The sequence below is a fragment of the Ensifer aridi genome (assembly GCF_002078505.1).
Classification (GTDB): domain Bacteria; phylum Pseudomonadota; class Alphaproteobacteria; order Rhizobiales; family Rhizobiaceae; genus Sinorhizobium; species Sinorhizobium aridi.
In genome coordinates this window covers 994-53,169 of the sequence record NZ_LUAV01000036.1, presented here as the reverse complement: position 1 = coordinate 53,169, position 52,176 = coordinate 994, and the positions used below count along the sequence as shown (strand labels likewise).

At 59.1% G+C, this 52,176-nt stretch carries 47 protein-coding genes and 9 pseudogenes; 26 read left to right on the top strand and 30 right to left on the bottom strand.

From position 1 onward, the window contains the following. Positions 1-93: 93 nt before the first annotated feature. The 5 genes from AYK65_RS27865 to AYK65_RS32185 form a co-directional block, all read right to left on the bottom strand. Positions 94-564: an NUDIX hydrolase gene (locus AYK65_RS27865; RefSeq protein WP_081162443.1), complete on the bottom strand. Its 471-nt coding sequence runs from the start codon at positions 562-564 to the stop codon at positions 94-96. A gap of 232 nt (positions 565-796) precedes the next feature. Then, positions 797-2,620, bottom strand: coding sequence for an ABC transporter ATP-binding protein (locus AYK65_RS27855; RefSeq protein ID WP_081162438.1), 1,824 nt, complete (start codon positions 2,618-2,620; stop codon positions 797-799). A 12-nt stretch (positions 2,621-2,632) separates the two neighbouring features. Beyond that, positions 2,633-3,619: a hypothetical protein gene (locus AYK65_RS27850; RefSeq protein WP_139793369.1), complete on the bottom strand. Its 987-nt coding sequence runs from the start codon at positions 3,617-3,619 to the stop codon at positions 2,633-2,635. A 67-nt stretch (positions 3,620-3,686) separates the two neighbouring features. Next, positions 3,687-3,863, bottom strand: coding sequence for a hypothetical protein (locus AYK65_RS32645; RefSeq protein ID WP_172402077.1), 177 nt, complete (start codon positions 3,861-3,863; stop codon positions 3,687-3,689). 104 nt (positions 3,864-3,967) lie between these two features. Further along, a complete protein-coding gene (locus tag AYK65_RS32185) occupies positions 3,968-4,267 on the bottom strand; it encodes a hypothetical protein (RefSeq protein WP_139793368.1) in 300 nt (99 codons plus the stop codon). On the opposite strand from AYK65_RS32185, the gene AYK65_RS27845 reads away from it, so the two are divergent. The 3 genes from AYK65_RS27845 to AYK65_RS27835 are packed head-to-tail and all read left to right on the top strand — an operon-like array spanning position 4,232 to position 9,804. Beyond that, positions 4,232-5,494 carry a metallophosphoesterase family protein gene (locus tag AYK65_RS27845; RefSeq protein ID WP_081162433.1) on the top strand — a complete coding sequence of 421 codons (1,263 nt, stop codon included), beginning with the start codon at positions 4,232-4,234 and terminating at the stop codon, positions 5,492-5,494. The genes AYK65_RS32185 and AYK65_RS27845 overlap by 36 nt on opposite strands. Then, the gene (locus tag AYK65_RS27840) at positions 5,494-8,994 is read left to right on the top strand and encodes an AAA family ATPase (protein WP_081162430.1); all 3,501 of its coding nucleotides are present in this window, start codon (positions 5,494-5,496) and stop codon (positions 8,992-8,994) included. The genes AYK65_RS27845 and AYK65_RS27840 overlap by 1 nt, the downstream gene beginning before the upstream one ends. Before the next feature lie 60 nt (positions 8,995-9,054). Further along, positions 9,055-9,804 carry an NYN domain-containing protein gene (locus tag AYK65_RS27835; RefSeq protein WP_081162461.1) on the top strand — a complete coding sequence of 250 codons (750 nt, stop codon included), beginning with the start codon at positions 9,055-9,057 and terminating at the stop codon, positions 9,802-9,804. Between the two features lie 511 nt (positions 9,805-10,315). On the opposite strand, the gene AYK65_RS27830 is transcribed toward AYK65_RS27835, so the two are convergent. After that, positions 10,316-11,974 (bottom strand): RecQ family ATP-dependent DNA helicase, encoded by a 1,659-nt coding sequence (locus AYK65_RS27830; protein WP_081162428.1) that lies wholly within the window; start codon positions 11,972-11,974, stop codon positions 10,316-10,318. Positions 11,975-12,477: 503 nt separating this feature from the next. Here AYK65_RS27830 and AYK65_RS27825 point away from each other — a divergent pair. Further along, a complete protein-coding gene (locus tag AYK65_RS27825) occupies positions 12,478-12,822 on the top strand; it encodes a hypothetical protein (RefSeq protein WP_244560129.1) in 345 nt (114 codons plus the stop codon). Positions 12,823-12,922: 100 nt separating this feature from the next. Here AYK65_RS27825 and AYK65_RS27820 read toward each other — a convergent pair whose 3' ends face one another. Beyond that, complete coding sequence (locus tag AYK65_RS27820) at positions 12,923-13,981, bottom strand: LacI family DNA-binding transcriptional regulator (RefSeq protein ID WP_081162422.1); 1,059 nt, start codon at positions 13,979-13,981, stop codon at positions 12,923-12,925. 135 nt (positions 13,982-14,116) lie between these two features. Here AYK65_RS27820 and AYK65_RS27815 point away from each other — a divergent pair, with 135 nt between their 5' ends. The 3 genes from AYK65_RS27815 to AYK65_RS27800 all read left to right on the top strand — a co-directional run bounded on the left by AYK65_RS27815 (position 14,117) and on the right by AYK65_RS27800 (position 18,083). Beyond that, the gene (locus tag AYK65_RS27815; RefSeq protein ID WP_081162419.1) at positions 14,117-15,019 is read left to right on the top strand and encodes a sugar phosphate isomerase/epimerase family protein; all 903 of its coding nucleotides are present in this window, start codon (positions 14,117-14,119) and stop codon (positions 15,017-15,019) included. Positions 15,020-15,106: 87 nt separating this feature from the next. After that, positions 15,107-16,108: a Gfo/Idh/MocA family protein gene (locus tag AYK65_RS27810; protein WP_081162417.1), complete on the top strand. Its 1,002-nt coding sequence runs from the start codon at positions 15,107-15,109 to the stop codon at positions 16,106-16,108. A 742-nt stretch (positions 16,109-16,850) separates the two neighbouring features. Beyond that, positions 16,851-18,083 (top strand): metal-dependent hydrolase family protein, encoded by a 1,233-nt coding sequence (locus tag AYK65_RS27800; RefSeq protein ID WP_081162458.1) that lies wholly within the window; start codon positions 16,851-16,853, stop codon positions 18,081-18,083. A 327-nt stretch (positions 18,084-18,410) separates the two neighbouring features. On the opposite strand, the gene AYK65_RS32640 is transcribed toward AYK65_RS27800, so the two are convergent. Next, the gene (locus tag AYK65_RS32640; protein WP_172402076.1) at positions 18,411-18,557 is read right to left on the bottom strand and encodes a hypothetical protein; all 147 of its coding nucleotides are present in this window, start codon (positions 18,555-18,557) and stop codon (positions 18,411-18,413) included. Positions 18,558-18,578: 21 nt separating this feature from the next. On the opposite strand from AYK65_RS32640, the gene AYK65_RS27795 reads away from it, so the two are divergent. After that, entirely contained in the window at positions 18,579-18,848 is a 270-nt protein-coding gene (locus AYK65_RS27795) for an ABC transporter permease (protein ID WP_139793367.1), read from the top strand. Positions 18,849-19,139: 291 nt separating this feature from the next. Next, a complete protein-coding gene (locus tag AYK65_RS27790) occupies positions 19,140-19,877 on the top strand; it encodes a hypothetical protein (RefSeq protein WP_081162455.1) in 738 nt (245 codons plus the stop codon). Here AYK65_RS27790 and AYK65_RS27785 read toward each other — a convergent pair. Then, positions 19,864-20,449, bottom strand: a pseudogene (locus tag AYK65_RS27785) (ISNCY family transposase); the annotation flags it as partial. The gene AYK65_RS27790 and the pseudogene AYK65_RS27785 overlap by 14 nt on opposite strands. Further along, positions 20,449-20,972, bottom strand: a pseudogene (locus tag AYK65_RS33395) (IS30 family transposase); the annotation flags it as partial. The pseudogenes AYK65_RS27785 and AYK65_RS33395, both read right to left, overlap by 1 nt. On the opposite strand from AYK65_RS33395, the gene AYK65_RS33995 reads away from it, so the two are divergent. Further along, on the top strand, positions 20,967-21,059 hold the full coding sequence (locus AYK65_RS33995; RefSeq protein ID WP_420810269.1) for a FitA-like ribbon-helix-helix domain-containing protein: 93 nt from the start codon (positions 20,967-20,969) through the stop codon (positions 21,057-21,059). The pseudogene AYK65_RS33395 and the gene AYK65_RS33995 overlap by 6 nt on opposite strands. Before the next feature lie 247 nt (positions 21,060-21,306). Here the strand turns inward: AYK65_RS33995 and AYK65_RS27775 are convergent, their stop codons facing one another. From AYK65_RS27775 to AYK65_RS27760, 4 genes are read right to left on the bottom strand one after another with little or no spacing between them, the layout of a single operon-like run. Then, the gene (locus tag AYK65_RS27775) at positions 21,307-22,866 is read right to left on the bottom strand and encodes an E2 ligase fold family C protein (RefSeq protein ID WP_081162412.1); all 1,560 of its coding nucleotides are present in this window, start codon (positions 22,864-22,866) and stop codon (positions 21,307-21,309) included. Between the two features lie 2 nt (positions 22,867-22,868). Next, positions 22,869-23,309 carry a Mov34/MPN/PAD-1 family protein gene (locus AYK65_RS27770; protein ID WP_244560128.1) on the bottom strand — a complete coding sequence of 147 codons (441 nt, stop codon included), beginning with the start codon at positions 23,307-23,309 and terminating at the stop codon, positions 22,869-22,871. Positions 23,310-23,353: 44 nt separating this feature from the next. Then, complete coding sequence (locus AYK65_RS27765) at positions 23,354-23,959, bottom strand: putative metal-binding protein (RefSeq protein WP_081162452.1); 606 nt, start codon at positions 23,957-23,959, stop codon at positions 23,354-23,356. Next, the gene (locus AYK65_RS27760; protein ID WP_081162409.1) at positions 23,952-24,248 is read right to left on the bottom strand and encodes a DUF2604 domain-containing protein; all 297 of its coding nucleotides are present in this window, start codon (positions 24,246-24,248) and stop codon (positions 23,952-23,954) included. Before AYK65_RS27760 ends, AYK65_RS27765 begins: the two co-directional genes overlap by 8 nt. 317 nt (positions 24,249-24,565) lie before the next feature. Here AYK65_RS27760 and AYK65_RS27755 point away from each other — a divergent pair, with 317 nt between their 5' ends. The 3 genes and pseudogenes from AYK65_RS27755 to AYK65_RS27745 all read left to right on the top strand — a co-directional run bounded on the left by AYK65_RS27755 (position 24,566) and on the right by AYK65_RS27745 (position 26,777). After that, positions 24,566-24,823 (top strand): FitA-like ribbon-helix-helix domain-containing protein, encoded by a 258-nt coding sequence (locus AYK65_RS27755; protein WP_010875326.1) that lies wholly within the window; start codon positions 24,566-24,568, stop codon positions 24,821-24,823. Next, on the top strand, positions 24,820-25,242 hold the full coding sequence (locus AYK65_RS27750) for a type II toxin-antitoxin system VapC family toxin (RefSeq protein ID WP_081162408.1): 423 nt from the start codon (positions 24,820-24,822) through the stop codon (positions 25,240-25,242). Before AYK65_RS27755 ends, AYK65_RS27750 begins: the two co-directional genes overlap by 4 nt. A gap of 160 nt (positions 25,243-25,402) precedes the next feature. Next, positions 25,403-26,777, top strand: a pseudogene (locus tag AYK65_RS27745) (ISNCY family transposase). Positions 26,778-27,349: 572 nt separating this feature from the next. Here AYK65_RS27745 and AYK65_RS27740 read toward each other — a convergent pair. Both AYK65_RS27740 and AYK65_RS27735 read right to left on the bottom strand, forming a co-directional pair. Next, positions 27,350-27,760, bottom strand: a complete 411-nt coding sequence (locus AYK65_RS27740; RefSeq protein WP_028002881.1) for a DUF6375 family protein — start codon at positions 27,758-27,760, stop codon at positions 27,350-27,352. Then, positions 27,760-28,683 (bottom strand): radical SAM protein, encoded by a 924-nt coding sequence (locus AYK65_RS27735; RefSeq protein ID WP_081162406.1) that lies wholly within the window; start codon positions 28,681-28,683, stop codon positions 27,760-27,762. The genes AYK65_RS27740 and AYK65_RS27735 overlap by 1 nt, the downstream gene beginning before the upstream one ends. A gap of 286 nt (positions 28,684-28,969) precedes the next feature. Here AYK65_RS27735 and AYK65_RS32175 point away from each other — a divergent pair, with 286 nt between their 5' ends. Together AYK65_RS32175 and AYK65_RS27720 are read left to right on the top strand one after the other, a co-directional pair. Next, entirely contained in the window at positions 28,970-29,467 is a 498-nt protein-coding gene (locus AYK65_RS32175) for a hypothetical protein (protein WP_139793366.1), read from the top strand. Between the two features lie 275 nt (positions 29,468-29,742). Next, positions 29,743-30,228, top strand: coding sequence for a hypothetical protein (locus AYK65_RS27720; RefSeq protein ID WP_139793365.1), 486 nt, complete (start codon positions 29,743-29,745; stop codon positions 30,226-30,228). Between the two features lie 27 nt (positions 30,229-30,255). On the opposite strand, the gene AYK65_RS27715 is transcribed toward AYK65_RS27720, so the two are convergent. From AYK65_RS27715 to AYK65_RS27700, 4 genes are all read right to left on the bottom strand, one after another. Beyond that, a complete protein-coding gene (locus tag AYK65_RS27715) occupies positions 30,256-30,675 on the bottom strand; it encodes a hypothetical protein (protein WP_139793364.1) in 420 nt (139 codons plus the stop codon). A 21-nt stretch (positions 30,676-30,696) separates the two neighbouring features. Beyond that, the gene (locus tag AYK65_RS27710; protein WP_081162396.1) at positions 30,697-31,368 is read right to left on the bottom strand and encodes a hypothetical protein; all 672 of its coding nucleotides are present in this window, start codon (positions 31,366-31,368) and stop codon (positions 30,697-30,699) included. Continuing rightward, positions 31,369-32,541, bottom strand: coding sequence for a phage tail tip lysozyme (locus AYK65_RS27705; RefSeq protein ID WP_081162393.1), 1,173 nt, complete (start codon positions 32,539-32,541; stop codon positions 31,369-31,371). It abuts the gene before it with no gap. A 187-nt stretch (positions 32,542-32,728) separates the two neighbouring features. Continuing rightward, positions 32,729-33,136, bottom strand: coding sequence for a recombinase family protein (locus AYK65_RS27700; RefSeq protein ID WP_081162391.1), 408 nt, complete (start codon positions 33,134-33,136; stop codon positions 32,729-32,731). Between the two features lie 478 nt (positions 33,137-33,614). Here AYK65_RS27700 and AYK65_RS27695 point away from each other — a divergent pair, with 478 nt between their 5' ends. Next, positions 33,615-33,824, top strand: a complete 210-nt coding sequence (locus AYK65_RS27695) for a hypothetical protein (protein WP_081162388.1) — start codon at positions 33,615-33,617, stop codon at positions 33,822-33,824. A gap of 3 nt (positions 33,825-33,827) precedes the next feature. Continuing rightward, entirely contained in the window at positions 33,828-34,406 is a 579-nt protein-coding gene (locus tag AYK65_RS27690; RefSeq protein WP_028002888.1) for a Fic/DOC family protein, read from the top strand. On the opposite strand, the gene AYK65_RS27685 is transcribed toward AYK65_RS27690, so the two are convergent. Continuing rightward, positions 34,390-34,875, bottom strand: coding sequence for a hypothetical protein (locus AYK65_RS27685; RefSeq protein WP_081162385.1), 486 nt, complete (start codon positions 34,873-34,875; stop codon positions 34,390-34,392). The genes AYK65_RS27690 and AYK65_RS27685 overlap by 17 nt on opposite strands. A gap of 10 nt (positions 34,876-34,885) precedes the next feature. Then, positions 34,886-35,857 carry a TIR domain-containing protein gene (locus AYK65_RS27680; RefSeq protein ID WP_081162383.1) on the bottom strand — a complete coding sequence of 324 codons (972 nt, stop codon included), beginning with the start codon at positions 35,855-35,857 and terminating at the stop codon, positions 34,886-34,888. Between the two features lie 443 nt (positions 35,858-36,300). Here AYK65_RS27680 and AYK65_RS33390 point away from each other — a divergent pair, with 443 nt between their 5' ends. Both AYK65_RS33390 and AYK65_RS33385 read left to right on the top strand, forming a co-directional pair. Beyond that, the gene (locus tag AYK65_RS33390) at positions 36,301-36,543 is read left to right on the top strand and encodes a hypothetical protein (RefSeq protein WP_244560127.1); all 243 of its coding nucleotides are present in this window, start codon (positions 36,301-36,303) and stop codon (positions 36,541-36,543) included. Between the two features lie 111 nt (positions 36,544-36,654). After that, positions 36,655-37,251 (top strand): annotated as a pseudogene (locus AYK65_RS33385) (type IV secretory system conjugative DNA transfer family protein); the annotation flags it as partial. 36 nt (positions 37,252-37,287) lie between these two features. Here the strand turns inward: AYK65_RS33385 and AYK65_RS27670 are convergent. Then, positions 37,288-37,561: pseudogene (locus AYK65_RS27670) on the bottom strand (hypothetical protein). 1,053 nt (positions 37,562-38,614) lie between these two features. Between AYK65_RS27670 and groES the strand changes: the two are divergent. The 4 genes and pseudogenes from groES (at position 38,615) to AYK65_RS27650 (ending at position 42,384) form a co-directional block, all read left to right on the top strand. Next, the gene (gene groES, locus AYK65_RS27665; protein ID WP_028002895.1) at positions 38,615-38,929 is read left to right on the top strand and encodes a co-chaperone GroES; all 315 of its coding nucleotides are present in this window, start codon (positions 38,615-38,617) and stop codon (positions 38,927-38,929) included. A gap of 55 nt (positions 38,930-38,984) precedes the next feature. After that, positions 38,985-40,613, top strand: coding sequence for a chaperonin GroEL (gene groL / locus AYK65_RS27660; RefSeq protein ID WP_081162381.1), 1,629 nt, complete (start codon positions 38,985-38,987; stop codon positions 40,611-40,613). Positions 40,614-40,914: 301 nt separating this feature from the next. Continuing rightward, a pseudogene (locus AYK65_RS33765) lies at positions 40,915-41,097 on the top strand (cupin domain-containing protein); the annotation flags it as partial. Between the two features lie 37 nt (positions 41,098-41,134). Then, a pseudogene (locus AYK65_RS27650) lies at positions 41,135-42,384 on the top strand (MFS transporter). Here AYK65_RS27650 and AYK65_RS34045 read toward each other — a convergent pair. From AYK65_RS34045 to AYK65_RS27640, 3 genes and pseudogenes are all read right to left on the bottom strand, one after another. Then, positions 42,360-42,497 (bottom strand): annotated as a pseudogene (locus AYK65_RS34045) (IS110 family transposase); the annotation flags it as partial. The pseudogenes AYK65_RS27650 and AYK65_RS34045 sit on opposite strands and share 25 nt — an antisense overlap. Positions 42,498-42,706: 209 nt before the next feature. Then, a complete protein-coding gene (locus AYK65_RS27645; protein WP_081162379.1) occupies positions 42,707-44,029 on the bottom strand; it encodes a type II toxin-antitoxin system HipA family toxin in 1,323 nt (440 codons plus the stop codon). Next, a complete protein-coding gene (locus AYK65_RS27640; RefSeq protein WP_081162449.1) occupies positions 44,019-44,303 on the bottom strand; it encodes a helix-turn-helix transcriptional regulator in 285 nt (94 codons plus the stop codon). The genes AYK65_RS27645 and AYK65_RS27640 overlap by 11 nt, the downstream gene beginning before the upstream one ends. 850 nt (positions 44,304-45,153) lie before the next feature. Here AYK65_RS27640 and AYK65_RS27630 point away from each other — a divergent pair. Together AYK65_RS27630 and AYK65_RS32820 are read left to right on the top strand one after the other, a co-directional pair. After that, the gene (locus AYK65_RS27630; protein ID WP_081162446.1) at positions 45,154-46,260 is read left to right on the top strand and encodes a flavin monoamine oxidase family protein; all 1,107 of its coding nucleotides are present in this window, start codon (positions 45,154-45,156) and stop codon (positions 46,258-46,260) included. Between the two features lie 11 nt (positions 46,261-46,271). Beyond that, positions 46,272-46,565: a hypothetical protein gene (locus tag AYK65_RS32820; RefSeq protein WP_081162375.1), complete on the top strand. Its 294-nt coding sequence runs from the start codon at positions 46,272-46,274 to the stop codon at positions 46,563-46,565. A 222-nt stretch (positions 46,566-46,787) separates the two neighbouring features. Here the strand turns inward: AYK65_RS32820 and AYK65_RS27620 are convergent, their stop codons facing one another. The 3 genes and pseudogenes from AYK65_RS27620 to AYK65_RS27610 all read right to left on the bottom strand — a co-directional run bounded on the left by AYK65_RS27620 (position 46,788) and on the right by AYK65_RS27610 (position 48,852). Further along, positions 46,788-47,687: a LysR family transcriptional regulator gene (locus tag AYK65_RS27620; RefSeq protein WP_081162372.1), complete on the bottom strand. Its 900-nt coding sequence runs from the start codon at positions 47,685-47,687 to the stop codon at positions 46,788-46,790. A gap of 283 nt (positions 47,688-47,970) precedes the next feature. Continuing rightward, positions 47,971-48,454 (bottom strand): annotated as a pseudogene (locus AYK65_RS27615) (RES family NAD+ phosphorylase). Further along, positions 48,451-48,852: an antitoxin Xre/MbcA/ParS toxin-binding domain-containing protein gene (locus tag AYK65_RS27610; protein ID WP_081162370.1), complete on the bottom strand. Its 402-nt coding sequence runs from the start codon at positions 48,850-48,852 to the stop codon at positions 48,451-48,453. The pseudogene AYK65_RS27615 and the gene AYK65_RS27610 overlap by 4 nt, the downstream one beginning before the upstream one ends. 764 nt (positions 48,853-49,616) lie before the next feature. Here AYK65_RS27610 and AYK65_RS27605 point away from each other — a divergent pair. After that, positions 49,617-50,498, top strand: coding sequence for a DMT family transporter (locus AYK65_RS27605; protein WP_081162367.1), 882 nt, complete (start codon positions 49,617-49,619; stop codon positions 50,496-50,498). Between the two features lie 561 nt (positions 50,499-51,059). On the opposite strand, the gene AYK65_RS33570 is transcribed toward AYK65_RS27605, so the two are convergent. After that, positions 51,060-52,176 (bottom strand): thioesterase domain-containing protein (locus AYK65_RS33570; protein ID WP_275531697.1); only part of this gene is annotated, 1,117 nt, incomplete at its 5' end.

Genomic DNA, 52,176 nt, shown 5'->3' with positions numbered 1-52,176 from the left:
GGACGTCAAGGACCGCAGCGGGCTCGAAGCAGTCTTTGCCTATTGCATCCAAACGGCTGCACAGGGTCTCGACGTCCCCCTGATCTAGAGAGACTAGATACCCGCCGCTGTTATGAGCAGATGCCGGACCGGCTTGCGATCGACGAATTCCACCTTCACGTGCCTGAGTACATGGCGCTGCCCCGCAAACGGAACCATGGTCAATGCTTCCTCGAACGAAACCCAGCGAGACTCGCTGTGCTCGTGGTTGATGACAACGATCGCCTGGGAATCCACAAAGCCGACGAAGACCGGCAGCAAGGTGATCGCGTCGCAGTCAGCTTCATAGAACTGCTCGCAAATGTCGGCAGAGTACCATCTATTGCATGCCAGTCCGGTCTCTTCCTTCACCTCGCGGAGAGCAGCCTCCCATGCCTTCTCGCCATCCTCGATGGCTCCTGCAACTTGGCACCACTCGCCGACCAGCGTGTGATTCCTGCGAAGAAGCAGGACCTCCGGCTGACCGTCGACGACGCGCAGGAGTACAACCGACACAGCAAAACAACGTACGGGGATGTCAGCCATTTGTCGCCTCAGGTCTCAAGTGGGAGATATCAGCCAGGGCCATAACAGAACGGCTCATCCAGAAGTCGTCCTGACGCAGGTGCGCGATGCTTCCCTGTTGCGCCGCACATATCCGGCGGCATTCGAGAGGCATCTTGATCCATGCTGCGATGATGAACTTCAACGTAAAGCCATGCGTCACGATGATCTGCCTTTCGCACGGGCGCGCGCGTCAGCATTCCAACAAACGGGCTCAGTCGCTCCCAGCTACTTGCCTATCCCAGAGCTCACGATAGAGAGTGCTGGACTCGAGGAGACTCTCGTGGCTGCCGATGGCCGAGACACGCCCTGCCTCCAAAACAACAATTTTGTCAAAGCCACGCACTGTGGAAAGACGATGAGCAATCGCGATCACGGTTGCTTCCCTAGAGTAGGAAGCGATGGCGTCCTGAACGACGCTTTCGCTTTTTGAATCGAGAGCGGACGTGGCTTCGTCGAGGATTAGGACTGGACGCCTTCGCAGAAAAGCACGTGCCAGCAAGATCCGTTGTTGTTGTCCCCCGGACAGCTTTGCGCCACGGTCACCAACTATAGTGTCGTAGCCGTTTTCGAGGTTCAAACTCTCGATGAATGCGTGCGCGTCCGCCATTCTCGCCGCACTAACGATTTGTTCGTCGTCGGTGCGTTCGGCGGCAAACGCGATGTTATCTCGAATGGATCGGTGAAACAGCGCATCGCTTTGGGAAACGACGGCGAAGTTCCTTCTCAGGGTTCCGACGGGAAGGGATTTGATGTCGACGCCGTCAAAGGTGATGACGCCCGCCGTCACATCGTAGAGACGAAGCAACAAATCAACGAGTGTAGACTTGCCGGCACCCGACGGACCGACAATGCCAACCCGCTCGCCTGGTTGAATCTCAAGCGTAACGTTCCTGAGAATAGGTCGCGCTGGGTCGTAGCCAAAGCCGACTTGGTCGAATTTGATGAGAGGAACTTTGGCAATTGGCGCATCGGAGCCGCAAGGCGCGGACGTCTGCGCTCCGGCGCTTATGGTCGATCGAGCGTCGCCGATCGTTCCGAGGGTCTGCGTCAGACCCTCCCAGATCGACACGAACCAGCCGGCATCGGCTGCCATGCCACCCGCCAGCGTGACCGCGGCAACGAACTCGCCCGGCGTAACACTCTGGGCATTCAGACCGTAAAGACCCAACAACAGGACCGATGCCATGAGTCCCGTATTCAGGAGGCGGATGGAAAGGCCGGTGAACGTAGTCAGCCGATTGATCTTCAGGCTGTTGCTGTTTTGCCGTTCGATCGCGCCCAGAACGAGGGCATTTTCCTCTTCGTGGGCAAAGGAGGTTTTTATCGCGCGAATGTTCGAGAAGAACTCGGTGATGGAACCATTGACGATGCTCGCTGTCTCCGAGATCTTTCGCGCCTGCGAATTTACCTTCGGTGCAAGCCACACAGCGAAGACACCATTCAGTGTGATCCACGCCAGAACGGGCACGACGAAGATCGGCGCCAGGTAAAGGATCAGGGCGGCCGACCCGATAAACCGTATCAGCCCAATCGGAAATCGCCCGGCCAACAACTCCGCGCCGGATTGTACAGCAGTTGAAACTTGGGCGATGCGTCCTGCAACCTGGCCGGCATGGACGCCGTTGAAGTACATCATCTCGTGGCGCCCCGCTGCCCGGTGAGACTGCCACAAAGAAGAGGCCTTCGTTTGACTTTTCAGCGCCTGCATACGCAGAGCGTAGTTCACGAACCAGACAGCCGGATCGAGAAGGGCGTAGGCAATAACGAGGAGGGCGAAGGTCAGCAGGACTTCGGCCGATAGCCGAAGATCCCCGGAGTAAGTGACGACGTCGACAAGGTGTGCAATCGCCCAAAGCCGGGCAAGATCAAACGTTGTCAGGAGCATTCCGGTGGCAACGGATGCGGCAATCGTCCAACGAAACGGTCTCAGAAAGCGCAGCAGAACCTGAAAGGCACCTGCATCGACCGGCAAGTACAGATCATGCTCTCGAATCGAGATGAGGTTTTCGAACTTCTTAAATACCCTATCAAGCATCAATCGCTTCGCCTAGTTTGCGAGGATTTCTCCCATAACCCGCCCGGATAGGGAAGCGCTCCGCAGATAGCATCGGGTGACCGACACCTCTTTAAATGGCTCTTCGAAAACATCGCGCGCGTGGAAACCGGCGGCGTTGTTGAGAATGACCATTCTCCTCGATTCCTGAGGCACAGCATAGCGAACAGGGTTGTTTGCGATCGCTTGCTGAAATTCCGCCAGGTGACGAGTAGCGCTTCCTCCAGTTTCCGATTCCCGCCCAAGGAAAGTGCCGTTCATGAAAGTCACGACACGCCCATCCTCGTCCTCTTGGAAAACCGAGGTTCTTGCACGGTGTGGAGATATGGATTTTACCCCGGATTCGCTGTTGCTGTAGACTGATGGGGTCAGGTCGAAAAGATAATCATTGTTGCAGCCGAGGTTACTGACATAACCGTGCATGGAGGGAATAGACGAGGAGGGAACCCAATAGAAATTTCCTCTTTTCGCGTAATTGATGAAGACGTTGTAGAGCGCTACGTAGTTCGGCACGGCCAGCGTATTGCCCCGGATCGTTCCGTCTGAATGAAATTCCAGAACGTCAACTGGAGATATGTTTTTGATGCCGAGCTCATTCAGAGCGGCATTGTTCTCTTCTGACGCGTTGAACATGGAGAACGGGGTTCTGTTCTCACGGTCGAGGACACTCGGCATGATGTGTTGCGAAATGGACAAAGCGACCAGGGCACCGGTTATGGCATCCTTGGTCACGTCCTCGTAAATGAGGGGAACGTCTATGGCAGCTATGCCAACGTCGGCATTGGATATCTCCGTTCTAATGCGCCTGATCTCCTCAAAAAAGATCTCTCCCGCCAGGGCGCTCAATCTAGCAACCAGATTGGCGTCGCTCGTCGCCACAAGGGGTATCGGCGAGTCGTTTTCCAGGAGAGTGGTTTCACAAAACTCCCTGGTTACGTTCTCTTCGAGCGTAACAATTGGCGCGGCGTCAAAAGCTGGCATGTCCCTGGTTTCCTCAACTCTGGCAACGAACAAGGGGCGCGCAGCGCCCCTTGGATGGGCACGTCGATCAGGCGTTAGCGGGCTTGACTCCGCCACGGCTCCAGCCGCCGCCGATACCGCCGCCGCCACCCACATCATGACCACCATCCGTGCATTCCGGGCGCGTCAGCCCAACGGACAGGCCTTGCGCAAAGGTCTCCATTACAACAGTCTTGGCGGCATCAGTTTTCGTGGTCTCGTTCATAGTAAATCCTTCTTCGTTTGAACAACCTACGCAGAGATAAGCCGTTGCTAATGTAGTTTAATGTGGTGGAGACAGATGTATCCACCAACAATTGTTTTTTATAGTCACAATGATCGGCGGAAACACCCCAAAACTCCATTGGAAAGCCGATTTTTTCCACGGCGCTGGTTACCTATTGTAACAATTTGCCAAGTCGCCGGCTTTTTGTCGGCCTTCGCACCGGCCGAGCCGATGACGCGATCAACCGACCGGCGAAAGCGTAAAAACCCGCCGGACAAAGGTGTGGAGAACAGAACAAAACGCGAATTCGCTATCGCGCCGACTCGGTTGTTGCCATATGAAGACAGGTCAATGCTTGAGGTATCCAATTGGCCTATCGCTTCCTGCATACCGCCGACGTTCATCTCGACTCGCCTCTGAAGACGCTCGCTCTGCGCAATCCGGAACTCTCCGAACTGCTCGGTCTGGCAACGAGGCGGGCCTTCATCCGCGTGGTCGATCTTTGCCTGGAAGAGCAGGTGGACGCGCTTGTTCTTGCCGGCGATCTCTACGATGGCGATCAGACGTCGATGAAAACGGCTCGCTTTATCGCCGAGCAGCTTCGGCGTCTTCATGAGGCGGGCATTCGAACGTTCATCATCCGAGGCAATCACGACGCCCTGTCGAAGATCACGACGGAGCTTGTGATGCCGGACACGGTGAAGGTGTTCGGGGCGAGCGCCGAAGCGGTGGTGATCGACGGTGCCGGCCACTCTCCCATTGCGATCCATGGCCTCAGCTTCGCGAAGCCGCACGCCCCGCAGAGCCTGCTTCGGCACTACGCGCTTCCTGTCCCGGATGCGGTCAACATCGGCATTATGCATACCAGCCTCGGCGGATCGGAGAAGCATGACCTCTATGCTCCGTGCAGTGTCGCGGACCTACAGCAGAGCGGCTTCCGCTACTGGGCTCTGGGTCACATCCACAAGCGGTCGGTCGTCGAAGACGCCGCATCGGTCATCGTTATGCCGGGCATGCCTCAGGGGAGAGACATCAATGAAGACGGGCCCAAGTCGATCTCGCTGGTCACGATCAGGGACGACCGGTCGATCGTGGTCGAGGAACGACCGACGGCGGTAGCGCAATTTGAGCGCCTTGCAGTGGATGTGTCGGGGGCAACCGACTGGAAGGGCATGATCGGCGAAGTCTCGTCTGGCCTCCACAAGCTGCGTGCGTCCGTCACCGCGGAACACCTAGTGGCACGCGTCCAGATAACCGGAACCAGCGACCTGGCTTGGCGGCTGCGTCGCGATCTCGACCTCGTTCGCACCGAGCTGGAGACCCGCGGGACGCTCATCGGAAACCTCTGGATCGACAAGGTGCAATCCGTCTGCCTGCCTCCTGGCAGCGTCAACAGTCGGTCGGGAGCGGCAGGGGAGTTGGCTGCCATCATGGAAGACGAAGTGACTCGGTCGGAAGGCTACCGGCAGGAGCTCAGAGCCATCGCCGAGGAACTGCGCGCGCAGCTTCCAGCCGAGCTTCGCGAGATGTTCGGCTCCGACGAGGTATCGTTCGAGGAGAATCTCGCTGACATTGCCAGGGACGGGTCCGCCGAAGTCTTGGCGCGTCTTCGCCGGGAGAAGGTTGACTGATGCGTATCAACCGGCTTGACCTGACGCGTTATGGCAAATTCACGGATGGCGTCATCGATTTTGGATCTTGTCCCGTCGGCGCGCCCGATCTTCATATCATCTATGGGCCGAACGAAGCCGGAAAGTCGACGACCTCCGACGCCATCCTGGACCTGATCTTCGGCATCGGCACCACGAGCAAATACGGCTTCCTGCATCCGTATGCGTCAATGCGGATAGGCGCGAACATCCGCGTCGCCGGAGAAGATCGAGAATTCGTCCGAATCAAGCGTCCGCAGAACAGCCTCCTTGACGACGAGGAGCGGATTCTGTCCGACGCTCTGATCAGGGCCGATCTTGGTGGCATCGACCGGAACGCCTTCACGACGATGTTCTCTCTTGACGACGACACGCTTGAGAGAGGCGGGCAAAGCATTCTTGCAAGCAAAGGCGACCTCGGCGAGCTGCTTTTCTCTGCAAGCGCAGGGCTGTCGGACCTCAGCCGCCAGCTAATCGAAATCCGCGGCGAGACCGACGCCTTCTACAGGTACCGTGCACGCAGCGGCGCCCTGGGCGACCTAAAGGCGACGCTGCAGGATCTAAAGCAGCAGCGGGAGGCAATCGATGTGCAGGCGAGCGACTTTCAGCGGCTCGTGGCCGAGAGGGATCGATTCAGCCGGCTTTACGACAGCGCCATCGCGGAAAGGACGCAAACGCAGAAGCGGATCGACGAAATTAGGCGCATTCTGCAGGCTATTCCTCCGATGGGACGGCTGTCGGGGTTACGGCAGAAGCTGGCCGACTTGGAGGTGGTTCCGGAGCCGCCGGAATCCTGGCGACAGGAACTGCCTCAGCTAAAGAGCAAGGAGATCGAACACCGCGTCAAGCTGGAGGACCTTTCCCGTTCGTCGGCCTCGTTGCAAGAGGAGATCGCGGGCCTCGACGCCGATCCGGTCGCGCTCAAGCTGGCCGCCAGTATGGAGGAATTTTCTGAGCTCAAGGCCAGATACCTCACGGCCGAGAAGGACATACCAAAGCTTTCGGCGCGCGCAGCTGAGCTTTCGATCGAAAGCATCCTTCTTCTTTTAGGACGACCGGGTGAGGCCTCGCCGAGCAGGCTTATCCTCGACGCTGCTACCGTCGGAACACTCAGAGGGCTGATCGCCTCGAAGTCCGGCGTAGACGCTCGGAAGGCCGCGGCCGCGGACGAACTCGCGAAGGCGGAGCACGGCCTGGCGGAGGAAGGCGTCGGCTTTCGGGAGGCCGATGCGCTTCAGTCAGCGGAAAAGACGAAGGCATTCGAATTGCTTGCCGCGACTTTGAAGGCGCAGCCCCGGTCGGAAGATGAGCTCGTGCTTCGGTCGCTCGCACGGCGGCGCGACGCCGCGTCCGGCGCGTTGTCGGAAGCGATGTCCCGTCTTTTTCCCTGGCGCGGCGCCGTTTCCGAACTCGGCACGATGGCGTGCCCTTCGGCCGCGACAATCGCAAGCTGGAAGAAGCTGTTCAAGACCAGCGAAGAAGACTTGAGGTCCGCGCGCGCGGGCCTGGAGCGGCTCGAGCCCGAGGCGCGGCGGTTAGAGGCCGAGATAGAAGCGCTGCGTAGTCAGGCCGGGGATATCGATGAGGCTACCGCCACGGCAAGTCGCATGTCCCGTGACAGGGCGTGGGCGGAACATCGTCAGACGATGGACGCCGCGTCGGCGGACCTGTTCGAGGCAGCGATGATGGCCGACGATCGTCTTCTCTCTCAACGCCTGCTGCATTATGCGGAGCTAGGTAAGCTCAACCAGCTTCTGCAGCGCCGCGCAACAGTGCGATCGGACATCCAAACGGTTCTTGAGTCCCATAAGCGGGCCGAGGGCGAACTCGAGAAGCTCAGATCAGAGGTCGCTGAGAAGGTGAGCACGATCTCTCCCGACCTTCGGCTCGCGGCCGATCCGCAGGAACTGGAAGAATGGCTTTGTAATCGAGATGCGGCTCTCAAGGCGCGGGATGATCTTGCCGCCGTCGAGCAGGATCTGGCCGATGTCCGGGATCGACTAGCTCAAGCGAGACGTTTGCTAACGCAGGCGCTGAGTGGTGCCGAAGTGCGCTTCCATCCTGACGCCGATCTAGCAGGACTGGCGTCCGCTGCGGACGAAGCGCTGCAAGCGTACAACGAAGCGCTGTCTCATGCGAGACAGATGGAGCGTCTCAGGAAGGATGTCCTGGAGCGCCGAAACACGCTCCACGTGGCGGAGGGGGCGGCGGAAGAATGGGCGCTGGGCTGGAAGACGACCTGCGAAGCATGCTGGCTTGGCGAGCTGAATGGCCTTCCCAGCGTCGACGCGGTCACGGAGATCCTATCGACGCTCGAAAAGCTTGCATCAGCCATAGAGACCAAGGACACATTGATTGACCGCATTCAAAAGATGGAGAAGGACAAAGCGCAGTTTCAGGCGAGGGTGCTTGAGCTCTGCAGCATGCTCTCGATCCCGCCGGACGGAGCACCGGGCGAGCTCGCCCAAGCGGTGGTCGAGAAGGTCCGAGGGGCGGGACTTAATCAGGAGCGCCTCGAAAAACTGGAGCGCGACCTCGATGCAGCCCGGAAGGAGGAGCACGGCCTGAGGCTGGAGCAGCAGCTTCTGGAAGCACGGGCGCGCAAGATGATCGAGTTCTTCGGAGTAGATACGCTGGACGAGGTTGAGGCATATTGCGACCTCGCAGGCAGGCGTCGGGAACTGTCGCGATCGATCTTTGAGCTGGAGCAGGAGCTTATCGAAAGCAGCGGCGCGGGCGACATCGCAGGCGTCGAGACACTGGTCGGCGTCGCAGACAAGATGGAACTCGAAGAGGAGCTTGCCCGGCTTACGCCAATCCTGGAGGATCAGGACCTCAGGTGCAGCGAAGTGTTCAGAGACCGTTCTAGGGCGCAGGACGCCATCGATGCTATCGGGGGCGATTCAATGGTCGCGCAGATCGAGGAGCAGCGGCGAACGACCCTTCTGGAAATAGAGGACGGCGCTCGCCGTTACATGGAGCTGCGCGCGGGAATTGCGGCGGCGGAGCACGGTCTCCGGCTATACAGGGATCGTCATCGCAGCGGCATGATGGCTCGGGCGTCGGCAGCCTTTAGGACGATAAGCCGCGGAGCCTACCAAGGCGTCGCCGCCCAACCTGGCAAGGATGGAGACGTCCTGATCGCCGTAACGGCGGCTGGCGGTTCGAAGGCTGCAGACGAACTGTCCAAGGGCGCTCGCTTTCAGTTGTATTTAGCCCTCCGGGTGGCCGGATATCACGAATTCGTCGGCAATCGGGTGTCGGTGCCGTTCATCGCCGACGATATCATGGAAACGTTCGACGACTTCCGCGCGGAGGAAGCCTTCAAGCTGTTTGCGGAGATGGCGCAGCGTGGCCAGGTCATCTACCTGACGCACCACCGGCACCTTACAGACATCGCGCGGAAGGTCTGCCCCGGAGTCCGGCTCCACGATCTTGATAAGGTCGGGGCGACCAGGCTCGAGATCGTCGCGGCCGAATAGATGACGCTTGATCAGGATACGAGACCTGCAACTTTCGCGGACGAAAGCGAAAAACACCCCATGGCAAACGACATTCCTTCCACGCTCGCGCTCCTGATCGACGGCGACAACGCCTCGCCGAAGATCATTGCCGGCCTGCTCGCTGAAATCGCCAACTATGGCACTGCCAGCGTCAAGCGTGTCTATGGCGATTGGACCAAACCCGATCTCAATGGCTGGAAGGAATGCCTGCTTGAGCATTCACTCCAGCCGGTCCAGCAGTTCTCCTATACATCCGGCAAGAACGCTACCGATGGTGCGATGATCATCGATGCGATGGACCTGCTTTATACGGGCCGCTTCTCTGGTTTTTGCGTTGTGTCGAGCGACAGCGATTTCGCAAGGCTCGCGGCACGGATCCGCGAACAGGGCGTAACGGTATACGGGTTTGGCGAGCGGAAGACGCCTCGCCCGTTCATCACGGCCTGCGACAAGTTCGTCTACTTCGACGTGCTGAAAGCGCCGGGAGAAGAAGTGCTGGCAACCCCTGCTGCGCAGCAAGAGGCGAAGGCAAAGGCGACGAAAAACGCCAGGGATAAGACGCTGCTCTCCATGCTCCGGAACGCCGTGGTTGCCGTTTCCGATGAGACCGGCTGGGCCAATCTCGGCGCCGTCGGCAGTCACGTGGCAAAACAATCGCCGGATTTCGACTGCCGGAACTATGGTTTTGCTCGGCTAAGTGATCTCGTCGAAGCGACGGCAAAGTTCGAGCTGGACCGATCCGGCAAAGCACAAAAAGGCATTCTCGTCCGGCTTTTGCGCCCAAACTGAACAGAGGAAAGGCGCCGTGTCGAGACAATGGCACATAGCAGTCTTGGGGCCAGAATACGCGGGCCTTCCGCTACAAAGCTCTTGAACTCCGCGCTCCCAGATCAGACGAAATGCGCAGGGGCCGGCCGCTGCACGTCACCGCTCGCCTTCCCTGCGCGAGAATTCGTTGGCTCGTTCGGGGTCGTCTGCAGCAATGGCCTTGCTTGTCATCCAGCCGATCACGTCGTTATGCTTGACACGGCTCGAGCCGCCTCGCTGCCCAAGAACCAGCACCGCGGAATCTTTCTGTACCACTGAAAGGACCACGGTGTTGAGCTCGGGAAACAGAGGAGCCTACTTGCGTGCGGCCCTCTTCGGCATTCCAGGCAACGGGAGCTCTAGGACTGATCCGTTCGATCGAACCGCCGGCTCCTCGGTGCGGACGTCTTTTTGGGGTCGGAGAGACTTCGTTACAGCAAATCCTGGACGCAGCGTCCTCCGGAGAAGCGACGATGATCGCCGACGAACTCGCCTAGCCAAAGACGGACGTCAGATGATCCGGCAGCGATTCCTGGCGGGGGTTGAGGCCCGCGCACCGATCGCAGCAATATCTGAAGCGCTGAGGCTTGCTCTCTTTGGCAAAAACCCAGGTTAAAATGCCCCGTCCAAGTCTTTGGCGCGCGGTCACTTTCGGGCCCTCGAAATACTCGACGAGGACCTTCCGGAAGCAGTCCTTCGACCCAAGCAGGCCGGCGAGGTCGTCTATTTGAGAGAACCGCTGCAGCAACATCGCCCGCGCCGTGACCTCGTCGAGTCCCGAACCACTCGCGGTCTTTTCGGCCATGAACCGAAGAAGTCCGACATCACGGCCGGCACGGCGACCGGTTTCGGTGAACGTAACGGCGACGGACTGCCTGCCGTCGCGACCAGCTCGGCCGAACTCCTGCAGATAGTCCTCCACCGATGCTGGCTGCTGCCAATGGATCACCAAACGGACGTCTGGAACATCTAATCCCATGCCGAACGCGTTGGTGCAGATGATGTGGTTGACGAGCGGACGGCTTTCTCCTTGAAACCTCTTCAGCAGTTCCTGCCGATCCCACTCAGTTCCAAGTTTCGAATGATAGAAGGGAATGTCCAGGCCATCGCTGCTGAGATTACTCTGCAATTCCTGCCCGATCCGCGCGGTCGGTACGAAGATCATCGCCTTGCGACCGGCAAACATTGGAAGCCGTAGCAGTTTGGTGATCTCGCGGTGACGAGCTGAGGCCGAAGCGCTCCACCGGATCAGCGCTATGTTTGGACGGTCGACGCCGCGGACGAACACTGTCGCGTCCTCGATGCCTAGCGACGAAAGGATTCGCTTCTGCATGGCCTGTCCCGCAGTCGCAGTGAAGGCAAGGATCGGAGGCGAACCGAGGCTGGCACGGACCTCGCGCAGGCGCCCGTATTCTCGCCGGAAGTCACGGCCCCATTGATCGACGCAGTGGGCCTCGTCGACGACGAGGTACTCGGGCCGGCTGCGCGACAGTGCGTCGCGTTCTCCCTGCCGCTTTACAAAGAAGCGCTCGGGAGCAACGTAAAGGAACTTCACTGCGTTCTTCCCAATCAAGTGATAGCGGATCTCCTTTTCCTCAGATCCGAGTGCGGTGTTGATAAAGGTGGCAGGTATCTTTTTTCGCAAGAGCCCGGAGACCTGGTCGCTCATGAGGGTCTTGAGGGGGCTGACGATGATCGTAAGCCCACGGCGAAGCAGGGCAGGGAGTTGGAAGCACAGCGACTTCCCTGATCCAGTGGGACTGACGACCAGGATCGATTTCCCTGCCAGCGCCGCAAGGACGATTGGAAGCTGCCCTCCTCGAAAATGGGACGCGCCGAACAGCCGGAGGGCGGGGCCGAAGTTCATGTCCGAATCGAGTGCGCGGGCTTCTTCATCCAGCCAGCGGGCGAGACGCATCGCCCATCGTTCGATCACCCGGCGTGCCAGGCCCCCGGCGAGGTTGGGGTGATGCGCCGCATGGCAGCCGTCACAAAGGGTGACAAGGTTCGAGAGCTCGTCGGAGCCGCCCATCGATCTCGGAAGGAGATGATGGACATCGGCGTTGCTCGAACTCAGCTTCGTGGAACACGAGACGCACTGGTATCCGTCTCGCTCAAGAACCAAGCGTCGCGTCTCTTCCCAGTTCCTCACCAGACCGAACTCGTCACACGTTTGCCTCGCTCGCCAAGATGCCGGAAACTCGCTGATAAAAAGTAACTGCAGGCGCCGCTCTCGTGCTCGTTCGGTGAACTGTCAATCGGCGTGCAAAATTTGCACGCCGGAACACAGTGAACTGAGCGTTGTTGACGGAGGCACCCGGCCGCTCGCCTCCTTTGATAGGGGAAGTCTGACCCGTGCGCGCTTTGCTGCACGGGCGTCGCCAAAGAGGCGCAGGGCAGCGTTCCCATACCCGTTCGAGCCGCTCCTCGTCTTGTATCGTGAGAGCGGCTGCGAGTGTGCCCGCAAGACGCGGCCGATGCACGCCCTCGTGGAAGCGCTGAAGAATTCGATCGGTCGATCGGCCCGTCCTTCGCGACAAGCTATCCAAGAACGACGCGCCCGGCCAGCTATGCCGCGCTCTGTGTCATGCTGGGTCCGTCTTGACTAGGGTCTACCAAGCGGCGATGTTTCCTCACGGACGAGGAGCAGCTATGATGACTTACGACTGGCAGGACACTCTGTTGGGCGAAGGGGACCTGGCAAGACGCGCGGCGGCAATGGTGCCCAGGATGCTAGCGCATCCGGCGGTCACTCTCGACCAGGTCTCGCGACTTCGAGGTCACATCGACGACTGCATCGGCAGGCTCGGAATCCTGCTTGTCGAAATGCAGAATGCCGAAGCCGATCAGGTCTTCGTCGAGGCCGCGCGCACGATACGTGATGCATGGCAGAGCCTTGCTCATAAAGCCGCTGAGCGAGCCCGATTGTTCGAAATTGGCTTCGTTGACGTCCGTCCTACGCTGTCAGACAGCAAGGATCAGGGCGTCGCCACGCACTAGAGCGCGTCGCGATTAAACGTATCCGTGCGACGCGCTTTAGATCCTTGCTTTTGTGCATGTCGTTGTCCCAAAACCGCTGCACACTTTTGGGCGACATGCATTAAAGCCCCACCGCAGCGGTTCCGGCGTTGGTCGCGAAGAACAGGCGGAGCTCTCCCCGGCTCGCCGACTTCGGCAATTGGTGGATGATCTCGTTGCGAAAGAGCAGGTGCTGAAGCGCAGCCGAGGCTTGACGCTCCGGATCCTGATCGATCGCCAGCTCCAACCAGCCCTCCCGCAGATAGGCTCGATGATCCGGCGAAATCTCATGGGTGATCCAGATGATGTCACCCGGCTTCGACGCCGCGTGCAATGCGCGCAGCACACCCTCCGAGCCCGCGCCGGTATTGTAGATGCCGCAAAGCGGCTCGTTGTGCCGCATGGATGCCGAGACGGCCCGGAAGCATCGTTCCGGATCGTCATGGGTATCGGTGTCGCCGATCTCCAATTCGATATGCGCAAAGCGTGAAACGGCTGCGGCAAAGCCTGCCCGCCTATCCTGATGGCCATGATAGTCGCTGCGCGACCCGATCACCAGGACGCGGCCCTTGCGGCGTAACATTCGTCCCATGACGTAGCCGGCGGTGGCGCCGGCCTCGAACTGGTCGATACCGCAATATTGCAGGCCCGAAATGCCGGGAAGATCGGTCGCCACCGTTGCGACCGGCTCGCCTCGACCCGTCGCTTCCTCGACAGCTTCGCGCAGCCGAGGGCGGTCCGGAACCGCCAAAACGAGCCCCCGACGTTTGTAGCCGGGCGACTGAATGGCCTCGACGATCGCCCCGATGCGGCTCTCGGGAATGATGCGGCGATGAAGCACGATGCGGCTGCCGAGCATTTCGCCGAGCCGCAGGAAAGCCTCGTGCAACAGCCGGAAGAAAGGCGTCCTGTTCGGCGGCAGCAACAGGTCGAAATGAATGAGCGCGTGTTCTGTCTCAGGCAGGATGCGGGGCACGCCGAGCGTGCGCGCCGCCTCGATGACGCGGACGCGTTTCTTTTCCGACACGCTGTCGCGCTCATTCAGCACGCGATCGACGGTGGCGACACTGACGCCGGCCGCCTCTGCGATTTCGGCGAAACGCGGCGGGCGTTTGCGGCGCTTGCGCGGGGCGTCCGACATAGTTCCAACTCCTCGAGAAAGCGCCTTGCATGGACCGGTTTAAGATTACCGATCTGACGATAAATCGTCAATTTGGTTGCCTGCGGGCGTAATCCGGCTTTGATAAGTTGGGCGGAAAACAAGGAGGAGACACCAATGAAAATCGCCCTCGACCCCTTCATGCATCGCCATCTCTCGCTTGAGGGGTTGCCCCGCAAGGTCAAGGAACTCGGCTACGACTGGATCGAGTTGTCGCCGCGCGGCGACTTCCTCGAGTGGTTCAAGGCTCCGCGCGTCTTCCCCAACCGCATCAAGAGCTTCAAGAAGGCGCTTTCCGACGAGGGCGTCGGCATCGCCTCGCTGCTGCCGATGTACCGCTGGGCCTCAAACGACGAGACCGAGCGGCAGGCGGCAGTGCGCCACTGGAAGCGGGCGATCGAGATCTGTGTCGAGATGGAAGTCGACACGATGAACTCGGAGTTCGGCCGCGGCCCGCATCCGGACAAAGGTTCCTGCTACTGCTGCCACACCGGCTCGATGATCGAGGCCTGCGAGGACGCGTGGTGGCGCTCGATGGAGGAAATAGTGCCGCTCTTCGAGAAGGAGGGCATCAACCTCCATATCGAGCCGCATCCGGAGGACTGGGTCGAGACGCTGCAGCCCTCGGTCGATCTCATCCGAACCGTCAACAGCCCGCGGGTGAAGTTCCTCTATTGCGCGCCGCACACCTTCTATTTCGGCGACGACACCAAAGCGATGCTCAAGGAATGTGCCGACGTGCTCGCCCATGTCCATGTCGGCGACACCTTCAACCACAAGGGCTCGTCGGGCCTGCGCTACATCGTCAACCCGCCGGGTTCGGCCGCCCGGGTGCACCAGCATCTCGACATCGGCCAGGGCGAGGTGCCATGGGACGATTTCTTCGGCACGCTCGCCGAGATCGGCTTCGACGGCATCATGACGGCCTGCGTCTTCGCCTGGGAGGAACGCGCCGACCAGTCCGGCCGCTTCATGCGCAGCAAGATGCAGGAATATGTCGACAGGTATTTCAATAAATAGCCGGTCGCAGCGCCGGTGACGAACCCATAAGGGCGGTTCCTGTTCAAGGATTTTCAGGAGCGACTGCCGCACTGAAGGAGCAAGACAATGACGGTAAAGGTCGGTGTCATCGGCACGGGCATGATCGGGCAGGATCATATCCGCCGTTTGACGCAGGTTCTGACGGGCAACCAGGTCGTTGCGGTCAGCGACATCAACAAGGAACAGGCGGAGAAGGTCGCCGGTGCCATCGGCGCCAAGGCCTATACGGACGGCGTTGCGCTGATCAACGACAGCGACGTCGATGCGGTCGTGGTGACCTCGTGGGGCCCGACACATGAAGAATATGTTCTGGCGGCCATTGCCGCCGGCAAGCCGGTCTTTTGCGAAAAGCCGCTCGCGACCACGCAGGAAGCCTGCTTCAGGATCATCGATGCCGAGGTCAAGCGCGGCAAGCGCCTGGTGCAGGTCGGCTTCATGCGTCGCTTCGACACCGCCTATCGGCAGATGAAGGCTGTCGTCGAGAGCGGCAAGATCGGCGCGCCGCTGATCTTTAAGAGCGTGCACCGCAATCCTTCCGTCCCGCAGAGCTACACCTCCGACATGGCGATCGTCGACACGGCCGTCCATGACATCGACACGGCGCGCTGGTTGCTCGGAGAGGAGGTGAAGGCAGTTTCCGTCATCGCCGCCCGCAGGAACAGCCGCGGCGGCGAGCTTCGCGATCCGATCATCGTGCTGATGGAAATGGAAAGCGGGGCCGTCGTCGACATCGAAGTCTCGGTCAACATCGACTACGCCTACGATATCGGCGGCGAAATCTCCGGCGAGACGGGCGTGGTAACGCTTTCAGAGCGCAACGGTATCACGGTCAAGAGCGCCGGCGCGTTCCACGGCAAGGTCACCGCCGACTGGAAGGAGCGCTTCATCGAGGCGTTCGACATCGAGTTCAAGGAATGGCTGGCGGCCGCCGGAAAAGGCACGGCGATCGGCCCTAGCGCCTGGGACGGTTACGCCGCGGCCGTCGCCACCGACGCCGGCGTAGAGGCTGCCAGGACCGGTACTCGGGTGAAGGTCGAGATGACGGACAAACCCGCGCTCTACGCCTAGTCGATCAGCCGAATGCTGGTGATCCGCTGTTACCGCGAGACCATGCGGCCTAGCGCAAGCCCTAACATTCAGCCTGCGACCTGTCCCAGCACCTCAGCAAGGCCGCCCGCCATCGCTGGGTAGCATGGACCCACGCGAAACGACGACGCGGATCATGTCCGTCGACACGCCTGCGGCCGCACTCCGTGGGTGTTTGCCGACCTGCCTCAGCGAGTTCATATTCGCCGGGTCGATTTGGCGCGCCAGCCAGTTAGAAATGCGACACCCGGCATCGCCGCTGGCGCTGACGGCACCCCCGGATCCGACCGGCTGCCCGGGTTGCAAGGTGAGATCCTGAGCAGGATCTTGAGGCACGGCTAAACACGACCAAGCCGTGAAGGCAACAAGTGCCACGGCGCCAACATTGGAAACTCACCCCGAATGGCGAGCGTTTTGGTCGTAGAAGGCGCGCACCATTGCTTCAACCGAGCTTCAACTTGCAACCTGCCGCGAAATCCGCAGCGGCGCTTTGCACGACCAATTTGTGGTGGATGTCATCCAGAGCGGGGCGGGCACCTTGTCCCGTATCGTATATTGCGTCGAACACGCCAGTCGTCACCCATCGGCGTTAACGGCGAAAACTTTGTTTGACGTGCCATATTCGGCGGGCAAATACGATTTTCGTGCGATGGGCACCAGGGCGACTCATCAAAAACGAAATGATCGTTTTTATCATTCTTGAAAATACTAAATGGGCGACTTCATGAACGGTTACATTTTTTACGGCGGCAAGGTTCTAGACGTTGACAACGGAACGCTGCTCGGCGGTCTCGAGGTCCATGTGGAAGGCGACCGCATCGTCCGCGTCTCCTCGCAGAAGCGCGATACTGCTGGAGTGGAGCGCATCGATCTGAAGGGCCGGACGCTGATGCCCGGCCTTATCGATGCGCATGTCCATGTCATCGCCACGCTCGTCGATCTCGCCAAGAACGCCGAACTTCCATCTTCTCTGATCGCTCTTCGCAGCCGCAAGATCATGCATGAAATGCTGATGCGCGGCTTTACCACGGTTCGCGATCTCGCCGGCGCCGATCTCGGTCTGAAGCTCGCGATGGACGAGGGGCTGATCGACGGTCCGAGACTGGTCATCTGCGGCAAGGCGCTCAGTCAGACCGTCGGCCATTGCGATTACCGCGCTCGCAACGACAAGCGCCAATTGCATCCTGCATCGCTCGGCGCGCTGGGGCGAATTGCCGATGGCGTCGATGAAGTGCGCCGCGCGACCCGCGACGAAATCAAGGGCGGTGCCGATTTCATCAAGATCATGGCGAATGGCGGCGTGTCCTCGCCGAACGATCCGATCCACGTTCTGCAGTATTCCCGCGACGAAATCCGCGCCATCGTCGAGGAAGCGGAGAACTACGGTCTGTACGTTGCCGCCCACACCTATTCCGATGCGTCCATCCGGCGTGCGGTGGAATGCGGCGTGAAATCCCTCGAACACTGCAACCTCATCACTCTGGAGACCGCGAAGTTTGCCGCGGAAGCCGGTGCGATCGCATGCCCGACCCTTGCCGCCTATGAAGGGCTGGCGTTAGAAGGTGCCGCGTTCGGTCTGAGTGCGGATTCCCAGGCCAAGATCGAAACGGTGCGAACCGGTGGCCTGGAATCCCTGCGCCTGATGAAGGAAGCTGGTTTGCCAATGGGCTTCGGAACGGATCTGCTTGGCCAGTTGCACAAGTACCAGTCTATGGAATTCGAGATCCGGGCCAAGGTGCTCACGGCGCACGACATTCTTTATTCCGCAAGCCGCGTTTCTTCGAGGCTTTGCATGATGGAGAACCAGATCGGCGTCATCTCCGAGGGCGCCTATGCGGATTTTGTCGTCGTGAATGGCAATCCACTTGAAGACGTCACAATCCTGTCGCGTCCGGAGAAAAGCCTTGCCGCAATCGTTCGCGGCGGCAAGTTCTACAAAAACACGCTTGCTGCGTGATCCGCGATGATTAGGGGAAGCACCCTTCCTGAAAGATTGGGGCGCTTGCTCGTCGGCGGTCTTAATCTCTTCGCGCTCGGATTGATGCTCTCGCCACATATCCTGGTTAGTTGGGTGTCGGTGATTTCGAACGAGATCCTGTCACTGCCGGTGGAAGGTTATTCGCTGCACTAATACCAGGAGGCCTCTCGCCAGCCGCAGTTTTCTGGACGGCTTTATCCTTAGTGTTCTGGTCGCGGCCTTTGCAGCGGCCGCAGGGCTGGCGGTGTCCATAGCAGCGGCCATCGTTATGGTTCGACTGGCTTTCAGGGGGCGCGCCGCAGTCCTTTAAATGTTGATGTCGCCGATGACGGTTCCGGCCATCGTGATCGGAGCATCGCTCTGCATCACGGTGATGGAAATCGAAATCGCCAGTGGTTTGCCACTGACGGGCTCCGTCGGGGTGTTCGTGATGGGCCCTATCCTGCTCACCATTCTATGTGCATCAGGCCGCTGGTGGCTTCGCTCGAAGGTGCCAACCTGTCGATCGAGGAAGCTGCCGCCAACCTCGGCGATACGCCGACGGGAATCATCTGGCGGGTGACGCTGCCTCTGATCCGCCCGGGCATCTTCGCCGCTGCCGTGTTCTCCTTCGTGGTGCAAGTCTCGATCTTCCTGGCCACTCCCGGTCGGATCACGCTTCCGGTCGCGATGATGCAGTACCCGGAATGGAAGATCGATCCGACCATCGCCGCCGTTTCGGTGCTGCCGCACAAGAAGGCCTGACAGAAGACCGCACTCGATCACACGTTCAAGAGGTCAGAAACTCCTTGCACTACGGGCGGCAACCACGGAAGAAATGTCACTTTGGATACGTCTTCAGCCATTTGGAAATATGACACTCGGCATCTCCACTTGCGCTGAGGCAAGCCCCCGACCGGACCGGCTGGGCCGGGTTGCAAGGGAAGGGAGGGGGCGGCTGAAGGGCACCCCTTCGGCTTTAGCTTTCCCAGTTTCATTTATTGCGTTCCTGGTAGATGTTGCAGGCAGCTGTATGTGCAATGCCAGGATCTCGCGATGCTTCCGGAAATCAGGCTGATGGGTGATGTCGATGTAGCCGCGCTGTCGCCGCTGCTTCGCGGGATGATCGTGACGATATCCTATGCCGACACTCACAATGGCATTGGATTAACAGCGACGGGCGCCATGAACCGCAAGTTCGTGCACTGGGCCGCCGTTCATTTCGATTGGCCCGGCTACACATCCGAAGACCTGTACAGGATGAATAAGGTCCTCAATGAAGCCGACATCCCGCCGCTCTGGGTGGTGCGGGATATGGTCCGACATCTAAAGCTTCTTCGCCGGAAAAAAGACGTCCTGCTGCCCACAAAACATGGCCAGGACTTTTTGGCGAGACCGCAGGCCTTCTTCGATCTGATCGCGACGGATTATCTTTATGCCTATATCCACCACGGGCAGACGCAGGAGGCCGTCCGTAATCGGATGCGTTGGTGGCACGTCTTTCTCAATCTTATCAGTATGAAAGCAGAAACGGGCTGTTCGTTGGACGAACTGGCGAACGAGCTATACCCGAGCGAATCGTACCCGGAGCCAGCAGAAATGACTGTCGAAACCTGGGCGGAAAGGTCGTCGCTCCGCTACGATATCATTCGCCCGCTGTGCTGGCTGGGATTGCTGCACGAAGATCGCAAGGGGCTGACTATTTGGCAGCACGGAACCTACCACAAGACACCCTTGTGGCCTGCCTGTTTAAAGCTGGAATCAGACATGCATTCCGAGTTTATTCTCCATTGAACTGTGCCGGGTAGGGTTGCCCTTGCTCCACCGCACTTTGCTGGGAAAGCGCCTGCCGCCGCCGAGCAATGACCGCTGGATCGTTCATGAAATCCGTCCGCTTGCCCGGCTTGCGTCCGCGCGGTTGTAGCCATTCTTCTCGCTGTTCGTCTTCACGGCCGGCTTTGCTGCTCCTGACGCTCCTTGATGTAGGCCAGCACATCGGAAAGCCGCTTGTTCTCGGTGATCGCCGCATGCGTCACCCGCTGGTCCTTGTCGAACACCCGGTAGGGCAGGGAACGGCCTTTCCACCGTACATCCAATCGACCATCCGCATAGGCATAGGTCTCGACATAGCGCCCGACCAGTCCGCGCGTCACCTCGGTCTCCTCCAGCATGATCCGCTGGCGCTCGAACGAAAACGTCAGTTGCGCACCGACATAACGCTGCTCACGCTTGCACAGGACGTCGCGCAGCCGATCCGGGGCAAGGTTCATCGGCCGGTGCAGGTCATCGGGCCGGGCAGGGACAATCGCAAACCGCGCATTGTAGTGCTGCATGAAGCCGGGCAAAAATGCATTGCCAGCCTCCATACGATCTTGTCGATAAGCGGGCGAGAGTGGCGGCTGCCATTCTTGATCATCACCGTGTAGGGGCTCTTGCGCTCGACCAGCGAGGTGACATTGGCTTCACCAAGGTCGCGCCGGAAGATCAGCAGATCGCCTTGCCAATGGCCGAACTGCGTGCGATCGGCAATAAAATCAGGGGTTGGCTGATCCTGCAGTCAAACGGGATCGAGCCGTCGCGGGGCTTGCGGGAGCGGCGTGGGCGGCGCTTGCGGCGGCCTTCCGGCAGATGCTGACAGAGCTGCCGCGGATAATCTTCCTTGCCATAAATGAAGCGGTAGATGGTCTCGGTGCAGACACGGACGGCGCTCACACCGTCGGCGAGCAGACGGCCGGCGATCTGCTCCGGCGACCAAAGTGCCTTCAGTTGATCGATAACCAGCTCGTGCAGCTGCGGGTGACGGCTGAGTTTGCGTAGGCGTCGTCGACGCTCCTTGGAGATGTCGTTCGCGATGCAGGTACCGGAAAGACCCTTGCGCTCGTCATGAAAGCCCTAAAAATCGTGAGAGATAGCCATCGCGTGCGAGCAGCAATGCATGGCCGCAGCACCGAAGCCGAGATCCGCAGCATCCTCTAAAGCGATTGCCCATCCCCCGGAGCGGGTCAAACGGTTCTTTATTGGCGCCTGCTGACCTTGAAGCATGGGGCTTGACCGATGCCGAAGCGGAGTATTCAACCAGCTCCGTGACAAGACTCCTGCTGGACCGAATTCGTGTGGAACGATCGGAGACAGAGAAAAAGGCCGAGCGTGTCATAGTGGCGCCGACATTGTCACGCGCACACCCTGCCGCCCCGTCCGCGGCAACGGCGACGTCCGCTTCTGCTTAGGCAGCGGATATGTTGCTCAGCGGTTCAACGCTGTTGCCGTATTTGCGCCTATAGGCTGAGATGAAATCTTCGTCGCTACAGATGCAGCGGCCGCTCGAGTCTTTGGCTTTCGGGTCATGTAAGTGAGATCCAAGGGGACGCAGAAGATTCACGCGAGTGCTTGTCGTTGGGCTCATGGGAAAACCCGCACTATGTTTGACCAGCTCCGCGGCAAGCATGATCCCGGCAAGCGCTGACTGAAAGGCCATCGGAACCACGGTTCGAACGAGACGACTTCCATCGCTAAGCTGGAATACCAGACCGCCGCAGATAGCCTGCTGGTAGAAGGAACGGAGAGGTTGGCCAACAAACGGGGCGAGCGGCTCAAAAGGCACGCCCATCGCCGTAGCCACTCGAACCACAAAGTCGTTGGGGACGCCGGCGTTGGTCTGCAATAGCGCTTTCACCTGCTCGTGTGCTTCCGGTATCCCGAGTTCCTCGGCAATCAGCTGGTGCTCGTCCTTGGATTTTCCGGACGGCATGTACATGCAACAAAGGCATGCCTGGCTGTCATCGAAACCATGCCGCGAGATGCCGAGATCGTGTTCCTGCGTCCAGGCATTCGCGATCCATCGCGGCAGAGCACCTTGGACAGCGAGACGGTCGGCGGCTGTGTCAAGCGCCACACCCACTCGATCGAAAATCCAGTCGCCTCGGCGCGCAACATGTTCTGCCCACTTCAGCGGGTGCGCCTCGACCTCTAAAGCGGTCGATCGAAGGGCGGTGGTTGCAAGAACCGCTTTGGACATGCCGATCTCCGCTTGGCCGGCCAATACGTAGCGCTGCAGGTTTGAGAGTTCGACCGCTTCGTGGTCGACGACATGCAGGCGACCCGAGAGGCCGGATTGTCTCGCCAGGGCCCAAAGCGCGCCATGGCCTATCGCGCCGAGCCCAACGAGGTGCGTTTCGCCAAGGTCGACAGGAAGGTCAACCGGGCGAGCATCCCCAGCTTCGGTCTTGTTGTAGCTGTATAACGAGAGGTCAATGTCCTGGTCCAACTCGGCGCCGGTTAACTGGGCGGCGAAGATGGTTCGAAAGACGTTGGCGGCGCCGAAGCAACTGGCGGCGCCAGCTCCATAGGGCAGCAAACTCGAGCCAGAGCCCACCGGGTCCGTACGCGACAGCTTTGCCGCCCAACCGTCCGATCCGAGGAAAAAGGTTGGGCACCGGAGTGATGGGCGCGTCGCGCCTGCAACTAGGCAGACCGTGGCGGACTTGCCGGAACGCCGAATGCCAATTTTTGGATTGATCGACTTTGCCAATCGCTCCAGCGCCTGGGCTTGAGAGCTCGCCGCACTGTCCAAGGGGAGTATTGCCAGAACCGGATACAGTCTGGCAAGCAACCTCACCGCAAGATCTAGCGTCGCCTGGCCTTCGGCGCAGGAAGCGGCCTGATCGTCGAAGGCGACGGCCACGACCTGCTTTTCAAGAGCCGCTTTGAAGTCGCCCAGATGAAAATCGGCCAGGACCTGAGATGCCGCCGTCGCGGCGCGGTCGATGAAATTAGCAAGGGCCATCGTCAACTCGTTATCGTGATCATTCGCGTCAGTGCCGAGGACGGGACCTCATTCCAGTTCGCCCTCGCGTCAAGTCGATAGGCGGCGACACGAGCAAGGTCGAAAGGCTCGCGGGCGAAATTCGGCACTACCAGCGAGAGACACCCAACCGTGGTAGCGATCGCGTAGGCGTCATCGGTCGTCGAGTGATAGGCGCGGCCCGGATGACTGTGGATCTGCGCCAGAAGCATCAGGCCACGTTTGTAGAGCCAGACGTTTAGGCGGTGCAGTTCGTCGGCAGGAACTATCACGCAGACGCCGTCGCTCGTTCGGATGTGTCTCTGCGCCGGGATAACCGTTTCTGTTACCGCAAAGTGCTGGTCTTGCTGAACGCCGACCCAGAGCGCCATTCCTTCATAGCCCTGCTGTCCAACCGAGCGCAGATGCGCCTGTGCAGTGGACACACAATCTCGGGGGAGGGCGACTGTCCTGACATCCTCTAACGCGGTCATTCTGGAATCGCCTGAGGTGATACCAGCAGCCCTCCCACCGCGAATTGAAGCTGAATATGCAGCTGCTCCACGGGGCCGGTCCCGTACTTGATGATCTTGTCCAGGATGAAGGCCAAACAGCCTTCGCCAGAACCCCGATGAAGTAGCCATGGGTCACCTGAGTGCGCTGGATTATCGTGGTATTCCCGGATTCCCGCCATGCACAGGAATGGTTGGTCCTCGAGACTGTTGGCCTGAATGAAATCCGTCACGGCGTTCTGCTGGATGAGAGCTCCAATCATTTCCGGCGTCGTTCCGGGCGGACGTCTCAGCATATTCAGGGGGAGATCCTTCCGGGCAATCGGCTGGCGCGTAAATGGATCGACAAAGACCACAGACGGTGGTCTTAAGTCGTAGTTGGTGAAGTCGATCTCGATGGCTGCGCCGATAACGCGCGGCTTTACTTTAGGGCTTGCAAATATGAAGAATGCGCTCGGGAAGCTCGCATCGATCAGGAAGCAGCCTTGAGCCCGATAGGCATCTGCATATGGCCGGAACCGGCTGATCTCCCGATCAAACTTTGCTCGCGAGACCTCCGGGTCCACAGTTTGGAGTTCAGGCACCTGCGACACCCGCCTTCAGGCTGAGGAACAGGGTTACAGTGTTCGCGAAGCCGAAATCGCCGATTTTCTTGTCGACGTCGAGCAAGTTGCCGGCCTCGTCCTTGAGCTCCCAGTTGTCGGCAGGTTGGGCCACGTTTTGCGTGCTCTCAAGGGCTTTGGTGCGAACTACGTGAAGCGGCTGGTTGGGATTGGCTTCGACCTGCGTAGGCTGGCCGTTCACCACGACGATGATTTCGATCTTCCCGGGGCCGCCTCCGTGATTATCGCCCTTACCCGAATCCTTCGACATTGTCATACTCCAGTGGCTTGCCAACCGGCCCCAAGGCACTACTGCCGACCCACTGGTGAGCGGGCTGGCGGTCTTTGATCGTCCACTCGGCGCCACGAACCGCGAGTACGTGAAAGACAGGGGATAAGCTACCGAATCGGTGCTAGGCTTTTTTACGCGGTACTTGCGAGGCAAGTAAACCCCCGGAAAACTGCTCATCACAACTATAATCGATTAGAGCGGCTCAAGTATTGGCGAAATCTTCCATGAGATATTGCGGTATGATAGCACTAGATATATAATGATATCTTTGATATCATCATTGAAGGGAAGGTATCATGGCGAATGTGACCGTTAGGAACCTGCCCGACGAGGTGCACCGAGCGCTACGCGTACGAGCAGCAATGCATGGCCGCAGCACCGAAGCTGAGATCCGCGACATCCTCGAAACGACTGTCCGGCCCCCGGAGCGGGTCAAACTCGGCTCTTTATTGGCGTCTATTGCCCATGAAGCTGGAGGGCTGACGGATGCCGAAGCGGAGCATTTCAACCAGCTCCGCGACAAGACTCCTGCTGAACCGATGAGCTTCGAATGATCGTGCTCGACACCAACGTCATATCCGAATTGTGGAAGGCCGAGCCGGACCGCACTGTGTTGGCCTGGATCGATGCGCAGATGATTGAAACACTGTATTTGTCCGCGATTACGGTGGCCGAACTGCGTTTCGGCTTGGCGGCCATGCCGGCAGGCAAGCGACGCACGATCTTTCAGAATCGCTTGGAAGGAGAGGTCTTGCCAGCCCTTGCAGGGCGCGTTCTTCCCTTCGACTTGGACGCGTCGCGAAGTTATGCGGACCTGATGGCGCAAGCGAAAACGTCAGGCAAGGCCATCGGCAAGGCGGATGGCTATATCGCCGCAACAGCGGTTGCGCATGGCTTTATGGTTGCTACGCGCGATACCAGTCCGTTCGAGGCCACTGGACTAGACATCATCAACCCCTGGGAGCCGGCATGATCCCGCCGATCTCATTTCCCTATCCGTTATGTTATATCATTACATTGCGGCATAATATGTATTATGGAACTTCGCCATGTAGCCGCAAAGTTAAAGTGTCCTGATCCTGCAAAGTAAGAATGTCACTCTCCCCGCGTTTTGATGACGTGGGAGATTGCGGATGGGATTGATTGCGATGAGCGAGCGCGATCTGCAGCGGATTGAGGTTCTGTCGAAGGTGGTCGACGGACGCACGACGATCGTTTCGGCGGCCAACATCCTGGCGCTGAGCACGCGTCAAGTGCGTCGGCTGCTGGATGTCTTCGAGCAGCACGGCGCCGTGGCGATCCGGCACAAGGCGCGCGGCCGACCGTCGAACAACCGGATTTGCGACGGTGTGCGCGACTATGCCGTGGCGATCGTGCGCGAGCGCTATGCGGATTTCGGTCCGACGCTTGCGGCCGAGAAGCTCGCCGAAGAGCATGGGCTGATGGTGTCGCGCGAGACCTTGCGCAAATGGATGACTGAGGCCGGCGTGTGGCTGTCACGCCAGCAGCGGCGCAGCTTCCATCAGCCGCGGCTGCGCCGAGAAGCCTTCGGCGAGCTGGTGCAGATCGACGGTTCCGAGCATCGCTGGTTTGAGGATCGGGCGCCGCCCTGTTCGCTTTCTGGTGTTCATCGACGATGCCACCGGTAAGCTGATGCAATTGCGCTTCGTGCGCTCGGAAAGTGCGTTTACGTATTTCGAGGCGCTGGAGCTTTATCTGAAGGAGCATGGAGCGCCGATCGCGTTTTATTCCGACAAGCATTCGGTGTTCCGGGTGGCGAAGAAGGATGCCAAGGGCGGTCAGGGCATGACCCAGTTCGGCCGGGCAATATCTGAGCTAAATATCGAGATTCTTTGCGCAAATTCCAGTCAGGCGAAGGGCCGCGTCGAGCGGATGAACCGGACGCTGCAGGACCGTCTGGTGAAGGAACTACGGCTGGCAGGGATCTCCGACATGGAAGCGGGCAACGCCTTCCTGCCCGGTTTTATCGCGCGTCATAATGCGCGCTTTGCCCGCGCCCCTGTCCGGCCGGACGATTTGCATCGGCCGCTGAACATCATGTCCGACCGGCTCAAGGAGATTCTCTGCAAGCGCGAGCAGCGCTATGTCGGCGCGCAGTTGACGTTCTCCTACGAGCGCAAGCGCATCATGCTCGAGGAGAACGAGGTGACGCGTGGGCTGGTCGGTCGCTATGTTGAGACCTACGCTTTTGCGGATGGCCGATTGGATGTGCGGTGGAAAGGCCATTCCCTGCCCTACCGGGTGTTCGACAAGGACCAGCGGGTGACGCATGCGGCGATCACCGAGAACAAGCGGCTTTCCGATGTGCTGGCCTACATCAAGGAGCGGCAGGAGCAACTGCCGCCGCCGAAGGTCAAGACCAACAGCGAGAAGAATGGCTATACGCCGCGAGGCTGCAAGCCGGGCAAGCGGACGGATTTTATGAACGATCCCGCGGTCATTGCTCGGCGGCGGCAGGCCCTCTCCCACCTCGATGCCGCGGAATGATCTATTGATCTGACTGTCAAAGCTAAAGCCGAAGCGTGCCCCTCACACCCGCCCCCTCCCTTCCCTTGCAACCCGGCCCAGCCGGTCCGGTCGGGGGCTTGCGTCAGCGCCAGCGGAGATGCCGAGTGTCGCATTTCTAAATGGCTGACGACGCGCCCAAAGTGACATTTTAACTTTGCTGAACGGCGGACATTTCAACCTGGCCGCCACACGCCACTGTTATTTTGCGCTTCCAGAGAAGACGCCCGCAAGCACACCATTGTCTACAAAGACGGCGCAGAGGTCCGCAAGGTTGTGGCTCAGATTCCCAACTCAAGCTTACCAAAAGTGTTAGATGAACATTATCCCCGCCGTCTCGAAGAACTGGACCCGGAGCTTGATCTAGAGGGCGACTTCGAGCACTGGGACGTAGCGTCGGAAGATCACCCATTTTAAGCAGTGAAATCCCGGCAGGAGCGTAGCATCGCCACAAGCTCCAGCTGGGAAAGCCTGCAACCCAATGGGTAACCTTAAGGGATGAGTATGCTCGATGGCCCGGCGGAACTGAGCTGCGGCGTCAGCGAGCTTTTCGATCACGATCGCGTCTGACGGCCATAAATGCTATCGTGATCATGCGCGGAATAGACCTCGATTTTCGCGTTGCCGTGCAACAGGATTTTGATCACGGCATTAATGTCATTTTCTTCGGTCGTAATGATGACTTTGTTGCCGTCCTGCTTTGCGTTGAACTCATAGATAAGCTGTTCAGGGTCTGTGTAACCCAGTGACAGCTGGGTTCGACGGTAAAGATCCATCATTGCATCGGAAAACTCCCTCTTCTGCGCCGCATTGTTGTATTTTCCGGAATCGTAATCGCTCTGGGCTACCTTTATCGCTTCATTAAAAAGGGCAAGATTGTCGCGTGCTGCAGATGCGTCGGCGAATTTCCCGATGATTACTAGATTGGCAGAATGCTCACTGCCGTAACCGTTCCAAATTTTCATTATGCGTACTCCTCCATTTGACTTTGTTTGCTACGTGTTTCTTGGATCGCAGCCACAATCGATGTGCCACCCGTGAGGCTGATCCCCTCGCCCGCAAAGGCCGAAATCTTGAGAGTACCCATCGCATCTACGTGCATGAAATCATAGGTCTGATATTCAGGCTTGCTGTTCATCAGCATCGGGGCATCGATCTCCGCACCTCCATGCGCCGAAGTTGCGAGACGACAGCGCTCGTAGTTATCGCTGACCCAGTTCTTGAGGCGCTGCAATGTCTCCGGTGCCATCGCCAGCTTGCCATCAGTTCCGGTTTGGGGAAGCAGCAGGAATTCCTTCGCCCCCTCACCAAAGACAAGAGCAGCCGCTTCCGGCAGGTCCTCAATAGTCTCGTCGTTGACAACAAAGTTGACGCCAAAGCGCGCCGTTGACCTGACCAGCGCAAGCTTTTCCAGGAAAGAAGGAAAGGAACGACCTCTTAAGCGCTCATACGTTTCTCCAACGCCATCCATCGATAGGCGGATAAAGTTTACGTGGCCGCTGAGTTTGTCTGAGAGTTCGTCACTGAACCGGTGTCCGTGCGTCGTCATGGTGACGGCGAGATTCGTTTCCAGGGCAACGTCCCGACAGAGTTCGGCAAATCTCGGATACAGCATAGGCTCGCCGCCGCCAAACCCGACACCAAAACATCCTGCCGCATCAAGGTCCTTGGCCCAACGCAGGATATCCTCGAACCGTTGTCGAGCCGGAATCTTAGACGCGTAGCAATAGGGGCAGGCAAGCTCACAGGCATTGGTGAGCGCAAACGACATGTAACGCGGCGCTAGAGACCATTGAGATGGGTCGACATGTACCTCATCAAGGAGAATATTGAGCCCCGTTTGGCGGTCAAACCCATGAATGCCTGCATATCCATATCGTGTTTTCATGGGTTTACCTTAGCGAACAAACTCAACCGTTGCTAGTATGTGGCAATCTGGAAAAGCACCGAACTTAGACAGAGGACTCTCCACAACGCCAAAAAGTGTCAACGAATCTGCCGATATCATCCGCGAAGAACGCGACGAGAAGAGACACAGCGCCGTTGGCTAGTTTGCCATGATGCTGATGACGATTTTGTCACCGACTGCCAGATGCAGGTAACTTCAGCCACAAACGCCTTGACGCTGTCCCACGACATGCGAATGTACGACCTAGAGTCGCCCGGAGGGTGTAATGCAGTTCAGAGACGTACCTTGGAAGAGAAATCTCAGGAAAGTGCCTGAGGAAATAATTTCAAAGATTCAGCAGCTTACTACGGATGCCTTCATAGTTGGTACGGTAAAGACACTTTCAGCCGCGGATGTAGCCGGCCGGTTCAGCCATCTAGCTCCACCTAGCGAATTGGATGAACCATCGGAGCTACTGCCTCCCAGAGATATGGGAATGTATTCCACGCGCAATGTTGATGGCTGGGAGGTAAAGCGCACCGATCTCCCGAAGATCAAGAAGACATTTTACTGGGAAACACCGAACTTCGGCGACGCAGCCACGTACGGAACGCATCTGCATTTTCATGAGAGGGAAGTTTATCGTCGCGAATTCCACGAGCCTCGATTTTATAAGATTTCGACCAAGCTCCTGAAGATGGCGACCGGCGCTGGCGGCGGCGGGATTTACCAGGTCGCGATCAACCAGCCTCTTCTTCGCACCCAGAACGGCCGTTGTCTTTGAGAACATGGAATACGGAAACTCCCTCTATGTCCTCTATGATAATTGGCAGGAGGTTTCTAAGAGGTCGCGCCTGGACCTTATCCGGGGTACTGACGCTGAATACGACCGGCTACCTCATACATATGGGTGGGAACAGGCTTTCGGCAAGATTATGCGCCGGGAGAAGAAAAAGCGCGGGCTGGTTTAAGCAGCCCTCGTGTGAATGCCGTGAACGTTGGGCGTACCCGTCTATACACACCTCAATCACATTGCACCATTTCGAGGGGAATCGTTTTATGCGTGCATCGCTGTGCCTTATGCTCATCCCTCTAGCCATGACCTCCTGCGCCGGAGTGCAGGTCAAGCGCGTTACATCCCACAATCAGCAAGGCATCCGGTATTGGCGGCCTGCACCCTACCTAGCTCTTGTCGAAACCAGGACGGAAAAGACTGTCACATGCGATGTGAGGCCATTCTATCTGCCCGACAAAACAGAGGAATATGCCATAACGATTTCTGCCGGTATGGGCGCAGTCAAGGCAACACCCACCCTCAATGATGGCTGGAACCTCACCAGCCTCAGCACCGATGTAGACAGCAAAGCCAATGAGAACATCACAGCGATCACAGGCTTGCTAAAGGAAACCTTGGCAGCCACGCGCGGATTTACCAGCGACAATGGGGCTCCAGCGCCCATGAAGTGCCAAGGCGTCTTCAAGGTCGAATATGACCCACCAGGCAACTTCGCAGGCTTTAGGAAAGTAAACTTGGCCATCAACTGACGGTAGGCTGCGTCCTAAGATGGCATTTCAGAGCGGCATCCTATAGCTTGGGACCTCGGCAAAGCGGGTGCCAGCCGCATTCGCTTTGTCGAAAATGGGAAGCAGCTCACCGCTACTCAGATCAACAATCCGGTAGGCACCATTGGAGTTGATGTAGATGTGGTGCCCAATCAGCCGAAGAGCCGTGCCTCCGTCTCCATAGGGACGGGAGCTGGAAGCATGCAACGCAGGAATCGTCCAGAACGTTCCGGAGCTATCGACAGCGTCCACCTGCTGCAGGACATCCGAGATGGTGTCCCAGGCTTCTTGTTGGGATCTCGCGGGAGCACTCTGCTGCAGACTTTGCAATACACGCTCCAACTGTCCTTGCCTTTGTTTTGGTTGTTTCATATCCCCCATCTCAACCTCTGCCGCGTTCGTAAACGGCAAAAACTCGGCTTCTGCCACTTTAAGATGGCCGTAACTCGGCTAAGAAAGGGGGCCAAACCACACCTCGAAATGATTCGGACGGATGCGAGTTGAGTTCTGGTAGGTCGCGCTAAGGTTCTTGAGCGCTGCGGGCACCTTGTTCGTTTTGAGGAATTCTAGCAGTCTGTTGCCCAGGAGATCACATTCTTCTTTCTTAAAGCAACGCACTTCAGTTTGTGTTTTCGGTGCGTCGATAAACTGGATTCCGGGAACAATAACTGGTTGTGAACTGAACGAAGGCCCCGAGTCCTCCAGGAGTGTCTCGATTTCCTTTGCTTTGGCCCGGTCGACTTCTCGGCTAATGTGGAAATACACACGGATGGGCAGAGCGTCGAGAGCCTGCGTAACCTGCTTTGCAACTGCCTCATTTCTTTGTGCAAGAGAATCGGCACCCACATTTGCGGTTTCGCGGAGATTGGCATTGTTGCCGACATTTGCTGAAGCAACAATCGAAGCGTAAAGCTCCGGCGGGATACGCTCCAACTCGGCATACTTGCCCGCCAGGACAACACCAGCCGTGGCAGTACGAGGTTCGCTGGCAAATGCCAGCTCGACGACTAGCTTCACATCCTCATTTTGTTGCTTAAACGCACTAAACTGGTAGCTGACATAAGCAGCAATCGCAGCAAGGGCGAGCTTGAAAAGAACATCGGCGCCAGACACGATACCCATTTACGCCCCCCGGTAGGCTTTCATCGCCCGTTTTGCCCAAATCAGACGATTGGACAGATGAGGAACACCGGGCCGCTCAAAACTTTCCATGAAAATCTTTGTTGCCTCTTCCAAGTTGCCAGCCTTCTTGAGAGAAACCAGAGCGTTCTTCTCGGAAGAGTTCAGCTCATGAGCCAAGAAGCCGTAGTTGGCTTCGTCTGAGTCGAAAGCAAATTTTCGCTCTGATGCCCATGCTTCAAATGCCCTGCGACGCGGCCCTGTCCACTGGCACCAGCCCCAACCACCGTTTGGCGCCGGTACTCCGATTTCCTGAAAATGGCGAAAACCATCGCATTCGTGGCCGACGTTACCCAACACTCCGCAAGCCTGAAAATCCGTGATCGCAAAATCCGCCATAAGCTGCTCGATGATGCCTGCAGCCTTACGATCGAAGAGCTCACCCAGACCTGAAGCGGTTGCAGCACCTCTTTCCCCTGCCCTCGCTGCAGTTTCTCGTGCATGACCCCCTTCGGCCGATCCAGACGGACCTCGGCCTTCTTCCCTCTGAACCGCTCGCTCAGCCAGTATTGCTGTATTCACGTCCTTTTGTTTCGATCCCGCAGATGAACCGAAATGAAAACCGATCACAGTGGCAAAGGCCGTGGAAAGTGCGCCGAGGGCAATGTTGAAGACTTGGTTGTCCTTTGTCTCAGCGGGAGGGCTGAACAGCAGCAGATATACGATCGCCAGGAAGCCAAATGTGATTACAACCGAAAGCGCCGGATTGACCCAAGCAACAGCGCTACCCGAACGCGCGATGTCACTATAGAAGGCCCTGGCAGCCTGGATGCTCTGCATTTCCTCCCGAAAACGCGCCATGGAGTCTTCTCGCTCGCGTGCTGCTTCGGAAAACTTTTCCTTCAAGGTCTCAAGCTCGATACCGCGCTTCGCTTCCTCGGCTCGGTTCTGTTCCTTAGTCTCATTCAACGCAATGTCGGCAAGCTCCTTCTGGAGTTGCGCCTTCAACGCGGGATCAGCATCAACTTTAGCCTGCGCCGCCTTGTCATCGCTGGTCGCGGTCACCGTTTTGACGGCATTGGCTACCTTCTCGGAAAACGCCCCGGCTTTGTCTCCAGCAAGCAATCTGACGAGGTCAGGAACCAATGCAATCGCTATTCCAAGCAAGGGATTCATTCAAACGCCCTCAAAAAACCCCCGAAACTTGGGGCATATGTGCATTAAAACAATAAGTTGTCAAATGGGATGTACGCGTCTTTTGCGGGAAGCGAAACTTGAAGGAGACAACGACGGCACGGCTCGCCTCGCGTGACGGTGAAATAGACCTTTGTTAAAGTGGCGGAAGAGGATGGGTTGCAAAAAATCACCCTAAGTTCAGCCATTTGGGCATCCGCGATATCGTGCTCTCGCTTACTCCAAAAGCCGTTGCAATTTGCGAACATGGCTCACCTAGCGCCCGGCGGCCAGCAATCTCTTCCCTTTCACGCAGTCCAAGTTTGGGCTTCCGTCCGAATTTCACCGCGCGTTGACGCGCCAGCTCACGGCCATGCGCCGTGTTCTCTAGTATTCTCTTGCGAGGCCACCGGGCCGCCCAGCCGACGATGAACAGAATCAGGTCGGACATTTCAGACGTGGTGTCGATGAACGGCTCGTCCAGAAGCCTCATGCCGGCACCGGATGCCTTCACCGCATCGAGAATATTCAGCAGGTCCAACGGATCGCGGGCAACTCGGTCGGTCGTCGTCGCCAGCACAACATCGCCAGGCTCCAACTATCCAGCATCCGGCGTAATTCCACCGACATGGAAGATTTCGTGGGTGGGAGCCTTAGGTGTGTTGGTATTCGCCGAATGTCAGGGCTGATCACCACGGGGCGCGGGCAATGGCGTTCTCGGGAAACCGCTTGCGGCGGAAGGTCCATTGAGCGCGGCACGGATCAGCCCAGTTTGGCGACCAATCCGGCCAGCAGGGGTACGGGTATCGACCAGGGCGGGAAACACGGCGAGACCCATCCTAAGCTCCAGAAGAAATTCCATGACGGGTGAGAACTAGCCTTCGATCGACGATCGAGTGAGCCGCCGGCGACCGGCGGATTTCTCGGCAATTCACCTTCCCCTCAGGCAAGCGGTGTTCTGCGTCAGAAAGCACAGGAGCGAGGCGGAATACCGGCCAAGGCAGTTGGCAGGACCTGTTCCTGCGGCACGCCATAAAGAAGTAGGCAACCGTTCCGCGACGATGGTAAGGTGAGTCATGAAAAAAGATTTGAAAACAGCCCGCTCGGCCGTGACAGGCAAGTTCGTGACGCAGCCCATTGGCGGCAAGAAGGCCGCGAAATTCGCCCAGGTCGAAGGCTTGACGATGAATGCCGCGTCAAAGGCGCTTTCGGAGAAGCTGACCGCGAGCGGCCTCAAGGGTGACGCCTACCGTAGCGAGATCGTCAAGGCCTTTAAGAAGGGCTGACGGGTGGTCCGTTACAATGCCGTCGAAGATCCGCTGTGCTATCCCGGCACCCATGTGCTGCGCAACAGGGCGGATATTCAGGATCAGAACGAGCTGGATGAGTTCGAGCAACTAATGTTCGATTCCCGTGCGCGGGAAGCGCTTCCGGACGGCAATCTGGATTTCGCCCACTATCGCGCGTTACACCGACACTTCTTCCAGGACGTTTATGAATGGGCCGGGCAAACACGGACTATCCGCACCGGCAAGGGTGAGAACTGGTTTTGCTATCCGGAATATATTGAAGGGGAAGCCAATCGCCTATTTGCCGAACTGGCCGCTCGCGACCACCTTGCCAGGACGGAAAGCAAGGATGCCTTCGCCGAAGGCGCAAGCTGGTTTCTCGCGGAGATCAACGCGATTCATCCATTTCGCGAAGGCAACGGCCGCATCCAACTGGTCTTCCTGACGATGCTCACCCGCAATGCGGGGTACGAGCTCGACGAGAGCAAGCTGGAGCCGAAGCGGTTTCTGGACGCCATGATCCGGAGCTTCAGCGGCGACCTGGCGCCGTTGGGCGCCGAAATCAGGCGGATGATTTAGCGGCTTCACCCTCGTCGGATTTTTGCCAGAGCACCCGCTTCGTCGGTCCCTCCCCGATGGCGATCTGCCACTTCGTGAACCCCGCGCCAAGATCTCCGGCCGATGCCAGCTCGTCGTGAAGCGTAACGGCGGATGATCCGGTGAGGGAATGCTCGCTCTTTACCCGTATGGCAAGACGCGTATCGGTTCGGATAGCCGCGCCCAAGGGAGCCGAGGTTTGGCCCGGATCGAAGACACTGGTCTCGTCCACCTCTACACGGACACCCGGAATAATAAGGCCTCGCCAACTGTCGTTTGCCGTACTCGGAAAGTATCGGAAAGCGAACTCTCCTGAAAGAAAGACAGCCGCAGGCGCTTTGTCGACATGGCCGACCAGCATGGTCGCCTCGTATTTCGTTCGTGGCAGGATAAGGCTGAGAGGCGCGGCGCTCCCCAGCGTGCCGATCGTGAATTCATTCGGTGACAGCATATGCTTTCCCTTAATAGCGCGTCCCCTGAAGAGGGGCGATAAGGATCGCCCATAGCAGTTCGGCGGCCCCTTCTTGTGAAAGTTTCTGATCGCGATCCCGCCCAAACGACGCCATGCCCATACTTGTCAAGTAGAGCGTCTGATCGTCGGCCTCGACGTTCAGGGACTCATTCGAGCTATTGCTGCTGGTCGTCTCACCGTGAACGTAATTGATGCCTCGTCCCCACGTCTCCCCACCCAGATAGACGGTGCCCCGTGCCACATCCTTGCCGTCGCGGTAGATTGTGGCGAAGAACCTGTTCGCGTCAACCCGTCGGAAAACGCCCTCGAGACCGGCGTTTCGCTCGCCAAGCTCCTTAAGGGAGTTCTCGAAGAAACGGGCAATGTATTCGAACGTGTCGTGTTTGAACTGGTCCTTGTCCCTTTGAGTGAAGCTCTTCGCGAGCCGCAGATTGCTCGACCGCGGGCCGAGGGATTGAGGAGCTGGCGACGCCGCAGGCGCAGCAGCCGCAGCGGCCCGTGCAGGCGGAGCCGAGACCGTTCGGGTTACCCGCCCAGCTGCTTCGCGCACGGCCTTGGCGACTTGCAGGAAGGCCTCGTCGATATCGGGCCATTGCGTGATCGGTTTGCCGTCCCGAGGAACCGCATTCAGCTTTCCAAACGGCGCGTGGTGCCAGTCGCATGCCCGAAGAATGACGGGAATGACAATGGCTTCACCGCTGTGGTGGCGCTCCATCGCACGCTGCATTTCGATGTCGTAACAGTAATCCGAGGCTATGAAGTCGGCGCTGACGAGCAGCAGGATGATGTCGTCCGTATTGATGTGATCGTCAATCGCACGATGGATATCTTCGCCGGCGCCGATGCGGCGGTCGTGCCAGGTCTCAATCACGCCCTGTCGTTTGAGCATGGACAACTGCTTTTCGAGCTGATCCCTCAGCCCCTCATCTGCGTGCGAATATGAAAAAAAGACGGTCGGCATGTCTCCCCCTTTGCTGCGCGGACTATGGGACGCTTCGCATCTGCGTGACAAGATCTCTGTTTGTGTTTGTCCCGCTCCCCGTTCGGTCGCTTCAACACGCATTTACAGCTGACGCCTCCGGTTCCGGAGGCTGTGACCGGTTTGCGTCAGCCGTGGATACGGCTGTTGTCTTGTTCATGCCCACCGCGCGTGTTCACGCGTGAGCGGTGTTCATGGCAGCCTCGATGCATGGCGGTTCCGCCCTTATGCATTTGGCTTTCCTTGCGGTAGCGTTCACCGTGCGTTGAATCCCGTTGATTTTCTAGGCTTAGTTGCTATTCTCGCCATAGTTGAGCTGGGGCAAGAGTGTGACTAATAAGTTTGATCCGTTCGGTGATCTCGAACGCGATTTCTGAAGCGCGCTAAAATGGGGACAATGGGGTCTCAAGGCGGGACGACACCTGATGGCCCGCTCGGCGAGGCGTCGGGCCGAGAAACTCTACGGCACCGAGGTCGCCGATGCGGTCGAAGCGGCAGTCCGTGCCGGCCGCGATCCACGACCCATTATCGAGCGGACCAAGCGTGATCTTGCCGACCGCCGGGAGCGCGAGCGCCAGCTTATCGATCCGCCGCCGCTTTACGGCTCGGCCAAATGGCCGTCTTCGTCGGATCTCCAGCCATACCTTCGGAACAGGGATGCATTTTGACAGTCCACGGTCCCTCCTGCTTGGAACGTTCAGCGACGACGCCGAGGCCACCCCAGCCGGCTTTGTCCATTGGGATGGTGACGGTCATCTCCTGACCATCGCCCCGACACGATCGGGAAAGGGCAAAACCACGATCATACCAGCCTGCTGCGCTATCAGGGCAGCTGCGTTGTGTTGGACCCCAAGGGAGAGCTGTTCGAGGCCACCTCGCAACGGCGGAGCAGGTTGGGGCCGGTGTACTGGATCGCTCCCCTGGACGAAGGTTCAGGCAAGCCCGTCCATCGCTTTGATCCCGTCAGTCGGGTGCGCCGGGAGGCAGATGCGCGCTCCATCGCGCAGCAAATGTTCCCGCGTGATCCGAAGTCGCCGTCGTTTTTTGCCGAAGACGCGGTCGGCTTCATGACGGCGGTCATCATGTTCGTACGCTACAAGGCGCCGCCGCACCGCCGGACACTGGCAACTGTCTGCCAAATGGCATCCCTGAAGGGTGTCAATCTTCTTAAAATCGCCAGGGAGATGGAAGCCTTTCCGCCATCTGCCGACGCGGCGCGCGCCATTCTTGAGAAGGATGCGCAGCGTGGACTGAAGGTCCTGCAGGAGACCCTGAGCAGCAAGCTGTATGAATGGAAGGACCAAGACATCCAGCGCAGTGTCAGCGGGAATGATGTGAGCTTCGAAAGCCTGAAGGACAGGCCTGCCACGGTTTATATCGAGATCCCGTTCGCGAGCGGTTCGGCGACCTTCCTACCACCGATAATATCCGTAGACCGGTCGAGCACCGCGCTTACACTTGATCTCTTCCTTATACTCGTCATCGTCCCACTTGCGCTCGATCTTGCAGCGGCCGCGACGGTATTCTTCTTTGTAGGCTCTGCGCTCGTAGCGGGGTTCATCATAGGTAGCCGTAGGAATGCCAGCGCCCATGGCCGCTTTCGTCCTTCCAAGGATCGGCCACTGCATTCCCGGCGAGAACCGCGAACGCCATGCCGGCGGCGGCAGCTATGGCCATGAGTTTCATGGCTCGTCTCCTTCTTGCTTTAATCTTAACGTTCATTCCGCCGCTTAGTTTCGGAGATCGATCCCGAATGGGCACTGAAGAGCAAAGGGGTCGGGTGTTGTCAGCCCGGCTCTGTGCCGCAAGGTACCGGGAAGCGCCAAGCGCGCTTCCAGATGGTGAAGCCCCAGAGCGCTGTTACCTAGAAGAAACTATCGGGGCCTCGCTCTGGGGACCCATCACGGGACCGCGTCGGGCTTCCCGATCTGGACCCGCAATCTTCATCGGCGCGGGCGCCGCCGTGGTCGGTGTCTTCGCATCTTCTCCGAGGGATCGATGAACAGCACCAACACAACCGCTGCCGCCACAAGTATGTATCCCGGAATGCCTGTCTTTGCGCTCGCGAAAGCGGCAATCAACATGGCGGCTGCTATATAGATTGCCGTTGACCCGGGACCGGATGTGACGCCCCAAGCGAGATCGGAAATTCGATTTTTCCATCTACTTTCCAACATCGCCATAACTAATAACCCCGATAGAACTGGCTAGGACTGGGTGAGAAACAACAGTCCGTGCGTGTTTTCGATTACCTCCGATTGTGCGTCGGTAAAGCTATTTTGCAACCGGCTTCGGACCTTTGGCACCGGGCGCTGGACTAAAGTCCTACCCGCCCAATAAGGATCTGCGGGTGGACTACCCTCAATTGACGGTTGCTTGCCAATGGCGCCGCCGTCACGGGAAGATGCCTGTGCTTCACCCTCCAAGCTTGGAGTTGGTGCGATGAGCCCTATCCGTGACGATTGGTCCAAAATAATCTCCCGGGGGAGTCTAGAGCGTCGCGTCAAGAGGTGGAGCCGAGACCATTAGATCAGAGATCGGCCCAAATCGTGGCGCCAAATCATGGCTTTAGCACTCCATGTGGTGGAGTGCTAAAAAATTTTGTCGCCCTCTTGAAACTCGAAACGCCAGAAACCAGATCGATTGGCGCGGTGCCAAAACATCGTGCGGGCGTCGGATTCGCATCGGATGCGGCGCCGAGGATCCTCTAAAAATCTGTTTGTCGACGAGGAGAGCAACATGACATTCCGTCCCTTACATGACCGCATCCTGGTGCGCCGCATTGAAGCCGAGGAAAAGACGGCCGGGGGCATCATCATACCCGACACGGCGAAGGAAAAGCCGCAGGAAGGCGAGGTCATCGCCGTTGGCCCGGGCGCGCGCGATGACAGCGGCAAGCTCGTCGAGCTCGACGTCAAAGCCGGCGACCGCATTCTGTTCGGCAAATGGGCCGGCACAGAAATCAAGCTCAATGGTGAGGAGCTTCTGATCATGAAGGAATCCGATGTGATGGGCGTGATCGAGATCGACGCCGCAGCGAGAAACGCAGCCTAGTGCCGATCCGGACCCATGCCAGACAAGAAATTCTGACCCAGGAAGGAATACAATAATGGCTGCCAAGGAAGTGAGATTCCATACCGAAGCCCGCGAGAAGATGCTGCGCGGCGTCGACATTCTCGCCAATGCGGTGAAGGTGACGTTGGGCCCAAAGGGTCGCAACGTGGTACTCGACAAGTCGTTCGGCGCTCCGCGGATCACGAAGGACGGCGTCACTGTCGCCAAGGAGATCGAGCTCGAGGACAAGTTCGAGAACATGGGCGCCCAGATGGTGCGCGAAGTGGCGTCGAAGACCAGTGACATCGCCGGTGACGGCACCACCACGGCAACGGTTCTCGCGCAGGCGATCGTCAGGGAAGGAGCGAAAGCGGTCGCCTCCGGCATGAACCCAATGGACCTCAAGCGTGGCGTCGACAAGGCGGTGGACGCGGTGGTCGAGGAGCTGCGGAGGAACGCCCGCAAAGTCACCAAAAACGATGAGATCGCCCAGGTCGGCACCATCTCGGCCAATGGTGACACGGAGGTTGGCCGCTTCCTGGCAGAGGCGATGGAAAGGGTCGGCAATGAAGGCGTGATCACGGTCGAGGAAGCTAAGACCGCGGTCACGGAGCTCGAGGTCGTGGAAGGCATGCAGTTCGACCGCGGTTACCTCTCGCCTTATTTCGTGACCAATCCTGACAAGATGCGCGTCGAGCTGGAGGAGCCCTATGTGCTCATCCACGAGAAGAAGCTGTCCAATCTGCAGGCGCTGCTTCCAGTTCTCGAACTGGTTGTTCAATCCGGCAAACCGCTGCTGATTATCGCCGAGGACGTCGAGGGTGAAGCGCTCGCCACGCTCGTCGTCAACAAGCTGCGTGGCGGCCTGAAGGTGGCTGCCGTGAAAGCTCCTGGTTTTGGCGACCGCCGTAAGGCGATCCTCGAAGACATCGCCATCCTGACGGGAGGCACGGCAATTTCCGAGGACCTCGGAATCAAGCTTGAGAACGTCACGCTCGAGATGCTCGGCCGCGCCAAGAAGGTGGTTGTCGAAAAGGAAAATACGACCATTGTCGACGGCGCTGGTTCGAAGACGGAAATTCAGGGCCGCGTCGCCCAGATCAAGGCGCAGATCGAGGAGACCACCTCGGACTATGATCGCGAGAAGCTGCAGGAGCGTCTCGCCAAGCTCGCAGGCGGTGTTGCGGTGATCCGCGTCGGTGGCTCGACCGAGGTCGAAGTCAAGGAACGCAAGGACCGCGTCGATGACGCGATGCATGCAACGCGGGCGGCTGTCGAGGAGGGCGTGCTGCCTGGCGGTGGCGTCGCTTTCCTGCGAGCCGTCACGGCTCTGGACAGCGTTGAGACCGAGAACCCCGACCAGAGGCACGGCATCGAGATCGTTCGCCGTGCGATCGAAGCGCCAGTGCGCCAGATCGCCGAGAACGCGGGTGCCGAAGGTTCGATCATCGTCGGTAAGCTGCGCGAGAAGTCCGAATTTGGCTATGGCTGGAACGCCCAGACCAACGAGTTCGGTGACCTTTATGAGCAGGGCGTGATCGACCCGGTCAAGGTCGTCCGCACCGCGTTGCAGGACGCCGCCTCGATCGCCGGACTGCTGATTACCACCGAGGCAATGGTCGCCGAGAAGCCGAAGAAGGAAGCGCCGGTTCCACCGATGCCGCCCGGAGGCATGGACTTCTGACCGATGCGAACGGGGTCCGCGCCGACGGCGCGGACCCGCCTGGTAGAGTTGTGAACTGATGCTCGCCCCTTGCTGGGTAAGGCATTCGACATCGATTTGGAGCAAGTTGGCAGGAGCCCGAGACGTGGCTTCGGCGAGTCTGGACCCGAGGCCGCCAGTCCGCTCCGAAGGAGGATCTGAGTGGTCGGCCGCGGCCGCTTATGTTGTGTTCGCAAGGCGAAGGCGGCAGCTCGCTCAATGGAATGGCCGCTGCTGGCGTCTCTTGCACTCTCCTCAGTCTCGCTACCCTCGTCCAACTCATGGCCTCGAATTTCTCATTGTTGCCGGAGGGATGACGAATCACGGCGAACGGTTAGAGCCTCAGAGTTGGGGGCGCTTGCCTGCGGGTGAGTCGCTTGAAGCGATGACCGGACCGGAAGGCGCGCAGATCTGGATCAAGGACGCCCCACTCCAGCACCCCGACGTGCTGCAGATGCCGGCCTGATCAGACTGCATGTCCAGGAAGCTGAAAAGACGCTCGAATGGGGATTGTCGATCCGACGCTCCGCAACGGGACAGTTGTGCCGGAATCGCATGAAACCGCCGCGAGGAACATCTGGGTATTGACGGCGGCCCAGTCGCTCGGCGGAGCAAATTCCCCGATTATCATCTCGCTGGGCGGGCTCGTCGGTCAGCAACTGGCGTCCGATCCTCAAGCCGCCACCTTGTCAGCCTGCTGAACCTCGGACTTGCGGTGGGCACCCTGCCTGCTGCGGCCATGATGCGCCGCTTCGGCCGTCGGACCGGCTATGTCGTGGGTGCCACGCTCGGCGTCGCCGCCGGGCTCATCGCAACCACGGGAATAGTCCAGGCGAGCTTCCTCGTCTTCTGTATCGGCACCTTCCTTGCGGGCTTCTACACGGCTTACGTACAGAGCTACCGTTTCGCCGTGACGGACGGCCTTAAAGGAGCTGACCGCGACCGAGCCATTTCCCGCGTGATGGTGGGCGGCCTTATCGCGGCGATCATCGGCCCGCAACTGGTCATCTGGACGCGCGAGGCACTCCCCGCACACTCCTTCGCAGGGAGTTTCTTAAGCCAGGCAGCTCTTGCCGCGCTCGCGATCCCGATCCTGCTCAGCCTTCGCCGACCGCGGCTTTGTGCAAACAGTCATTCGGAGATCGTCGGCGGGCGGACGCTTTGGGAAATTCTTCGCTCGCCCCGTTACCTCCTGGCGGTCGCTACCGGCGTCGTCTCCTACGGGCTCATGACCTTCGTCATGACGGCCGCACCGATGGCGATGGTCGGACATGGCCACTCGGTCGACTCGGCCGCGCTCGGAATCCAGTGGCATGTGCTATCCATGTTCGGGCCGAGCTTTGTGACCGGTCGGCTGATGGCGCGCTTCGGCAAGGAGCGGGTTGCCGCAGTAGGACTTGTTCTGATCGGGGCATCGGCGCTTGTTGCGCTCGGCGGGTGGGACATCGCGCATTTCTGGGGCGCGCTGATCCTCTTGGGCGTCGGTTGGAATTTCGGCTTCATCGGCGCAACGGCCATGGTCGCAGACTGCCACTGCCCGGCCGAGCGCGGCAAGGCTCAGGGCGCGAATCACTTCCTGGTCTTTGGCACGGTTGCCTGCGCATCGTTCTTCGCCGGATCGCTCTTGCACAGTTCCGGGTGGACGACGGTCAACTGGCTGGTGCTGCCGGCTGTTGCCTTCATCCTTGTTCCGGTCGTTTGGCGGACGGCCGTTTTCCCGAGATCCAACATACCGTACCACAGGCTCTCATAGAACAAGACGGCGATTTTGCGGGCCGTGGCAGTGACCGCAGTGGCCTTGCCGACGCGTGCCAGCCGTCGATGGGATGCCCCCAACGCGGTCTGCGTGCGTGCGCCTAGCCGCAACCTCGGCAAGTCACGGAAGCACTGCGGCCGGGCTAACATATCGCCTGGTCCCGGAACGAGGCTGTGTGCGCCTGCAGGCAAACCGCCGGCGGTGCCACAAGGCAGAAGCAGCCCAATGACCCGGCCCCCGATGTCGCCCCGCCCTCTACGACTCACTCAACAAACGGGCCGCCATGCGGGTCTTTTGAGCTGCTAAGGCGCTGTCATCTCTAAGCGCCCCCGCTTGCGATCAGCGCCTCTCGTGCCGCGCGAAACGTGTTTTGCAGCGCTGTGTGACCAGTCAGCCCCTCAAGTGCGTACCTATTGAGAAACTGACGCCCGGCGAAGAGCTTGCGATCGACAGGGCTCAGTTCGCCTTCATCGCAGATCACTTGCCAGTGCTCGGCAATGCTCGTGAGCTGGTGTTCGATCAGTGTGGCGGCTTCCGCTTCTTTCAGGTGATAGTCCGGCGCGGCCGCGAGGCAGGTAGCGAGCGTACTGGCGCGGCCCTCGCCCTTGATGAGCATAGCTTGTGTGGCCTCGTTGCCAGTACGGCTCTGCGGGCAGATGTCATAGGCCGGCGTCAGACTCAGCATCTTGCCGTCCCAGAACGCTGCATGGTTGCGCGCATGGTCGTCAGTGTTGCCGCACAGCACATTGAAGCAGATCCGCCCGTAGAGTTCCCTGAGCGTGTCCTTGGGATCGGTGAAACGGTGGCGGATCAGCTCGGCTAGGTCCTCGTACGAGGCATAGCGGGCCATCATCTCATCAAGGCCCAGCATGGTGAGGGCTGAAACCATAGCGTGTCTCGTCCAGCCGTCCTTTGTGTGCGTGCGGTCGAAGCGCTCGATCAGGAGGACGTCCTTGTGGGCGGTGCGGGTCATGGAGACTGTTGCGGCGTTCAGGCCGCAAGCGGCTGCCAGCCTCATGGCGATGAATTCGGCCTTCACGACGCTGTATGTGTCGTTGCTGGCCGCGAACTTGGCGATGAACTTCTTCGTGCCGTCTTCGATCAGCGCCTTGGGGCGCGCGCCGCCTATCGAAGTGGCGTGATTGAGGGCCTGGTCGAGCGCGGGGGTCAAGGGAATGCCTTTTTCGATGAAAGCGGCTGCTTCGAGGAGCTCGTCGAGCGAGGCTTGCACGGCAAGGCGGGGGACGTACTCCGTGGCCGACGCCTGGAAGTCGAGGGCACCAATCCGGTCGGACCCTGACTGGAGCAGGAAGGTCAGTTCGCTGATCTCCGGCACGCCGGCAGCATCGGGCTTGTTGCGTGTCAACCTGTTGATAATGACGCGGCGACCCCAGGCATCGGGCGAGCCGTCGCGAATACAGCTCGCCATGGACAGGCCGTTGATGGGCGCGATGACGCCTTCCTTAAGGGGCAGTTCCGGCTCATAGATGGGGATGGCGTTCTCGCGGCGCCGGTAGCTGGCGCCGTAGGTGAAGAGCAGTCGCTCGCCATCCTGGTCGAGGCGGGCCGCCACCACCGGTTCCGTCCCGTCTGGCAGCCACATCCAGACAAAGGCCTCTGTAGCGTCCGCTCTAGAAGTCATCATCGACCTCCTTCACTGTGCGGCGGACACTCTTGGGCAGCAGGGTCAGTTTTTCATCGAGGCGGGCGTTGTGCATCTGCAGGCTGCGCTCGTCATAGTCGAACAGGCGCAGGCCGACCAGTGAGCAGACTTCGAAGACGGTGCCGATCTCGGGCCCCGGCGCACCCTTTTCGATACTGGACAGCGTTGTCCGGCTGATGCCAGCACGGTCGGCCAGCTCCTGGGCGGTAAGGCCGCGCTGGGCCCGGCCGACGCGGATCAGCTTGCCGAGCATCGCGAGCGCTTCGCGCGTGACTCTTGAATAGCTTCTCTGACGCGGCACGTTTGTCACCTATATTTGTTCATTATATTGGGCGTGAGCGAAGCTCGTGTCCAGAATTCTATTCATTTTACCATAAGGCTTTAAGAAGTCGAGATTTGGTCATTTGATTGGTCATAAAAGGGGCCTTGCGTCCATAATTACGAACAAACGGTCTTCCCAGGCACTTGGAAGGCCTGCCCCACAGGATTCACCAGGGTGGCCGACGTGGCCGTCACATCTCGCACGTCACGAGCGGGGCGAACTCGGAGGGCCACGGTAGTGACTTCAGCCTTGGATTTGCTCTGTGGCATCACGGCGCCCGCTAACATCGCGATCGGGGCGCGGGCGAGGGCCCATCTCGCTCGCAAGCTTCAGGAAGCCGTCGATATAGGATGTTGTCTCCTCGCCTCGGCGTATACCGAGGTTGATGCTCTTTTGGATGCCGGCTTTTCCGCGCCGCAGGGCCCGGATCGGCAGGCCGGCGGCATCCTCATTGAGCAGCCAGTTCGGGAGCACGGTCTGCCGATGTGCTGCGGATGCCGAACTGAAAATGCAGGGAAGCAGATTCCCCAGCCGCGCCCCCGCGGCGAGCCTCTTCGGACGCCCTCCAGGGGCCCCATCAGCTGTTATGAGCGTGGCTCATCGATCCATGAAGCAACGCCATTTCCGGTTTGAGTGAGGACATGATACGGCGCGCTACATGGATCAATGCCCGGCTGCGCAGCAATCATGCCAGCGTGTCTGGCTCCTCGGGCGCATTCTGAGCGGCGCGGCGCTGCGCGCCGGCCTCTCACATGGAATGGCTCCCTTGAAAGGCACGATCATGAATACGGATGTGGCGATTGTTGGTGGCGGATTGGCGGGCTTGAATGCCGCGCGACTCCTGCAGGCCGCGGGAATCGATTTCCTGCTGTTCGAGGCGCGGGCGACACTCGGCGGCCGCATCCAGACGGTGAACGAGAGAGGCCAACCGGAGGCGGACGGCTTCGACCTTGGTCCATCCTGGTTCTGGCCGCGGATGCAGCCTGCCATCGCCAATCTCGTGGCGGAACTCGAACTGCCGACCTTCCCCCAAAACAATGACGGCGACGTCGTTTTCGAGCGCATGTCACGGGAGTCGCCGAAACATTACCCTGGACTGGCCCAGGAGCCGGAAGCCATACGGCTTGTCGGAGGATCTGCGGCCCTGGTCCGGGCGATCGCGGAAAGCCTGGCGGAGGGACGGCTTCGCTGCGGCGCCGAAGTCACAGGCATGCGTCTCACTGAAGACGGCGTTGCACTGTTCGTGCGGCTTGCTGATGGACAAAAGGAGAGAGTGCACGCGCTCCATGCCATCGCGGCGGTGCCACCTCGCATCCTCAATGCAACGGTCCGGTTCGAGCCGGCTCTCGACTCCGCGACGGAGCAGCTTTGGAAGCAGACGCCGACCTGGATGGCGCCGCATGCGAAGTTCTTCGCCGTCTATGACCGTCCCTTCTGGCGGGAGGCAGGTTTCTCTGGCACTGCCCAGAGCATGGTCGGACCTCTCGCGGAAATCCACGATGCAACGACCTCCTCCGGCGAGGCAGCACTGTTCGGTTTCGTCGGCATGGGCGCGGAACAACGCAAGACGATCGGGGAGAAGGCGCTGACCGAAGGTTGCATTCAGCAGTTCGCCCGCCTTTTCGGGAAACAAGCGGCGCATCCGCGGGCAACGCTCTTCAAGGACTGGGCCGCCGACCCCTTGACCGCCACGCCCGCAGACTGGTTCTCGGCCGGCCATCCACGTGCCCCGGAAAGTGGCTGGGTTGCCGGGCCCTGGAAGGAGCGGCTCACCCTTGCCGGCAGCGAGGCCAGCCCAATCGAAGCCGGTTACCTGGCGGGCGCCGTCGAAGCCTCCGCAGCCGCGGTCGCCGACCTCATCCAGAAATTCGCAACGAACAAAGGCTGAAAGGAACCAGCATGGGGCTCGTCGAGCAGAGGTTCCACGACCGCATAACTGCGTCGGAACAACAGAAGGCGGCCTCGCCAAACGGCTGGGTTCTGACGGCAGCACAGTCGCTCGGTGGCGTCAGTTCTCCGATCATCATCTCGCTCGGCGGCCTCGTCAGCCAGCAACTGGCGTTCGATCCCGCCGCCGCAACCTTGCCGGTCAGTATGCTCAATCTGGCGCCGTTGGAACATTGCCGGCTGCGGTCATCATGCGGCGGTTCGGCCTACGCTCGGGCTATCGTCTGGGCGCCACGACTGGCATGACAGCAGGCCTAGTCGCGACGCCCGGCCTCGCTCGTTTGGCGGGCACCCAGCTTGCCGAAATCCAACTGACCGGGGAAACTTCTTGAGGAACGGCTTCGCTCACGCGGGGTACAACTGTGTCCAAATCTCCTCGAGCGTGCTTCCTGGAAAGGATCACATCAGCTCCGTCAGGCCCGGTTTTGCCCGGGGTATCAAATCCGCACTAGCCGACTAACCCTGCCATCAGGCCGCAGGCGAGCCTCCAATTTCGCTTGCAAGCTTCAGGAAACCGTCGATGTAGGAGATCGCCTCCTCGCCGCGACGCACGCCGAGATTGATGCTCTTCTGGATGCCCGCATCACCGAGACGCAGGGCCCGGATCGGCAGACCAGCGGCATCCTCATTGAGCAGCCAGTCCGGAAGCACGGTCACCCCCCTGCCCGCGCAGACGAGCTGCAGCATGAGATCGATGGTTTCGGCGGTGCGATGCTGACGCGGCCGGCAATGCGCGGGAACGAGAAACCGCGTGTAGATGTCCAGCCGCTCCAGAGTTACTGGCACGGTGATCAGTTCCTCGTCGATCAAGTCCTGGGGCTGCACGCTCGCGCGCTTGGCGAGAGGATGCGTTTCGTGCACCATCAGTACAAGCTCGTAATCGAAGGCAGGCGTGAAGATGAGGTCCGGCGCGTCGATGGGATCCGGTGTGATGAGCAGGTCGATTTCATAGCCCAGAAGCGCTTGAACGCCGTCGAAGCGGAAGGCAGTCCGGACATCGAAGTCGACGTCGGGCCATCGGTTCAAATAGGGTGTGGCAATGCGCGTCAGCCAGCGTTGACAGGGATGGCATTCCATGCCGACGCGCAACGTTCCCCGCCGACCAACAGCGAAGTCGTTCAGCACCCGCTCCGCGTGCTCCATCTGTGGCAAGACCCGTTCGGCAACACTGAGCAGGTACTCGCCAGTCTGCGTCAGTCGCAGGCCGCGGCCAGTTTTCATCCAGATCTTGATGCCATGCCGTTCCTCGAACTTGGCAACCATATGGCTTAGAGCAGACTGCGTGACGTTCAGTTTCTCGGCGGCCGCGGTGACGCTGCCGCGCCGGCTGACTTCCCTCAGGATTGCCAGATGCTGTCGGTCGATCATTATGACGGCTTCTCATGATTAGGTGAAATCCGCTCATAATTGGGCACGGCTAAGCTTTTCGTCAATCGGTGTCCCGAAGCCTCGGATCGACGAGAGGAACTTGCCGTGGCGAAGCTGGCGAGGTCGTCGGCCGCAAGAACAGCAACTCCATGAAATGTGCCTATGCCGAAAAACTGCTGGCGCCTTTCAAGAAGTCCCAGGCCGTTATCGATGCGCTTCATTCGGCAGTCGACCATGATTTTGGAAATGGCTGACCAGTTTGAGAAAGGCGCTGTCCGTCGGGTTACGGACCAAACAGGCGACGGTCCCAGTAAACCGGTTGATGCAGGCCCGCCGCGAGATGCGGAAACTGCGGATGCGCAGGATTGATCAGAATATTGTTTTCCGGTCTCGCGACGACGCTTGGGACGAGCAGGATGGTACTGCGCCTTTGCAGGCACCATTCCTCGCCAAAAGCCTTGCTGACGGTCGGGGGCATCGAATCCCAGCCCGGCAATGCCGGTTGCGACAGCACCTCATAGCTCGTTCCGCTTGGGATCGTGATTTCCACATAGTGCCGGTTCGGCGGCAGGCGTCCGCTGCCGTAGACCAGCGTTTCGAGCAGCGCGGTCGAGTAGTGCTCCGATGTGTAGATCAGCGGACTGCCGGGCGTATTCCATCGCCCCGGCGCAATTGTCGACCCCGTCGCCATCGATGATCGAATACGTTCCCGCTGGATCCCCTATTCGATAGCAGGTCAGCGTTCGATCGAGAATCTGCGCCGTCACGCAGCGCTGCCGTACTTGAGGGCGCTCAGAATATCGAGCACCATTTCGGCGCCAAACTCGCTCTGAATGACGACGTCGATCGGCAGCCTATCCTCGATCATCGGATGAGCGCGAAACAGAAAATCGCGCGCTTCGTTGGGATCTCGCCAAACCTCCAGCGCCGAGCTCCAGACACGGGCAATGCGTGCAAGCCGGGTCCCCTCCTCCGGCGACAGTATCTTTGCTCTCTTGCGCCGCTCATAGGTCGCCCGCGGCACCAAGCGATACTTGAATTGCGTGTCAGATGGGGGGAGGCGGTTCGTTTGCCTCGTTGATCCGTTGGCAGACCGTCCCGCACTGCGAGATCTGTCGATCCTCCACGAGATTAGGTGGTTTATCGACAAGCTTCGAGGCGTAATCGGTGGGTGACACTGGACTCACCGCTAAGTGATGCTGTCTCCATCTCAACATCGCGACTGCCGTCATCCGAATGCCGGTCGGCCATCCCGCCGCCCCTCAAGGACTTCAAAACTCATTCCAGGTCCGGCTGGCGGCCCTGAAACGCGTGACGTCCCGCGGCTTATCAGTCATTTAGCCGTGAGCAGAACCGGACGCTTGGGAATTGGGTTGTGTCGCGGGTTCGACAAAACAGCAAAGTGGGAGCCGTGGTCGTAGGCGGGTCGTTTCAGGCTCGGTGAGCTCGATCGCTATCCGACAATTCTGTCGCCTTTGCCGATTTGGCGACATGAGCCTTGTTCAACCAGCTTGTTTGGATGTTTGATTAAGTAGCTGAAAAGAAGCATGAAGCTCATTCTTTAGCGCCTTCGTCCAATTGGCATGAACTTTGAAAATCATCTGTTGAGAAACGGCTGGGCTGCTTGCCGGCAGACACGGCCAAACTCGATCTCGGCCAGCAATCGTTCCCTGGATCTGCGCGACCGAGAAGCATCCACAACCAGCGCGGACCAAAGGGGGAGATTTGGATGTCATTGGCACGGATGAGCAAGCGCGGCATTGGCCGCTCCAGAGCTGAACCCCTTTGTGGAGCATGGGGCCAGGATCGCCGTTTTGGATATAGATACTGATGCCACCCCGGTCGTATCGCCGCCAAGCTCATCAAATGTCTGGCTGCGCGCGGGCCTGAAGGTCACGAGGCAACTCAATCAACCAAGTAAGCTCCACCATGAACAATAAAGCGTCGGGCTATGTTTATGTCCTGTTGGCCGTGACACTTTTCGCTGCCCGGGATGGTTTTTCCAAGTTACTTGGTGAGAAGTATCCACCGGTCATGGTGACAATGATGCGGCTTTGGGCGTTTGCGCTGTTTGTGACGGTTCTTGCAGCATCCTCTCCAGTAGGGCTGCGTGGCGCCTTATTCACTCAACGTCCAATTCTGCAGACATTCCGAGGTTTTCTCCTGGTGAGCCAGATCGTTGTCGTCATCTTCGCCTTCACGACTGCTGGGCTGGCCATGAGTCAGGCGATACTTGGAGCAACACCTCTGGTAGTTACCATACTGTCGGTGCCAATACTCGGCGAAACGGTCGGTCGGCGTCGTGCCATTCCTGTGGTCATTGGCTTGCTTGGCGTTCTAGTGCTTCTAAACCCCGTTAACGCTCATTTCGATATGCGCCTGCTGTTTCCTATAGCTGCTAGTCTTATATATGCCGTGTATTCCATTGCCACCCGCGCGGTCAGCCAGGACGATTCCGCCGTGACAAGCGTCTTGTATGCAGGGATCCCGGGAGCCGTGGCCATAACGTTCGTCGGGCCGTTCTATTGGACACCTATACATATGGCCGACTGGCCCGCAATGACCGCGCTGTGTGTTTGCGGGGCACTTAGCCAATATTTTCTCATCAAGGCGTATGGACTGCTCAGTGCCGTTGAGGTTCAGCCCCTCACATACCTCCACCTCGTTTTGAGCGGCGCTATCGCGACGGTCTTTTTCGGTGAGACTGTGACGTGGAACATGCTAGCCGGCGCGATGATCGTGGTCGGCGCCGGTCTGTTTACTGTTTGGAGGGAATACTGGCTGGAAGTGCGACGAACGAAGTCGATTTGAAGGATGGCAAATTGTGCGCCTTCAATAACGCAGGTCTGAAACTGGTAACCTCTAAGCTCCATGCCTCCGCTAAGTGCATCCGGCAACAAGAAGGTTGGGCGGCAGTTTGAAATCTTCAGAACTCTGTCGGCGCTGACCGGGCCCGATGTTCCGGCCAAGCCTCCATATGACCTTATCTTAGACATGCCCCCGGGTCCCTGGCGCAGCGTCTTTGCATTTGCCTTAAACGGCGTCCCAAGGGGACAGGGCGTCTCGCACACCAGCCGTTATAGCCCGCTTTGCTCTCAGCAAGGCGGGTTTCGGAGTCCTGTTGCTGCTTCTGGAGCTGGGCGCATTGGTTTCGTTCCGCGTTGCGGCCGGCTGTCAGATGGTTTCGGCGCTGTACGGATCGCACGGGCGATTGCGGTCACCTTTCTTGTCTCTGTTATCCTCCTGGCCTTGCGCCTACACTGCCACTGGCGGGCCTCGCGCTTTCCCGGCGAAAGCAAGGAAAGTTCCCGCTGGGAGACGCCGGCTCGACGCGCCGCGATCGCTTGCGACTCCCTTCATGGCCAGCTGGCCTCATCGGGCCTGATTACTTGCAATTGCAGGCTTTGTTGGTGAGCGGTTTAAGGCAGTTGATAGCCATCGGGCCAGAACTCGGCGATTTTCCGGAACACTCATCATCGTCATGTGGCCGCCTGGGATCGGAGTGGCATGAACACGCGCCGCACCTATTATCTGTTCCCAACCCCGCATGGGCGAGCTTGCCTCTTGACCTTTCGCATTTTTTTCAGCTCGTGCACAGCGACTGACGACAGGCTCAGAGGCATAAAACTGATGTATTTCGATTGGCAGGTGTGGAATTTGATACGACTGCACCGCCCGTTGGAACCGTACGATTCTCTCATACATAGAAGCGTCAACTTGGAGTGTCTCATCGTCCACGGCTTCGAGAGCTTCCTGCACCGCTTCTCGTGCCACTTGGGGGGACTGTGCGTCTGATTGATTTACAGGTAGCGTAACATCAATGAAGCCCATGAATGACACGGCTTGATGGAGACTCAGGAGGCGCTCGGCAATTGCATAAGCCAGGATTGCGCCTGAAGAGTAACCAGCAAGGCGATACGGTCCTTGCCGCTGGATTTCTTTGATCGCCAGGATTACCTCCGCGGCTATTTTTTCAAGTGCCGGTGCACCACCTTCATCAAGAAACGGCCATGGCAATGCATAGACGGGACAATCCACGTCCATGTCCATTACCAACTTAGCTACATAGGAACAGTCACCCAAACCGGTAGGAACAAAGAAGAGCGGCGGCTGTAATCCCTTTGCGCGAACGCAGAGCGCCCCCAGCTTGTTGGCCTGTACCTCCAAATCAACCTTTGACGCCAGGTCCTTTAAAACAGGAGCTTGGAAGATATCGGCGGTGCTAAACTTCAGGCCAAGATGGAGCGCTTGACTGAGCAGCTGCACCGCCAGCAGCGAATGGCCGCCGAGTTCGAAGAAGTTGTCGTGACGGCCGACCCGCTCGACCCCGAGCAGCTCTGCCCAGATCGCCGCCAGCGCCGTCTCGATCGCGCCCTGCGGCGCTTCATAGGCTCGCCGCGCATAGGCATCGTCGTCGGGAGCCGGCAGCGCCTTGCGATCGAGCTTGCCGTTCGGCGTCAGCGGCAGCACATCCAGCCGCACGAAGGCC

What these genes read in the sequence shown, in the direction of transcription:
- AYK65_RS27735 (WP_081162406.1), bottom strand. Translation starts at nt 28,683, where the DNA reads ATGAAAACACGATATGGATATGCAGGCATTCATGGGTTTGACCGCCAA.
- AYK65_RS27760 (WP_081162409.1), bottom strand. Translation starts at nt 24,248, where the DNA reads ATGTCGAAGGATTCGGGTAAGGGCGATAATCACGGAGGCGGCCCCGGG.
- AYK65_RS27630 (WP_081162446.1), top strand. Translation starts at nt 45,154, where the DNA reads ATGAATACGGATGTGGCGATTGTTGGTGGCGGATTGGCGGGCTTGAAT.
- AYK65_RS32640 (WP_172402076.1), bottom strand. Translation starts at nt 18,557, where the DNA reads ATGGTGAGCAGGATAGGGCCCATCACGAACACCCCGACGGAGCCCGTC.
- AYK65_RS27815 (WP_081162419.1), top strand. Translation starts at nt 14,117, where the DNA reads ATGAAAATCGCCCTCGACCCCTTCATGCATCGCCATCTCTCGCTTGAG.
- AYK65_RS27720 (WP_139793365.1), top strand. Translation starts at nt 29,743, where the DNA reads ATGCGTGCATCGCTGTGCCTTATGCTCATCCCTCTAGCCATGACCTCC.
- AYK65_RS27840 (WP_081162430.1), top strand. Translation starts at nt 5,494, where the DNA reads ATGCGTATCAACCGGCTTGACCTGACGCGTTATGGCAAATTCACGGAT.
- groES (WP_028002895.1), top strand. Translation starts at nt 38,615, where the DNA reads ATGACATTCCGTCCCTTACATGACCGCATCCTGGTGCGCCGCATTGAA.
- AYK65_RS27680 (WP_081162383.1), bottom strand. Translation starts at nt 35,857, where the DNA reads ATGCCGACCGTCTTTTTTTCATATTCGCACGCAGATGAGGGGCTGAGG.
- AYK65_RS27865 (WP_081162443.1), bottom strand. Translation starts at nt 564, where the DNA reads ATGGCTGACATCCCCGTACGTTGTTTTGCTGTGTCGGTTGTACTCCTG.
- AYK65_RS27850 (WP_139793369.1), bottom strand. Translation starts at nt 3,619, where the DNA reads ATGCCAGCTTTTGACGCCGCGCCAATTGTTACGCTCGAAGAGAACGTA.
- AYK65_RS27755 (WP_010875326.1), top strand. Translation starts at nt 24,566, where the DNA reads ATGGCGAATGTGACCGTTAGGAACCTGCCCGACGAGGTGCACCGAGCG.
- AYK65_RS27640 (WP_081162449.1), bottom strand. Translation starts at nt 44,303, where the DNA reads ATGCTCGGCAAGCTGATCCGCGTCGGCCGGGCCCAGCGCGGCCTTACC.
- AYK65_RS27750 (WP_081162408.1), top strand. Translation starts at nt 24,820, where the DNA reads ATGATCGTGCTCGACACCAACGTCATATCCGAATTGTGGAAGGCCGAG.
- groL (WP_081162381.1), top strand. Translation starts at nt 38,985, where the DNA reads ATGGCTGCCAAGGAAGTGAGATTCCATACCGAAGCCCGCGAGAAGATG.
- AYK65_RS27790 (WP_081162455.1), top strand. Translation starts at nt 19,140, where the DNA reads ATGCTTCCGGAAATCAGGCTGATGGGTGATGTCGATGTAGCCGCGCTG.
- AYK65_RS27710 (WP_081162396.1), bottom strand. Translation starts at nt 31,368, where the DNA reads ATGGGTATCGTGTCTGGCGCCGATGTTCTTTTCAAGCTCGCCCTTGCT.
- AYK65_RS32645 (WP_172402077.1), bottom strand. Translation starts at nt 3,863, where the DNA reads ATGAACGAGACCACGAAAACTGATGCCGCCAAGACTGTTGTAATGGAG.
- AYK65_RS27620 (WP_081162372.1), bottom strand. Translation starts at nt 47,687, where the DNA reads ATGATCGACCGACAGCATCTGGCAATCCTGAGGGAAGTCAGCCGGCGC.
- AYK65_RS27775 (WP_081162412.1), bottom strand. Translation starts at nt 22,866, where the DNA reads ATGGCCCTTGCTAATTTCATCGACCGCGCCGCGACGGCGGCATCTCAG.
- AYK65_RS27645 (WP_081162379.1), bottom strand. Translation starts at nt 44,029, where the DNA reads ATGACTTCTAGAGCGGACGCTACAGAGGCCTTTGTCTGGATGTGGCTG.
- AYK65_RS27810 (WP_081162417.1), top strand. Translation starts at nt 15,107, where the DNA reads ATGACGGTAAAGGTCGGTGTCATCGGCACGGGCATGATCGGGCAGGAT.
- AYK65_RS27835 (WP_081162461.1), top strand. Translation starts at nt 9,055, where the DNA reads ATGGCAAACGACATTCCTTCCACGCTCGCGCTCCTGATCGACGGCGAC.
- AYK65_RS33995 (WP_420810269.1), top strand. Translation starts at nt 20,967, where the DNA reads ATGAAAGCCCTAAAAATCGTGAGAGATAGCCATCGCGTGCGAGCAGCA.
- AYK65_RS27740 (WP_028002881.1), bottom strand. Translation starts at nt 27,760, where the DNA reads ATGAAAATTTGGAACGGTTACGGCAGTGAGCATTCTGCCAATCTAGTA.
- AYK65_RS27685 (WP_081162385.1), bottom strand. Translation starts at nt 34,875, where the DNA reads ATGCTGTCACCGAATGAATTCACGATCGGCACGCTGGGGAGCGCCGCG.
- AYK65_RS27695 (WP_081162388.1), top strand. Translation starts at nt 33,615, where the DNA reads ATGAAAAAAGATTTGAAAACAGCCCGCTCGGCCGTGACAGGCAAGTTC.
- AYK65_RS27605 (WP_081162367.1), top strand. Translation starts at nt 49,617, where the DNA reads ATGAACAATAAAGCGTCGGGCTATGTTTATGTCCTGTTGGCCGTGACA.
- AYK65_RS27820 (WP_081162422.1), bottom strand. Translation starts at nt 13,981, where the DNA reads ATGTCGGACGCCCCGCGCAAGCGCCGCAAACGCCCGCCGCGTTTCGCC.
- AYK65_RS32175 (WP_139793366.1), top strand. Translation starts at nt 28,970, where the DNA reads ATGCAGTTCAGAGACGTACCTTGGAAGAGAAATCTCAGGAAAGTGCCT.
- AYK65_RS32820 (WP_081162375.1), top strand. Translation starts at nt 46,272, where the DNA reads ATGGGGCTCGTCGAGCAGAGGTTCCACGACCGCATAACTGCGTCGGAA.
- AYK65_RS32185 (WP_139793368.1), bottom strand. Translation starts at nt 4,267, where the DNA reads ATGAACGTCGGCGGTATGCAGGAAGCGATAGGCCAATTGGATACCTCA.
- AYK65_RS27705 (WP_081162393.1), bottom strand. Translation starts at nt 32,541, where the DNA reads ATGAATCCCTTGCTTGGAATAGCGATTGCATTGGTTCCTGACCTCGTC.
- AYK65_RS27800 (WP_081162458.1), top strand. Translation starts at nt 16,851, where the DNA reads ATGAACGGTTACATTTTTTACGGCGGCAAGGTTCTAGACGTTGACAAC.
- AYK65_RS27855 (WP_081162438.1), bottom strand. Translation starts at nt 2,620, where the DNA reads ATGCTTGATAGGGTATTTAAGAAGTTCGAAAACCTCATCTCGATTCGA.
- AYK65_RS33390 (WP_244560127.1), top strand. Translation starts at nt 36,301, where the DNA reads ATGGCCCGCTCGGCGAGGCGTCGGGCCGAGAAACTCTACGGCACCGAG.
- AYK65_RS27825 (WP_244560129.1), top strand. Translation starts at nt 12,478, where the DNA reads ATGACTTACGACTGGCAGGACACTCTGTTGGGCGAAGGGGACCTGGCA.